Raw genomic sequence first — 57671 nt, 5'->3', positions numbered from 1 at the left:
GTTCGCCGCGTACCGCCTCGACGGCCGCGACGGCCAACTGCTGCTGACCGCGACCGCGGTGGCGGCCGCGTCCGCGCCGCTGATCGCGGGAGCCGGCATGACCTGGATCGGCGTGGCGATCGTCGCCGCGACACTCGCCGTCGGTCTGCTGGTCGGCCTCCGGTGGCCGCACCCCACGGTGGCACTGGTGCTGCTCGCCGCGATCTGCGCGCTCGGGATGGTCGCGACGAATGAGATGGAGTTCGTCGACGGCATCCGGTACCTCGCGCTGGCGCCGATCGCCGGCTACGCGTTCGGGTCGGCGACGAGAACCTCCGCGGCGTCCGGCGTCGTCGGGGTGTCGGTGCTGTTCGTCCCGACCGCGCTGAGCGTCGCCGGGCAGGGCTCGGAGTCCGACGACTACTGGGGCAACCTGTCGCCGGTCGCGATACTCGAGCGCGGCCTGACGTCGCCCACTCCCCCGGATCCGCGCGGCCTCGCGCTCGTCATGACTCTGGTGGTCGTCGGCATGGCGGTGGCCCTACGGGTCCTGCGGGCACGGCGCCCGGAACCCGAGCCGGTCTCCGCCGCGTCTTAGAAGCAGGGTCGAACTAGGAGCAGTGCCGCGCGGCCTTGGCCGCCTCGACCTGTTCGTCGGTCAGCGGGGGGATGTCCAGCACCGAGCGCCCGAACCCCTCGGCCCGCATGCCGTCGAGCATGATCGCCAGGTAGCGGCGCCAGGCCTCGGGCGCGACCGGTCGGGCGAAGTCGATGACCGCATCGACCATGCAGCTGACCGCGAAGAGGTCGTTCACCTCGAGGTCGGGGCGCAGCACGCCCGCGGCCTTGGCCCGCTCGACGAGCTTCTCGATGGCGGGACCGATCCGCTTGCGCGCGCACGCGATCTGCTCGCGACCGTCGTCGACGCTGAAGAAGACGTCGCCGAGCCCCCGGTTCAGGGACATCCACTCACAGGTCAGGGCGAGGAAGTCGACCAGGGCCTCCCAGGGGTCCTCCTGCAGCAGCGCCGCGTCGGCCGCCTCGGCCATGTCGTCCATGCGCTGCTCGAAGACCCCGTCGACCAGTTCCTGCTTGCAGGTGAAGCGCCGGTACACCGTGCCGACACCCACCTTCGCGTGGCGGGCGACGTCGTCGAGGGTGATGTCGATGCCGCGGGTCGCGAAGAGGTCGGCCGCTGCGTCGAGAATCTTGCGCCGATTGCGTTCGGCGTCGGCGCGCAGCCTGCGCCCTGCTGTGACGGTGCTCACGATCCTCATTCTGTCATCCCTGGTAACTCGATTCCGCCAGGCCCGGAAATCCGACATCTCGGGCAGTCCGCGAACTGGACCGAAATTAAGTGGAGACAACTACTCCACTTGGGCGTACGGTGACCTAAGTGGAGATTACTCCTCCATTTCAACCTCGGCACTCAGACGCAGCGGTGCACTCAGACGCCTGGCCCCCGCAGACGCCGGCACCACCGAATCCATGGAAGGCGTTCCCATGACCACCACCACGATCGATCCACCGGAGACCGGGCAGGGCGAGCAGACCAGAGAACACCGCCTGCGCTGGTTCGTCCTGGCCGTCATCGGGCTGGCACAGCTGATGGTGGTGCTGGACGCCACCATCGTGAACATCGCCCTGCCCGCGGCGCAGCAGTCGCTCGGGTTCTCGGACGGCGACCGGCAGTGGGTCGTGACGGCCTACGCCCTGGCCTTCGGCTCGCTGCTGCTGCTCGGCGGCCGGCTCAGCGACCTGTTCGGCCGCCGCAACACCTTCGTCATCGGGCTGGTCGGCTTCGCCGTCATGTCCGCGGTCGGCGGGGCCGCGGTGAACTTCCCGATGCTGGTCGCGGCCAGGGCCGGCCAGGGCGTGTTCGCCGCCCTGCTCGCACCCGCGGCGCTGTCGCTGCTGGCGACGACCTTCACCGAGCCCGGCGAGCGGGCCAAGGCGTTCGGGATCTTCGGCGCGATCGCGGGCGCGGGCGGCGCGGTGGGACTGCTGCTCGGCGGGGTACTCACCGAGTGGACCTCGTGGCGCTGGAGCCTGTACGTGAACCTCGTCTTCGCCGCCGTCGCGCTGGTCGGCGCCCTGACGATGATGGCGCCGCACAAGTCCGAGCACCGGCCCCGCCTCGACATCCCCGGCACGATCACGGTGTCGGCGGCGCTGTTCAGCATCGTCTACGGCTTCTCGCATGCGGAGTCGCACGGCTGGTCCAACAGCGCGACGATCGCCTGGCTGGTGGCGGGCGTCGTCGGGTTGGCGGTGTTCGTGGTCATCGAGATGCGCGTCGCACACCCGCTGCTACCGCTGCGGATCGTGCTCGACCGCACCCGCGGCGGGGCCTACCTGGCCATGTTCGTCACCGGATCCGGCATGTTCGCGGTGTTCCTGTTCCTGACCTTCTACCTGCAGACCGTGTTGCAGTACAGCCCGATCGTCACCGGCCTGGCGTTCCTGCCGATGGTCGCGGGCATGGTGGTCTCGGCGACCACCGCCACCGGGGTGCTGCTGCCGCGGGTCGGGCCCCGGTTGCTGATCACCACCGGGCTCGTCGTCGCCGCGCTCGGCATGGCGCTCCTCGCCCAGCTCACCGTCGAGAGCACGTACGCCCTGCACATCCTGCCCGGACTGGTCCTGCTCGGCACCGGCATGGGCATGGTCTTCGCGCCCGGCATGCAGGGCGCGATCACCGGTGTCGAACCGGAGGACGCCGGCGTCGCCTCCGCGACGGTGAACACGATGCAACAGGTCGGCGGCTCGATCGGCACCGCGTTGCTGAGCACTGTCGCGGCCACCGCGGCGACCGAGTACCTCACCGGCCTGGAACCCGGCCCGCAGACCATGGCGATGGCCGCGGTGCACAGTTACACCACCACCTTCTGGTGGGCGGCCGCGATCTTCACTGCGGGAGCGGTGGTCTCGGCGTTCCTGCTGCCAGGCGGGAAGCTGCCCGCGCCGGCCGAGGGCCAGCAGCTGGCAATGGCGCACTGAGCCCGGGCTGCGCACCGCAGCCCAGCCACGGCGCAGACCGGTTGCGGCCGAGCATGTCTCGGCCGCAACCTGCCTGGTTGTTGTGCATGTATCTTTGCCGACCTGCGGGTCGGGCATATGAGCCGGGCCTACGGGTCATGCCCTGTGGATATCGCGCCGGTTGTGGGCCGTCCGAGGTCTTCGCAACGGGTCCACCCAGGCGGGGGGTACGAACCAGCCCCCAAGCACCTCGTGCAGGGAGGGACCCCCAGGAATCCGTCCGATTCGACCTGCACGGCCCAGTGGTTCCGCCGGTAAAGGTAAACCTGACCACGACACCAAAGCACCCAACGATCGCGACGCCGACAACCGCCTCGCGCAACTCACCCTCCAGCCCTGGACACCTCGGGACACCTTTGTTACTACTGAGTAGCAAAGAGTCGGAAGGGGAACTTGATGACATATGTGAACCGAGCTGGATCGGGTGAGCCCGTGCTGCTGCTGCACGGATTCACCTTGTCACACCACGTATGGCACGCCGTCGTGGACAACCTCTCGACCGACTACGACGTTCTCGCAATGACCATGCCCGGCCACTGGGGTGGCCCTCGGCTACGGCTGCGTGACCTCGGGGTCCGCGGAATCGCCGACGGAATCGAACGTGAACTCGACAGGGTCGGCTGGAGCACCTGCCACATCGCCGGAAACTCACTGGGCGGCCAGGTCGGATTCGAACTCGAGCGCCGCGGCCGGGCGAAATCTCTCGCCGCGATCAACCCTGGTGGAGGTTGGAAACGGTTTTCCCACACCGAGTTTCGACTCGGGTTGGGATTTACCGCACAGTACCCCCTCGCCGCCGCTGCCCGAGTTCTCGGCGATCGAGCCGCAACGCGCGAGATGTTTCAACGCCCGATCATCCGAAACTGCAGCAGGGACATGGCCGCCGTCGACCCCGACGACGCAGCGAACGTGGTCCGCGCGGCGGCGCACTGCCCCGTCTACCTGCCGATCCAATTGGCATTCCTGCGCGACGGACCGCTCACGGGGCTCCACCTCGTCACCGCACCGACATCGCTGATGCTGTCCGAGTTCGACACCTTCACCACCCGCGCCGAGTGCATGCAGCGACTGATCGACGAACTGCCCGACCACGTCGAAGAGGTCACCCTGCCGGGCGTCGGCCACATTCCGATGCTCGAGAACCCCGACCTCGTTGCCGACGCCCTGCGCGCCCACCTGACCAGGGTCACCCGTCGACAACCCCGGCAGGCATCCTGATCGGTGCGAGTTCAGGGTCGAGCCACACCGAGCAACGTCGACTCGAGCACCAGGTCCGGCAGCACCTTCTGGTACTCGACGTGCGTGCGGTGCTCGACGGTCCGCCACTTGCGCCCCTCCTCGCCCCGCATGTAGGCCAGGTAGTCGGGCGCGCCGGGCATCACCACGTTGTCGGCCACCACCACCGACCCCGGGTGCAGCCAGCCCGCGCCCTCGATCCGCAGCAGGTCCGTCAGGTAGGCCTCCTTGGCATGATCCAGGAAGACGAAATCCACACTGCCGGAGGCGAATCCGTGCTCGGACGCCAGCCGGTCCATGGTGACGCCGCCGTCGCCGAGGGACCCCACCACCGAGGTGATCCGGTCGGCCACCCCCGCAACCTCCCAGATACGCTGCGCGACATCGGCATTCGCAGGGCTGGACTCCACCGAGTAGAGCCGGGCGCCGGGCGGCATCACCCGGGCCGTACGCAGCGCACTGTAGCCGCAGTAGGTGCCCAGCTCGAGCAGTCGCAACGGCCTGGCCCGGCTGATCGCGTCGTCGAGCAGCAGCCCCTTCTCGTCGCCGACGTTCATCAGGAAGCTCGTGTGCCGGGCAAAGTCGTCGATCACCTCGATCACACCGTCCAGGTCACCGGGCCGAGCCACCTCGGCGACCCGCCGCGCCAACGCCTCCTCGCGGCCGTCACCGACCTGTCCCTCGCGGACCAGTCGACGCGAGCCGAGCAGGAAGCGGAGCACCGACCAGCGCAGGAACGGCACCGGTTTGCCCGCCAACCGGTTCGCGACCACCGCGCCCCCGACGAACGCCACCACGAACACCACCAGCGCCACCGCGCGCTCGGGTACGCCGGCCGATCCGACCGTTCTGCGCATCATGCGCCCCACCCCTTCGGCCCCCGCACTGCGAACGCGCCGCCTCGCGCGCCGCGTGTCGTCCTCCCTGGATCCATCTTCGGCCGCGACGACCGCGCTGGCAACGCCTCGGCTTCCCGCCGGATGGCGCGGTGCCAACGGGCGGCCTGCCCCGGGGTCATCGGACCCAGCGCGGCGGCACCCAGCCCCAGCACCGCGCCTCGACGAACTGAACGCCGGGACACCCTGGGCGAGTTCATCCTCGAAAACCAACCCCCGGAAAAGGCGTCGGCAGGGCGAATCAGGTACCGAGCCGCGCAAGCAGGGCCCGGCCACGCGGGCTCAGCCGGTACCCCACCTCCAGGCTCTCGGTCAGACCCAGCTCCTTGAGTCGGCGGACCCGCTGCTTGAACGGCGCCCGCTCCATCCCCAGCGCAGGGGCCAGCTCGGTCGAGACCACCGCGGGCCGGTCCGCGATCAGCCTCAGCGTCGCCTCGGTCCACGGGCCGTGCGCGTCCATCCGGTCGAGCCGGCGCCGCAGGTCCGCGACGTCCGCCTCCGACAGCGCGTCGTCCTCACGCAGCGCGAGTCTCGGGTCTGCGCCGTCGAAGCGCAGCGCGATCCGGTACAGCACGGGGCCGTGCGCCTTCTTGTCCACGAACACGAGCAGCCGCTCGGCGGACTCGAACCCGGCCGCTACCGCGTCCGCATCGGACACCGTGGCCGCGTCGACCGGTTCCACCGCGTCGAACGCGACGACCCCGATCGCCGTCCGCTGGCTCGACCCGGCCCGCACCCGTGGCCGTTCCCACCGCCGGAAGGCGAGCGTCACCGTGCCGGACACGATGCCGTCGAGTGCCGCCGCGGTGAAGATCATCGTGACTCCCGTCGCTCCGCTCGCCGAGACATCCCCCGTCGCTCCGCTCGCCGAGACATCCCCCGTCGCTCCGCTCGCCCAGCCGCTCAGTCCACCAGGCCCAGCGACCGCAACCGCTCGAACACCAGTCGCGACCCCGGCGCCGACTCCGGCATCGCCGCGTACTCGTCGGTGGTGAAGTACCGCAGTTCCGCGATCTCACTCGTCGCGGCAGGCTCGTCTGTCAGGTCCGCGAGGTAACAGGTCATGTGCAGCCGGGTACCGGGCGGATGCCCGAACGCCTCGGCCTCGAAGACCCCCAGTTTCTCGAGCGTGCCCGCCACGATGCCCGCATCGAGTTCCTCGCGAATCTCCCTGTGCAGGGCCTGTTCCGGGCTCTCCCCGGGGTCGATCTTCCCGCCCGCCATGTAGAACGCGGTCTTGCCGGACGACCGCGCCTGCAGCATCCGGCGATCCCTGATGTGGGCAAGTGCGACGGTCCTGATCTCGGCCATTTCCACACGGTACCGCCCGAATGTCGCGGCGATGCGCCTGCGAGCAACGACCGGCCATCCCCTAAACTGGACTCCGATCGCCCGATACTCCTGGGCGTATCGACACCCCGCCGCCCCCGCACGCAGACACGACGGAGTGCCTTTTGCTCGCTATCTTGTTCGCCCATGCAGTCGCCGCCGTTCTGGCGCCGCTTGTCGTGCGAGCAATGGGGCGAAACGCCTTCCTGCCACTGTCGCTGGTGCCGCTGGCAAGCCTGGTCTGGGTGGTCCGGAACKGGGGCACCGAGCAGTCGCTGCACATCCAGTGGGCGCCCGGGTTGTCGATGGACATCGACATGCGCTTCGACTCCCTGGCCGCGATCATGGCGGCGCTGGTGCTCGGGATCGGCGCCCTGGTCCTGGTCTACTGCTCCCGGTACTTCACCGACGACGAACCACGTCTGGGCATCTTCGCCGCCGAGATGGTCGCGTTCGCGGGCGCCATGTTCGGTCTGGTCACCAGCGACAACATGCTGATCCTCTACACCTTCTGGGAACTGACGACGGTGCTCTCGTTCCTGCTGGTCGGCCACTACGCGGAACGCGCGTCGAGTCGCCGCGCCGCCACCCAGGCACTGCTCGTGACCACCGCGGGCGGCCTCGCGATGCTGGTCGGGTTCATCATCCTGGGTCAGGTCGGCGGCAGCTACCAGCTGTCCGTACTGCTGGCGAACCCGCCGACCGGTTGGCTGACCAACGTCGCGGTGGTGCTGGTCCTGGTGGGCGCGCTGTCCAAGTCGGCGATCGTCCCGATGCACTTCTGGCTGCCCGGCGCGATGGCCGCGCCTACCCCGGTCAGCGCCTACCTGCACGCCGCGGCGATGGTCAAGGCCGGCATCTACCTGGTCGCGCGGCTGGCGCCAGGCTTCGCCGACTCCACCCCCTGGCGGGTCACGATCATCACGCTCGGCCTGGCGTCGATGCTCCTCGGCGGCTGGCGCGCGTTGCGCGCGTTCGACCTGAAACTGATCCTGGCCTTCGGCACCGTCAGCCAACTCGGATTCCTGATGGTCCTGGTGGGCACGGGCAGCCGGGACGCCGCCCTGGCCGGCATGACCATGATGGTCGCGCACGCGATGTTCAAGGCGGCGCTGTTCATGGTGGTCGGCGTCATCGACCACACCACCGGGACCCGCGACCTGCGCAAGCTCGCGCGGCTCGGCGCCCAGGCCCCGGCGCTCTGCGCGATTGCGGTGCTGGCCTCCGCCAGCATGGCCGGGCTGCCGCCGCTGCTCGGGTTCGTCGGCAAGGAGGCCGCGCTCGACGCGATCGCCACCACCACCGCGCTCAGTCCCCCGGTGCGGACCCTGGTGCTGACCGGCATCGTGCTCGGGTCGATCCTCACCGTCACCTACAGCATCCGGTTCGTCTGGGGCGCGTTCGGACGCAAGCAGCTCCGCCGTCCCAGCCCGGCGGTCGCAGACATGCACCGGGCGGATCCCCTGTTCCTGGCGGTGCCCGCCCTGCTCGCCGTCGCGGGCCTCGCCGCCGGCCTCGCATCCCCGCTGATGGACCGGCTGCTGACCCCGTACTCGACGACGCTGCCCGCCGGTCCGGACGGCGACTACCACCTGGCGCTGTGGCACGGGTTCGGGCAGGCGCTGTGGCTGACCGTGCTCATCGTCCTCTCCGGCGCCGGCCTCTTCCTGGCGCACCGCCGGGTCAGCCGACTGCGCTTCGAACGGTCGCTGCTCGGCAACGCGGACCGGATGTACGACGCCACCCTGCGCGGCATGGACACCCTCTCTATCCGGCTGACCGGCACCACCCAGCGCGGTTCGCTGCCGCTGACCCAGGCCAGCATCCTCGTCACCCTGGTACTGCTGCCGACCATCCTGCTGGCCGTGCACAGCGACGGCGGCGTCCGGCTGCGGCTGTGGGACTCCCCGCTGCAGCTGGCGGTCGGGCTGATGATGATCGCCGCCGCGATCACCGCGACGGTGATGCGCAACCGGCTCGCCAGCGTGATCCTGGTCGGCCTCGGCGGCTACGGCTGCGGCGTCCTGTTCGCCCTGCACGGCGCGCCCGACCTGGCCCTGACCCAGTTCCTGGTGGAGACGCTGACGCTGGTGATCTTCGTGCTGGTGATGCGCAAACTGCCCGCCGAGATCGACGAGCGGCAGTCCGTCGGGTTCAAGTTGCCGCGGGCCCTGCTGGGCGTCGCGGTGGGCGCGACGGTGACGGTGATCGGCGCGTTCGCGATGAACGCCCGCTCCACCACGCCGATCTACCTGCAGCTGCCCGACGCGGCGTACCACCTGGGCAACGGCAAGAACGTGGTGAACGTGCTGCTCGTGGACATCCGCGCCTGGGACACCCTGGGCGAGATCTGCGTGCTGCTGGTCGCCGCCACCGGCGTCGCGTCGCTGGTGTTCCGCAACCGCCGGTTCGGCATCGCGCCGCGGGTCGCGGACGCGCCCAACCCGGACGCCGGCTCCGGACCGGAGACCACCTGGCTGCGCGGCGGCGACCTGATCGACCCGCGGCACCGTTCGCTGGTCCTCGAGGTCACCACCCGGCTGATCTTCCCGACGATGATGGTGCTGTCGGTGTACTTCTTCTTCTCCGGCCACAACGCGCCGGGCGGCGGCTTCGCGGGCGGGCTGACCGCGGGCCTGGCCCTGGTGCTGCGCTACCTCGCGGGCGGCCGCTACGAACTCGGCGAGACCGTCCCCATCGACGCGGGCAAGATCCTGGGCCTGGGCCTGATCCTGTCCGCTGGCACCGCGCTGACCTCACTGTTCCTCGGCGCGCCCGCGCTGTCCTCGGCGACCCTGGAGGTCACGCTGCCGCTGATCGGCCACATCAAGCTGGTGACCGCGCTGTTCTTCGACCTCGGCGTGTACCTGATCGTGGTCGGACTGGTGCTCGACGTGCTGCGCAGTCTCGGCGCCCGACTGGACGCCGAGGGCGCAGCGGAGCCCGCGAGGCGACTCGACAGCGCGGAGGTGACCTTCCGGTGACCGCGAACTTCGGACTGCTCCTGGTGGTCGGCGTACTCGTCGCGTGCGGGGTGTACCTGCTGCTCGAGCGCAGCATCACCCGGATGCTGCTGGGTCTGCTGCTGTTCGGCAACGGCGTCAACCTGCTCATCCTGGTGGTCGGCGGCCCGCCCGGCAGCGCCCCGATCGTCGGCCGCGGCAACGCCGTCTACGACACCATGGCCGACCCGCTGGCCCAGGGCATGATCCTGACCGCGATCGTCATCACCATGGGCATCGCCGCCTTCGTGATGGCGCTGGCCTACCGCTCCTACAAGATCAACACCAAGGACGCCGTCGAGAACGACCCCGAGGACACCAAAGTCATCCGGCGCCGCAGCCCGGCCGAGGCCCCCGACCGCGACCGCTCCGACGACCCGCTCACCGGCGACTCCACCTTCCGCGGCGACGCCTTCGACGACAAGGGCAACCCCATCCCCCTCGACCAACTCACCAACCTGGAGGACCTGGAGGTCTACGAGGACCTGCGCGAGGGCGACTTCGACGAGTTCGACACCGACGGCGACAGCCCGGTCCGGACCCCGGGCGGTGACCGCCGATGACGTTGCCCGCGGACCTGGTCCAGACGCTCACCCCGCTGCCGGTGCTGATCCCGATGCTCGCCGCCGCGATCACGCTGATCGGCGGCCGCCGGCCCCGGTTCCAGCGCGTCGTGACGATGGCCGCGCTGGTCGCGGTGCTCGTCGTCTCCGTGCTGCTGCTGTACCTGGCCGACCGCGACGGCATCTCGGCGCTGCAGGTCGGTGGCTGGGACTCCCCCATCGGCATCACCCTGGTGGTGGACCGACTCTCCGCGATCATGCTGGTGGTCTCGAGCATCGTGCTGCTCGCCGTGATGGGCTTCGCCGCCGGACAGGGCGTGCACGACGGCACCGAACGCCAACCGGTGTCGATCTTCCTGCCCACCTACCTGGCCCTGACCGCGGGCGTGTGCAACGCCTTCCTCGCCGGGGACCTGTTCAACCTGTACGTCGGGTTCGAGGTTCTGCTGGCCGCGTCGTTCGTGCTGCTGACGCTCGGCGCCAGCGCCGACCGGGTGCGCGCCGGGGTCTCGTACGTGATGGTCTCGATGGTCTCGTCGCTGATCTTCCTGGTGGGCATCGCCTTCGCGTACGCCGCCACCGGCACCCTGAACCTCGCGCAGATGGCCACCCGGCTCGACGGCGTCCCGACCGGCACCCGGATGGCGATTTTCGGGGTGCTGCTGGTCGCGTTCGGCATCAAGGCCGCGGTGTTCCCGCTGTCGACCTGGCTGCCCGACTCCTATCCGACCGCGCCGGCCCCGGTCACCGCGGTGTTCGCGGGCCTGCTCACCAAGGTCGGCGTGTACGCGATCATCCGGGCGCACACCCTGCTGTTCCCCCAGGGCGACCTGGACAACGTGCTGATGGTCTGCGGACTGCTGACCATGCTGGTCGGCATCCTCGGCGCCATCGCGCAGACCGACATCAAGCGACTGCTGTCGTTCACGCTGGTCAGCCACATCGGCTACATGGTGTTCGGCATCGGGCTCTCGACCGAGCACGGCCTGTCCGGGGCCGTGTACTACGTGGCGCACCACATCATCGTGCAGACCACCCTGTTCCTGGTGGTCGGCCTGATCGAGCGGCAGGCCGGCTCGGCCTCGCTGCGCCGGCTCGGCGGGCTCGCCGCGGCCAGCCCGGTGCTTGCGCTCGTCTTCCTGGTGCCGGCGTTGAACCTGGYCGGGATCCCGCCGTTCTCCGGTTTCATCGGCAAGGTGGCGCTGCTGCAGGCCGGCGTCGCCCACCCGAGCGCCCTGTCCTGGATCCTGGTCGGCGGCGGCACGGTGACCAGCCTGCTCACCCTGTACGTCATCGCGCGGGTGTGGACGAAGGCCTTCTGGCGGGCCCGCGCCGACGCACCGGAGGGCGACCTCGCCGACGTCGGGCCGTCCGCGCTGATCGACGAGTCCGAGGAGGACATCGCGTTCGGTGACCGGGCCGACGTCGGGAAGATGCCGGTGCTGATGCTGATCCCGACCATCGCCCTGGTGGCGGTAGGGCTGTCGCTGACCGTGTTCGCCGGGCCGTTCATCGAGATCACCAACCGGACGGCCACGGACCTGCAGGACCGCTCGATCTACATCGACGCCGTGCTCGGCCCCGGATACGCCGAGCAGGCGACCGCGCTCGAAACCTCCCCGCCCGGCGAGCAACCGGAAGGGGGCATCCGATGAGCCGCGGCGCGCTGATGCAGGTCGGCATCCTCGCGTGGCTGACGGTGGTCTGGATCCTGCTGTGGGGCAACCTCAGCGTCGCGAACGTCCTCGGCGGCCTCGCGGTGGGCGCGACGATCATGCTGCTGCTGCCGCTGCCGCGGGTACCGGTCGAGGGACGGGTACGTCCGCTCTCGGTGCTCAAGCTCGCCGGGCTGGGCGTGTACTACGCCGCACAGTCCAGCGCGCAGGTCGCGTGGCTGGCCGTCCGACCGGGTCCGCCGCCGCTGACCGGGGTGCTGCGGTGCCGACTGTCCATCAAGTCCGACCTGGTCCTCACCCTGTGTATCGACCTGCTCAACCTGATCCCGGGCACCATGGTGCTCGAGGTCGACCAGAGCCGGCGGATGGTCTACGTGCACGTACTGGACGTGAGTACCGACCGGGCCGTCGAGCAGTTCTACCGGACGGTGCGTCAGCTCGAGCGGCTGTTCATCGAAGCGTTCGAGCGCGACTCCGACTGGCAGCCGAGCACCTGGCACGACCAGGACGAGGACGACGGACGCCACGAGCAGGACCTCCTGGACGACGGGCCCCCCGAGCATGACGGCCCCGACGGGACCACGACCAGCGGAAAGGACCGGCCATGACGATCGTGTTGGTGATCGCCGGGGTGATGTTGACCGTCGCCGCACTCCTCACCACCTACCGACTGCTGGCCGGGCCGTCCACCCTCGACCGCCTGGTTGCGATGGACACGCTGGTCGCGGCGGCCACCTGCGGGCTGGCCGTGTGGGCCGCCTACACCCTCGACACCACGGTGGTGCCCGCGATCGTGGCGCTGTCGCTGGTGGGCTTCGTGGGCTCGGTCAGCGTGGCCCGCTTCCRGGTGCGTGACGACCAGTGAGCGCCGTGTGGGACGTCCTGGCGGCGACCGCGATACTGCTCGGCGCGCTGCTCGCGATGACGGCGGCGGTCGGGATCGTCCGCTTCCCCGACACGCTCTCGCGCATGCACGCCGCGGCCAAACCACAGGTCGTCGGGATGGTGCTGGTACTGGTCGGTGCCGTGATCCGACTGCGTGGCAACGTCGACATCTGGATGCTGGTGCTGGTCGGCGTGTTCACCCTCCTCACCGCGCCGGTGATCGCGCATGTCGTCGGCCGCGTCGCCTACCGGGAACAGCGCGGCCGGGAGGGCTTGGAGATCCTCGGCGACCTCGAGCACCGGGACCGGTCCGAGTGACGGCCCCGGGTGGTGTTCGACCCACCCGGGGACCCACCGCTGACGCGGGTACGATTTCGCCGCGAACTCAGCGCAGTGCGGGTGCGCTCAACTGGCTCGCCCGGCGCAGCGCCGAGGCGTACTCCCCCTCGATCGTCCCGACGATCGTGCTCACCGGTTCGATGGCGCGGATGGGCGCGAGCCCCTGGCCCGCAGCCCAGACGTCCTTCCAGCGCTTCATCGATTCCGCACCGGCGGTGTAGTTCTTCTCCCCGGTCGGCGGCGTCAGGTTGTCGGGATCGAGCCCGCACGCGACGAGGCTGGGCTTGAGCCAGGAGGCGGGGGTGCCGGTGATCGCGGAACTGACCACGAGGTCGTCAGGCCCGTGATCGACGACCATCTGCTTGTACCCGTCCAGGGCCATGCTCTCCGCGGCCGCCAGGAACCGGGTACCCATGTAGACCAGGTCGGCACCCGCGGTGATCGCACCCGCGACACCGTGACCGTCGCTGATGCCGCCGCCGATGATGATCATCCCGTCGAAGAACTCGCGCACGGCAGAGGTGAACGCGAAGGGCGACAGGTGGCCCGTGTGTCCGCCGGCGCCCGCCGACACGCAGGCCATGCCGTCCACGCCCGCGTCTGCGGCCTTGCGCGCGAGGCGCAGGTTCACCACGTCGGCGATCACCGTGCCGCCGTATCCCTTGACGATGTCCATCACGGGCTTCGGGGATCCGAGTGCGGTGATGACGATCTGCGGCTTGTACTCGGCGATCAGGCGCAGGTCGTCAGCGAGCCGGGCGTTGCTGCTGTGGGTGATCACGTTTGCCGCCCACGGGGCGACCGGGCCTGCGGTGGCCTCGGCCGCGCGGAGCTGATCGGTGATCGATCCCATCCAGGTGTCGAGGTCCGCCGCGGTGCGGCAGTTCTGGGTCGGGAAGGAGCCGACGATACCGGCGGTGCAGGCCGCGGTGACGAGCTCCGGGCCGGACACCAGGAACATCGGCGCCGCGACGACCGGCAGGCGCAGGGTGGACAGGAACGAGTCGGTCATGATGTTTCCTCTGTCGAATGCTGTCGGTGTAAGTGCTTGTGTGAGTTCACGATGCGGCTCGGACGAGGGTGTCGAGCAGCTTGGCGGCCGCCGCACGATCGACCTTTCCCAGCGCGGTCAACGGGAGACGGTCGACGCGGTGCGCGGCCTTGGGACGTTTGTAGTCGGGCAGCCGCCTGCGGCTCTCCGCCAACACGACGCCGTCGTCGAGCCTCTCGTCGGCCGACGAGGTGTACGCGGCGACGATGCGTTGCCCCCACACCTCGTCGGGCAGCCCGACGACGACGACATCGTCGACCCCGGGGATCGCGGAGATCGCCTCCTCCACCTCGCGGGGATAGACGTTGTATCCGCCGGTGATGATCATGTCCTTGCTGCGGCCGGTCAGGTGGACGTAGCCGTCCGGGTCCCGGTAGCCGAGGTCGCCCGAGTGCAGGCGGCCGTCGACGTGACTCTTGCCCAGATCCGTTCGCGTGCAAGCATTGTGATAGCCGGGGCTGACCGCGGGGCCGGCGACGACGAGCTCGCCGATCTCCCCGTCGGGGACGGTGTCGCCGACGGCGCGGAACGCGATTGCCGCCTCCGGGCACGCCCGGCCCACCGAGCCGAGCAGGTCGGCGTTCTCGAGCACCCCACGGCGGTGGTCGTCCGCGGTCAGCACGGTGAGGGGCGGGATCGCCTCGACCATTCCGTAGTACTGCACGAGATTGGGCGTGATGCGGTGGTACGCCTGCCGGATGTGCTCGACCGGCATCGGTGCGCCCGCATACGCGAGCATGCGCATCCGGCGCATCGCCGACAACCGGGCGTCGTCGAAGTCCAGCAGCCGGGCAATGACCGTGGGCACCAGCGCGGTGTGCGTCGCGCGGTGCGCCTCGACGGCGTCGATCAGGCCCGCCGGGCCGATGTGATCGAGGAGCACCTGGCGCCCGCCCGCCTCGAGGAACGGCAGCACGAACAGCCCGCTGGTGTGAATGACGGGTCCCGCGTGCAGGAACACCGCCGGCTCGGCCCCGTCGAGCGTGCCGGCGAGCACGTGGTCGCGCATCGCGCCCAGCGAGGCCAGCCGGTTCGCGTGGGTCCGCTGGGAACCCTTCGGGACTCCGGTGGTCCCGGACGAATAGTGCAGCGCGCACAGCGAATCCGGATCGGGCGTGGGCATCCTGACGTGGCGCGCCACGCCGGCCGCCAGCTCGTCGAGCGACGGCCCGGTCGACGACGTCCGGTCGACGGTGATCACGGTCGGTGTGCTCGTCCGGGCGGCGAACTCGGCCGCGCCGTCGATCCGGGGGTCGACGATCAGCGCGTCCGGTGCACAGTCGTGGACGACGCGTTCCCAGTCCACCGGGCCGACGCGCGGATTGAGCGAGACCCGGACGAACCCGCCGATCGCCAGTGCGAGATCGACCTCGACCGCGGCGGCGGAGTTGCCGAGCAGGACCACGACCCGGCTCCCCGCCGCGACGCCGAGGTCGTGCAGGCCCCCGGCCAGCGCGTGTGCCCGGTCGGACAGTTCGGTGAACGTTCGAGTCCCGCAGCTGTCCTCGATCGCGATCGCGGGCCCGAACCGGTCGGCCGCGGTACGAATCACGTCGGCTATGGACATGAGGCTCCTTCCATTCGCTACAGTTATTGAAGTAGACAACGGCGGGCGTATTTCCGCAAGGGCCGCGCCCCGACCGCACAGGAGGAGTCCCATGACCCAACGCCTTTCCGCATCCGACCCACGCGCACCGTGGGTGATCGATGCAGTCCGGACCCCGTTCGGCGCGGCCCGAGGGGCGCTCTCCCACGTCCGGGCCGACGACCTGGCAGCGCTTCCGATCGCGGACCTGGTCCGCAGGCATCCCACGCTCGACCCCGGCCGCATCGACGACGTCGTCTGGGGAAATGCCAACGGCGCCGGCGAGGACAACCGCAACGTGGCCCGGATGGCGGTGCTGCTCGCGGGACTTCCGCACACGATTCCGGGCGTCTCGGTCAACCGGCTGTGTGGCTCCGGCGCCGAGGCGGTGTTGTCCGCGGTCAGGCGTGTCGCGGTCGGGGACGCCGAGATCACGATCGCCGGCGGTTCGGAGAGCATGAGCCGTGCGCCGTACGTGCTCCCGCCGGTGGACTCCGCGTTTCCCCGTTCGATGGAGCTGCTCCCCACCACCGTCGGGTGGCGCATGCCGAACCCCAAATTCCCCGCTGCCTGGGTCGAGACGCTCGGCAGATCGGCGGAGTTGGTAGCGCAGCAGCTTGGTGTCGGCCGCCTCGAGCAGGACGAATGGGCGCTCCGATCCCACGAGCTGGCGGGCCGGGCGTGGACGGACGGCGTGCACGACAGCTTCGTGATGTCGCACCCGAACCTCGACCGCGACGAACCGATCCGCGACACCGACGCGGCAACCCTGGCCGCCCTGCGGCCTGCCTTCTCGAGCGGCGGCAGCGTCACCGCCGGTAATTCGTCTCCGATCAGCGACGGGGCGGTCGCGGCGCTGGTCGGGACCGGAGCCGTCGCCGACGAACTCGGTGTCGAACCGCTCGGCCGCGTGCTGGCCTCGGCGGTCGTCGGCGCCGAGCCCGACAAGTTCGCGCTGGCGCCCGTGGCCGCCATCACGAAGGCCCTGGACCGCGCGGGTCTCGGGCTCGCCGACGTTCGGGTGCTGGAGCTCAACGAGGCGTTCGCCGCGGTGGTCCTGTCCTGTCTGCACGAACTCCCCGGCATCCCGGCCGATCGGGTCAACCCCTTCGGCGGCGCCATCGCCCTGGGGCATCCGCTCGGCGCGTCCGCGGCCCGGATGGTGGTCGACTGCCTGCGCCATCTCCGCCGGCTCGGCGGGGGCATCGGGGTCGCGGCTGCGTGCATCGGCGTGGGACAGGGCATCGCTATTGTGTTGGAGGCCTGAACAGACGATCCGCAGGACGCGATCGTCGCGGGCAGTACCGGGAGGTGGGTGACGTGGCCGAACCCGGGGCCGTCGCACCTCAGAGCCCGGTTGCCCAGACGATCGACCTACTCGGCGACCGGCTGACCCTTGCGATCCTGCGCGAGGCCTTCGTCGATCACCTGCGCCGCTTCAGCCAGTGGATCGACCGAACCGGCGCGCCACCGGCCATGCTGACGGCACGACTGAACGCGCTGGTCGAGGCGGGCCTGATGGAGCGCCGGCCGCAGCCGAACGGCGGCGACCGGCACGACTACCTCCTGACCGAACTCGGGCTGGCGACGTGGGAGATCCTGGCCAGCGTCTGGGCATGGCAGCGCGAATGGTCCCCGGAGGGGCTGCTGCAGCCCGAGTTGGTGCACATCGACTGCGGCCACCGGGGACCGCCGGCGATGATGTGCCGGCACTGCGACGGCACCGTCGGCGCGCGGGATGCGCGGCTCGAGCTGGACCACGAATCGCTCGTCCTCGCGGCACGGAGCGGACGAAGGCGATCGACCCGCAATGCCCCGTCGGTGAGCCGGGCCGATCTGCAGTTCACCGAGGTCATGGAGGCGATCGGCGACCGCTGGAGCGCCCTGGTCACGGGCTTGGCACTGTCGGGGGTTCGCCGCTTCGGCGAGTTCCAGTCAATCCTGAAGATCTCGCCGACGACACTCACCGAGCGCCTGGTGAGGCTGTCCGAGGTGCAGATACTCACCCGGAGCGAACGCGGCAGCGGTCGCGAGTACGTGCTGACCCCGCGCGGCCGCGGACTGTTCCCCATCTTCGCGTTCCTGCTGTCGTGGACGCAGGTCGCGCATCCCGATGCGCTCCCGCTCAGTCCGAAACTCCGCCACGCCGACTGTGGCTCCTGGCTGCTCCCGGCGCTGCGCTGCCGCGGATGCGAGGCCACTCTGGAACGCACGTCCGTGCGCTTCGAGCCCTTCCCGTTCGGCACTCAGCTCCCGCGCTAGCCGAAGACTCTCGCCCTAGAGCGGTCCGACGTCGTCGACCGTTGACAACCCAGTCTGTGTCCTGGTTCACTTCAATAACAGTAGTTATTTCGGTCAAAGCGGACGCACCCCACGTCCACCGAACGCCCCACCCCGATGACTGACTGATCTCGCCACAAATCTGTTGACACAGGAACGAGCGCCCATGTTCTTCGAAACCCACCTCGAACTGCTGCAGGCCGCGGCAGAGGCCAACCGCACCCGCGTCGCGTGGACCGGGTACGCGCCCATCTCACCGCCGGACTCCGCGCAGTCCGACGTCCTCGTAGGCGCCTACGACGGTGCCACCCTGAGGCTTTCGTCTCCCACCGACTCGGTGATCACCGCCGACGAGGTCTCGCCGTACACCGGGAAGGCGCTCAACGTCAGTTACAGCGCGCCGTCGGTGGACGAGTCGCTGGTGGGCGCGGCCGCGGCCGCCACCGCCCTCCGCGACGCCGGCGTCGAGCGTCGGGTCGGCGTGTGCCTCGAGGCACTGCACCGGATTCACCAGCGTGGCCAGGAGTTCGCGGCCGTCACCTCGCACACCACCGGACAGAGCCTCAACATGGCCTGCAGCGGCAGCGGGACCAACGCGCTCGACCGCGGCCTGGAGGCAGTGGCGATGGCCTGGTCGGCCATGGCCCGGGTCCCCGGAAACGTGACGTGGCAGCAGCGATTCGGCAAGTCGGACGTGACCCTGCGGAAACGATTCCGCGTCCGCCCGCTCGGTACCGCACTCGTCGTCGCCTGCGCCTCCTTCCCCGCCTGGAACGCCTACCCGGCGATCCTCGCGAACCTCGCGACGGGCAATCCGGTCCTCGTCAAGCCGCACCCCCGATCGGTCCTCGCAACCGCACTCGCGGTGGACGTGATCCGCGAGGTCCTCACCGAGGCGCACCTGCCGGCCGACGCCGTTCAGCTCGTCGTCGACACCGCGGACGCCCCCGTCGCGGGGCAACTGGCCACCAGCCCCGAGGTGCGGATCGTCGACTTCACCGGCAGCCCCACGTTCGGGTCGTGGTTGGAACGAAACGTCCCGAACACCCTGGTGTTCACCGAGACCGCGGGCGTCAACACCGTCGTCCTCGACTCCGTCTCCGACCTGTCGGCGGCCGTGCGCACGCTCGCCGGCGGTCTCTCGCTCTTCAGCGGCCAGATGTGCACCACACCCCAGAACATCTACATCCCCGACACGGGCGTGCGCACGGACGACGGCGTGATCGCACGAGACGACGTCATCGCGGCCCTCCTGGCGGCGATCGACGACCTCGCCGGCGCGCCTCGCCGCGCCGGGGCCGTCTGCGGCGCGCTGCAGTCCGACGCGACGCTGCACTCCATCACCGCGCTGGCCGACGCGGCCGAGGCGAGCGGGACCCTGCTGCGCAGGCCGGTGCCGTACGCCCATCCGGACCATCCTCAGGCCCGGACGGTGACCCCGCTGGTCATCCGGGTCGACCCGCGTCGGGGACAGACGCTTCCCGACGGCGAACAGTTCGGTCCGGTCGCGTTCCTCGTCGACGCCGCCGACACCGCGTCCGCGGTGGAGCACGCGACCGCGAGCGTCCGCAGTCACGGCGCGATCAGCTCGTACCTCTACTGCACCGACGACGCCGTCGTCGATGAGGTGGCCGACGCGTACGCCGATGCCGGGGCCTCCCTCTCGGCGAACCTGGTGTCCTCGATGCCCATGCAGTTCGCGGCCGCCTACAGCGACTACCACGTCACCGGCCTCAACCCGGCGGGCAACGCGACCCTCACCGACGAGTCCTTCATCGCCGGGCGATTCCGCATCGTCCAGGATCGCCGCCAGGTCGAGGGGGAGTGACCATGTCCCAGTTCACATCCGGCGTCTACATCTACGACGCGGTCCGCACGCCGAAGGCCCGGGTCCGGCGTCAGGGCGGCACGTTCGCCGACGTACCCGCACACGAACTCCTCGCCCAGCTGCTGTCCGCCCTGCAGGAACGCGGTCTCCCCGCCGACACGGTCGACGATGTCATCGTCGGCACCAGTACGGCCGCCGGCGAACAGGGCGGCAACGTCGCCCGCGCCGGCGTGCTCTGGGCGGGCTGGCCGGACCAGGTCGGCGCCGGGGTGGTCTCCCGACTGTGCTGCTCGGGGCTCGACGCGATCGAGTCCGCCTCGGCCAAGGTGGCCTCCGGCATCGCCGATGTCGTCGTCGCCGGCGGCGTCGAGTCGATGTCGCGGGTACCGATGCTGTCGGACAGGCCGGCCTTCGTCTCCGACGAGGAGCTCGGCGACCGCACGGGCTACGTGACCATCGGGGTCTCCGCCGACCTCACCGCAGCCGAATACGGTTTGACACGAACGGATCTCGACGCCTACGCGGTGACCTCTCACCAGCGTGCCGCCGCGGCCCCGGCGTCCCGGTCGGTGATTCCGGTCCGCTCGGGCGCCACCACGATCCTCGAGTCGGACGAGGGACCCCGACCGGACATCAGTCTCGAGTCACTCGCCGAACTCGCCACCCTCTTCGGGGAGGATCCGTCGTGGAGCAGGGTGGCGATGCGTCTGCCCGCCGTCCGGCGTCCGGATGGCGGGCTGCACACCGCCGCCACCGCCCCGCAGATGGCGGACGGTGCGGCGATGGCGGTCTTCGGGTCCTCCGCCGCGCGCGATCGGATCGGCCGCGAACCGATCGCGGAGGTGGTGGGCGTCGCCCAGGCCGCCGTGCGCTCGCCGCTGCTGACGGCATCCGTCGTCGCCTCCAGGCGGGCCCTCGCGAACGCGGGGATCACCGCGGGACAGCTCGACGTGATCGAGGCGAACGAATCCTTCGCCGCGTCCGTCCTGGTGATGACCCGGGAGCTCGGGCTCGATCCGGACAAGGTCAACCCACTCGGCGGATCGCTCGCCACCGGCCACCCGCTGGGCGCAGGCGGTGGGGCACTCCTCGTCAACGCCCTGGACCAGCTCTCCCGCGTCGACGGCGAGTACGCCCTGGTCACCATCCCGGCGGCGCTCGGGCTAGGTGCCGCCGTCGTCGTCCGCCGACTCCGCTGACCCACTGCCCCAGACCACTGCACGAAAGGACGCCATGAACGCCATCTCGGCAGGCCACGCCGCCAACCGCCTACGCCCGTGCCATCCCGACAGCCGTGTCGACGACTACCTCGAACACCACTGGTGGTCGCCGCTGACCGTGTTGGACCTCCTCGACGGCCAGGTCCGGAGCCGCGGCACCGCCCCCGCGGTGACCGATCCGACGAACCTGCCCGCGCTGTGCGGGATCGAGCCGGAGACACTGACCTGGCAGGAGTTGGACGCACGCGTCGACGACCTGGCCGCGAAGCTGCACGAGTCGGGAATCGGTCCCGGCGATGTCGTGGCGGTGCTGATGCCCAACTCCGTCGCCCTGACCGCGACCTACTTCGCCCTGTGGCGCCTCGGCGCGATCGCGGCCCCGATGCCGGCCTCGTACCGACGGTTCGAACTGACCCGGATCGTCGAATCCTCTGCGGCCGTAGCGGTTGTCACCGTCAACAGCTTCGGCGACCGGACGCCGTCCGAGGAGGCGCTCGGCCTGATCGGCGAGTTGCCCTCCCTGCGCACCGTGTTCACCTTCGGCCCGCCCTCGTCTGACGGTGGCCGGCCGCTGGACGCGGCCCCCGCCACCGACGAATCGGTCGATGCCGTGCGCCGCGCCTACGCGGCGCTGCCCCGGTCGGTGAACGACTGCATCACGATCTGCTGGACCAGCGGCACGGAGGCGGCGCCCAAGGGCGTGCCCCGGTGCCACGGTGACTGGATCGCGGTCGGGCAGGCGGTTCAGGACGGACTGGAGACGGACGAGGCATCCGTCATGCTCAACCCGTTCCCGATGGTCAACATGGCCGGGTTCGCGACCTCGCTGCTGCCGTGGCTGCTCGGCGGCGGTCACGTGGTCCACCACCACCCGCTGGACCTGGCCGTCTATCTCGATCAGCTCCAGCGCTACCACGTCACCCACACCAGCATGCCGCCCGCGATTCTCACCATGCTGTTGCAGCGAGAGGACCTTCGGACCGCATACGACATGTCCGCGCTCCGCCGGGTGGGTTCGGGCGGCGCCCCGCTGCCCCCCGGCGTGGTGCGCGACTGGCAGTACTCGCTCGGTGTCGAGGTGCTCAACTTCTTCGGCTCGAACGAGGGGGTGTGCATGCTCGGCGCCCCGTCGGACACGCCCGACCCGCTGATCCGCGCAGAGTACCTGCCGAACTACGGCGCACCGGACAGGTCGTGGGCCACCGACGTGGCCGAGCGAACCTCGGTGCGCCTGGTGGACCTGGCGACGGGCGAGGAGGTGACCGCGGTCGGCGGACGCGGCGAGCTCCGGCTGAAGGGACCGACGATCTTCGCCGGCTACCTGGAGGGAACCGCGGCATCGAGCCCGTTCGACGAGGACGGATACCTCTGCAGCGGAGACATATTCGAGCTGTGCGGAGACAACGGCGAGTACCTCAAGTTCGTCGACCGGAGCAAGGAGATCATCATCCGCGGCGGGATGAACATCGCTCCGGCCGAGATCGAGGGGATTCTCATCGACCACCCCGCCGTCGCCGATGTGGCCATCGTCGGGTACCCCGATGACGTCCTCGGCGAGAAGTGCTGTGCGGTGGTGGTTCCCAAGGACGGCTCCGACATCACGCTCGAGGATCTGGTCGAATTCCTGCGGGCCAAGGACCTCGCGTCGTTCAAGCTGCCGGAGCGGCTCGTCACGGTCGGGCAGCTTTCCCGGAACCCGGTCGGAAAGCTGCAGCGTCGCGACATTCGCGGCGAGGTCGTGAAGGTCGGCTGACCATGGGATCACCAGATGCCCACGGGACGCCGGTGGGCCGGCCGCGCGAGACGCCGACCGGGTCCGGCGGGCACATCGCCGACGAGATGACCGCGATGCTCGAGGGACGGTTCCCCGGCCTGGTCGGAATGCGCATCCTCGAGGCGTCGGACGCGGCGGTCACCGGTGAACTGACCGTTCGCGAGGAGTTGCTGGCACCGAACGGGTACCTGCACGCGGCCACCGTCGTGGCCTTGGCGGACACGGTGTGCGGTGTCGGCGCGCGGTTGGCACTGCCCGCCGAGGCTTCCGGATTCACGACACTCGAACTCAAGACCAACTATCTCGGCACCGCGAGGTCCGGGACAGTCACCGTGGCGGCGACGCTCGTCCACGGTGGGCGGCGCACCCAGGTGTGGGACGCCACCGTCCGGGACGGCGACGGGAGGGCGATCGCGCTCTTCCGGTGTACCCAGATGGTGCTCTACCCCTCGGCACCGCAACAGCATTCGTCCTCTCAACCAACCCTCACCACCACCGAAGCGGAGTAGGCATGACTTCCACCCAGCCCCGCGTGAACGGCGACCCCATCGCCGTCGCTCGCCCGGTCGACGCCACCGACGACAATCCGTACACCCTCGGGGTGTTCGCGCCGGTCCACGACGAACTCACCCTCGACGATCTCACCGTCATCGGTGAGATCCCGAAGGACCTCAACGGTGTGTACCTCCGCAACGGCCCGAACCGGCAGTTCGAGGCACCGGGTCGCTATCACATGTTCGACGGCGACGGCATGATCCATGCCGCGCACTTCGAGAACGGGAAGGTGCGGTACCGCAATCGGTACGTCCAGACCAAGGCCTTCCAGGACGAGTCCGAGGCGGGCCGTGCCCTGTGGACCGGTCTCATGGAGAACCCGAAGGACAATCCGTGGGGCAACGGACACGGCCTCGGGATCAAGGATTCCGCCAACACCGACGTCATCTACCACCGCGGCCAGGTCCTGGCGACCTGGTACCTCTGCGGAACGCCCTACGCCGTGGACCCGCTGTCCCTGGAAACGCTTGGTGCACAGGACTTCCTGGGCACCTTTGCCGGTGACATGATGGCCCACCCCAAGGTCGACGAGGCCACCGGCGAACTGATCTGGTTCGACTACGGTCCCGACCAGGACTTCCTGCGTTACGGCATCATCGGCGCCGATGGTCGTCAGACGCACCTCACTCAGATCGATCTGCCGGGCCCGCGACTTCCGCACGACATCGGGATCACCGAGAACTACTCAATCCTCATGGACCTGCCGCTGGTTCAGGATCACGATGCGCGCCGGGCCGGCAAGTACCGGATCTTCTACGATCAGGAACTTCCCGCTCGATTCGCCGTCATTCCCCGCCACGGCAACGGTAGCGAGGTGCGCTGGTTCGAGGTGAAGCCCTGCTACATCTACCACGTGGTCAATTCGTGGGAAGAGGGCGACGAGATCATCATGGACGTGTGCCGGGTGAAGAACCCTCAGCACCAGACGACCTTCGCCTCGCCGCTGTCGAACATGCTCGCGTACATGCGGCTCGACGCCCAGCTCTACCGGTACCGCTTCAACCTGCGCACCGGCGCCACCATCGAGACCGAACTCGACAATGCCAACATCGAGTTCCCCAGCGTGGATTCACGGGTGATGGGCCGCTCGCACCGGTACTCGTACAGCATGAGTCTCGGCAACGAGCCGACCCTGCTCTTCGACGGGCTCGTGCGGTTCGACTCGCAGACGGGGGCCAAGGAAGAGCACAAGTTCGGTTCCGGGCGTTGGGGTTCGGAGGCACCCTTCGCCCCACGGGACGGATCGACTGGCGAGACCGACGGCTACCTGGTGTGCTTCGTCAACGACGAGGCCGAGGACAAGGGCGAGATCAACATCTTCGATGCCGAGGACGTCGCGGCGGGACCTATCGCGCGGGTGTTGCTGCCGCGCCGGGTTCCCTCCGGCTTCCACGCCACCTGGGTGCGCGCCGATCAGCTCGCCGAGGCTCGCACGTAGAGAAAGAAGCCCTCGGTCCGCGGTAAGCGGACCGAGGGCGACTCGAAGGTCTCCTGGTGTGAGGCGGTCCTGAACCGCCTCGCACCAGGAGACTTTCGTCATTCTGGAGGCTGGACGGGCGCCGACGGGCCGGGCACCCGGGCGGCGCGGACGCCGGTCACCGGGTACCTCTGACGACCACCGTGGACACCGCGGTCGTGAAGGACCCACCGATGTTGACGGTGAGGGCGCGCCGAGCGTTGTCGACCTGATGGTCGCCCGCCCGGCCGGTGACCTGTCGAGCCGAGTCGAGCACCATGCGGACGCCGGTGGCGCCCACCGGGTGCCCGTGCGACATCAGCCCACCGCTGGGGTTCACCGGCAGCCGTCCGCCGCGTTCGATCGTGCCGTCCATCACCACCTCGCCGCCCTTGCCCGGGTCGGCCAGTCCGATGTGCTCGAGCGTGACCAGCCCGTTGATGGTGAAGCAGTCGTGGATCTCGGCGACGTCCAGGTCGGCGGCCCCCGCGATCCCCGCGCGCAGGTAGGCGTCCTCGACGGCTCCGCGCAGGTGCGGGAAGAGGTAGTCGCGGTCGTCGCTCTGGGCGAGCTTGTCCGCGAGCAGCAGAGTCGCCGTGCGGTGGCCGAATCCGGCGATCGTGGCCTCCTGGTCCAGGTCGGCTCCCGTCCGCTGCGCCCACGCCTGCGCAAACTTCGGCCCGGCCAGCACCACGGCGGCGGCGCCGTCGGTGATACGCCCGCAGTCGGTCTTGCGGAGCATCCCCTCCACGATGGGGTTCACCTCCTCGTTCTCGTCGAAGGATCCCGCAGGGAAGTCCCAGTCCCGGGTCTGCGCAAGACCATTGCGGGATCCGTTCTCGAACGCGATCTCGGCGAAACGGCCGAGATGTGCATGGTCGAGGCCGTAGCGCCGCGCGTACTCCTGCGCGATGTCAGCGAAGAGCGCGGGCCACGGATACTTCACGCCCAGCGCCTCCCGCCCCGCCCACGCCGCGGTACCCAGGTACTCGGCCGCCGTCTGCGCGGGCACATTGCGCATCAGCTCGACCCCGACCACCAGCGCCACGTCGTACCGGCCCGACTCGATGTCTGCGCACGCGGCGAGGACCGCCGTGCTGCCCGAGGCACACGCCGCCTCGTGCCGAGTGCTCGGTAGGCCGTCGAGGCCCGGCACGGCCGCGACCACCATGCCGCCGAGCTGGGCCTGGCCCGCGAACAGCTCTCCGGCGAGGTTGCTCACGTGGATGACACCGACCTCGTGGTCGTCGACTCGCGCGTCGACCAGCGCGGCCGGCACGGTCTCGGCAAACATGTCGACCAGGCCCAGCCCCTCCTTCGACCAGTTCCTGGCGAAGTCGGTCTGGGCTCCTCCGAGCACGTACACGGGGTTTGTCATCTGTTCCTCCTGGTTTGTCGCACCTCAGGCTAGCCACGCCCTGCCATTACTTCAAGATTCATAGTCAGTGGATTCTCCGCCATTGATAGATGAATAGCCCAGCAGTACAACAAGCAACCGCCACTTCTGACAGCCGTCTCCGGCAGTCGTGGAGGGCAATTTGTCCACATCACTTCTCAATAAGAAGTGACTGACGACGCGATGCGGGTCGCACCACTTCGGTTCCCTGCCACAGCCCGTTTGCGATGATGGACGGCATGTCCACAGTCCAGCCCCGAGCCGCGGAGCCACCGGCCCGTCCGGCATCGTCCGCGCTGGGGCGCGCCCTGCTCATCGCGGGCGACAGATGGAATCTGCAGATCGTGCGGGCCGTCTTCGACGGCGCCGAGCGTTTTGCGCAACTGCGTGACGAGCTGGGGATCTCGGACGCCGTCCTCTCACATCGCCTGAGTCGGCTGATCGACGACAAGATCCTCGACGCACACCCGTACTCGACCGCGCCGCCGCGCAACGAGTACCGCCTCACCGGGCTCGGCGCCGATCTGTGGCCGGCCCTCGTCGCGTTGTGGAGTTGGGACCGCCACTGGGCACCGCGCGCACCCGACCGGCCGGCCACCCACCTCCGTCACCTGACGTGCGGGCACCTCATCACCCCGGTGTTCGGCTGCGGCGGGTGCCACGCGATCGGGGTGACCGCCCGGGACGTCCGAACCGAAGTCGACGCGCCCCTTCTCGTCGACGTCGCCGACCGCCGGTCCCGACGCACGGCGAAGGGTGACGCGGCGGGGATGGACTCCACCAGCGTGCTCGCGGATCGCTGGTCGACCTTCCTGCTCGCGGCAGCGTTGGAGGGCAACCGCCGGTTCGGCGACTTCCAGGACCGGCTCGTAGCCATCTCGCCGGTCACCCTGACCGACCGCCTCGCCTACTTCGTCGACAACGGGATGTTGGTCCGCACGCCGATCGTGGACGGCGCACGACGGCAGGAGTACCGCACCACGCCCAAGAGCCTCGACTTCTTTCCCGTGTTCGCCGCGCTCAACGCGTGGGCAGCCCGGCATCTGTCCGAGGACGGGCGGTCCGGCCTGACCATCGTGCACAGCGCAGGCGAGCACCTGCTCGAACCCCAGTACACCTGCAACGCCTGCAATGCCGTGTTGCGCCGGGGCGACACCGAGTTCCGGCGGTCCACAGCAGGGCGCTGACGAGCCACCTGCGCCGGGGCTCTCGAATAGCTTTCCGGACCGTGACGCCGGGTTCGAACCGGCGTTACACCCGAAAAACGGGTGAACCCGCGGGTGAAAACCCGGCTACGCCTGTGGGCTTTCCCCGTCCGAGATGACAGATTGTCGGTAACTGCGCCCTGACGACGTCCGACCCGTCCGACCAGCGGCGCCTCACCCACCCTGAGATCGAGCAGCGATCGAAAGAGGCAGTCCACGCATGTCGCTTGTCCACGCATGATGGAGCGTCCGCGTGTATGAACGCCCCGCCCGCACCGAACCCCGGAACCCACGGCAACCCGACCGGCAGCGGCGCGCACCGGCCGTGGCACCGCGGCCCCGTCTGCTGGCCCGGCTCGATCGAGACTCACCCGTCACCGTCCTGCGCGCGCCGCGCGGATTCGGCAAGTCCGACCTGGTCGCGACCTGGCTGCAGTCGGGGCGGGCGGCCGCCCGGCTCGTCGTGTGGGTACCGGCCCCCGCCGGACGCGTCTGCGCCGACGCCTACTGGCGGACGGTGCTCGAACGAGTCCACGTCGCGGGCTGCGGAACGCCGGACCRGCGACCCGAAAGCCCGTCCGAAGTGGTCCGGGAGTCGCTCGCCCACACCGAGACCTCGGTCGTTCTCGTCCTCAACCGGATCGACCTCGTCGACGACGACCGGTTCGAGGCGGAGGTCCGCCGCCTCGTCGACCGGTGCCCGAACGTCAACGTCGTCGCGACGCTCTGCGGGCACACCCACTTCGTCGACCCGGCCGCGATGGAACCGACCTACGAGCTGATCTCCGCCCGCGACCTGCTGTACACGGTCGAGGAGACCGCCGAGTTCTTCGACTTCGCCGCGGCCACGTCGGCGCCGGGCGAGACGGCGTACGTCCACGACCGGGTCGGCGGGCTGCCGGACCTCGTGCGGATCGCGGCGTTGGTGCTCAAGGCGGTGCCCTCGACCCCCGCCCGCGGCCGACTGCTCGCCAATGCCCTCGACCGTGCGATCGCGGACTACACCCGCACCCGGGTACTCGACAACCCCGAGATCACCGCGCACCGGGACTTCGCCGTGGCCGTCGCGACGGCCCGGGTGATCACCCCCGAGATCGCCGCCGTGCTCGGCGCCGACGCCGAACAAGTCGAGGCGGCGGAGGCCCGCCGCCGACTCGTCGACCTCGAGGCCGCCGGCGTGCTGGTCCGGTCCGACGCCACGGTCGACGAGGCCTGGGAATTCGCCCCCGCGGTGCGCGACGCACTGCTGGTCGCCCAGGAACGGGCCGGGCTGCGGCCGGCCGATCGCCTGTCGGGGCTCGCGCGCCACCACCTCGATCGCGACGACCCCGCGAGCGGGCTGCGGTACGCCGCGGACGCAGCGGACTGGGCGCTGGTGATCGAGATCCTCGACGAACACTGGGTCGACCTGATCGGCGACCACATCGTCATGATCCGCTCGACGCTGCGGGAGATCCCACCGGACCTGCTCGACGCGCATCCCTCCATCCGCGCCGGCCGGGAGCTGTTCACCCTGCTCGGCACCCAGACCACCAGCACGGCCAGCACCCTGCCCATCGACGTCGACGCGCTGCGCCGGCTCGGCGCCGCACCGAATGCCGGCGAGCTGCTCGACGTCGGGTCTGTCCAGTCCCTCATGCTGCGGGTGGGTGGGAGGTTCCGGGAGTCCGCCGACATGGCACGGCAGCTGCACGTACTCAGCAGCGCCGCCCTCGACGCCCGTCCCGAGGAGGTGCGCAGGCAGCTCCCGGTGATGCGGCTGCAGTGGGGCATCAGCCACCAGTTGGCCGGCGAGTTCGCCGAGTCCACCGTCGACCTACGGCTCGCGCACCGCGGCGCCCTCGCGCAGGGCATCGACTTCGCCGCCCGCAACGCGGCGGGCAGTTCCGCGCTGAACTGGGCGCTGCTCGGGGATCCACAGCGCGCGGACGAATGGCTGGCCATCGAGGCCTCACACCCGCGGTCTGCCGGCTGGCTCGAGCTCCTGGTCAAGGTTCCCGCGCTGGTGGCCCGGGCACTGACAGCACTCGACCGGCTCGACCTCGACACCGCTCGGCGCGCCCTCGACGAGCTGGGCGAGGCCTCCGACAACGAGGAACTGTGGGCGTTCGTCACCTATGCCCACAGCCGCTACGCGCTGGCGACCCGGCGCCCGTTCGACGGGCTCTCGCTGCTGCGCCGGGCGGTCACCGCACACCCGACGACCTTCGGCCCGTCCTCGGTGGCGCTGCCGCTGCTGACGGCCGCCGAGGTCAGCCTCCGGCTCGCGCTGGGCGAGGGCAACCAGGCCCTGGCGCTGGCCTCCGGCACGGGGCCCGAGCAGCCGTGGACACTCGTCGCCGCTGCTCGCGCGCACCTGCTCGCCGGCGAACCCGGCCAGGCGCTGGCGCTGTGCCACCGGTGCGACTGGTTCGGCCGCCCGCATCCGCACGCCCACCTCGAGGCCCTGGTCGTCGAGGCCGCCGCGCACCACGCGCTGGGCAACGCCGACGCGGCGGCGGACGCCTGGGCCCACGCCCGCGGCGAGGCCGACCGCACCGGCCTGGTGTGGCCGCTGGCGACGATCCCGCGCACGCTCGTCGACACCCTCGAGGCGACGGCCACCTCCGCGTCGACCGCCGTCGCGGTGCTGCGGGGCTCGACCGTCGGGAACCCCTACCCGGAGTCCGTGCACCTGGTCCAGCTCACCGAACGCGAGAAGCTGGTGCTCGCCGAGCTGGCGCTGGGCCTGTCGACCCGGGACATCGCGTCGAAGCTGTTCGTCTCCGCCAACACCGTCAAGAGCCAGCAGCGCTCGCTGTACCAGAAGCTCGGCGGACACTCCCGCGAGGAGATCCTCCGGACCGCGGGCCGGCTCGGGCTGTTCGGCTGAGCAGCCCAGGCCACGCAGTCCAGCCCACGCAGTCCAGCGAGATTGCGGAGCGCCCGGTTTGATAGCTTTGCGTACGACACGGACCACCCGAGTTCGGGTTCCGCGCGTTGCGCTGCCTCGACAATGATCACGGAACTCGTTGCACTCCAATGCTTTTGATCGAGTCCGAGAATGAGAGCGAGGGCACCGAATGCCCACCACCGACCTTCACGAACGGGCGGATCCGACCCGGCACTACGAACCGGACGACCGCTGGGTTCCGGTGGATCGGCGGTGGTTCGGCCTCGATCGCTCCACGTTCCCGCCGGCCGCGATCGTGCTCGCCTTCGCGATCGTCATGAGTGTGATCCTCCCGGCGATCAACGACTCGGTCTCCTACGACGACGAGGTCGTGGCGGGCGACGTCATGGAACTCGACGGCGCGATCACCTTCGCGCCCGCCGTCGGCTGGGACATCACGTCCGGGGTCCGCGCGACCGACACCCCGGTTTCCGGGCTCTACCCGGCACGCGCGACGGTCACCGGCAGCGGCGCCTCGTTCACCGTGCGTACCGCTCCTTTCACCGGGGACGCACGCACCCTGCTCGAGCAGATCAAGGAGACGTCCGATGCCCTAGCCACCGAGGAGTCCCCGCGGGTGACGGGCGCCCCCGTCCACGTCACCACACACAGCGGTGACCGGGGCGTGATTTCCCGATTCTCGAGTTCGACCGCCGACGGCGTGATCGCCGCCTTCGTCTTCGACGGAACCGGCGTCGAAGTGGTCGCCACCGGACCGGCGGAGGTCGACCACCGAATCCCCGAAGACATCGCTCGCATGATCGTGAGCATCGACGACCGAACGGGAGAGGGCTCGTGACGACCACATCGACCGCGCAGTCGAGCGCCGATCTGACCACTGCCCGTGCCTCGGCGATCGAGAACTCCGGGTGGGGACGGTCGTTCACGTTCTACCAACCCCGGAACGCCGCCTTCTGGGTGTACCTGCTGCTCGTCGCCGGCGGCGCCTTCCAGTTCGCCTCGATGCTGTCCGCCGCCGCCGGTGCCTACGGTCAGGCCATCGGGCTGTCGGTGATCCTGTTCACCGTGTACGGCGCGCTCTTCTGGTGGTTCACCCACCACATCGACCGGTACGCACGCCAACCCGTCAAGCTGATGGTGGTGGCCTTCCTGTGGGGAGGCTTCGCCGCAACGTGGGCGATGGCCGCCAATGCCAACGACGCGATCCTCGCCCTCTACGCCAAGGTGTTCGGCCAGGCCTGGGCCTCGGACTGGGGAGCGGGACTCGCGGCGCCGTTCACCGAGGAGACCGCCAAGGGCATCGGGCTGGTCCTGCTCATCGCGCTGGCCTCGCGCCTGGTCCGCACCGCGTTCGACGGATTCGTTCTCGGCGCGTTCATCGGACTCGGCTTCCAGATCTTCGAAGACGTTCTCTACGCAATGAACTCGGCCGCCTCGCAGTTCGGCGCCAACCAGATCGGCGCCGAACTGTCCACCGTCTGGCTCCGCATGGTCTTCGGGGTGGCCGCGCACGTTCTCTACAGCGCGATCTTCTGCGCCGGCCTCGTCTACCTGCTGGGCCGTCCCGCCGAGCCGCGGCGCGCGGGACGCGGTGTCGTGCTGATGGCGACCGCGATGCTGTTGCACGGGCTGTGGGACTCCGCCGGCGCCCTCGCCCGCGGAAGCAACACGTTGATCCTCCCCCTGTGGATCCTCCTCATTGCCGTCGCCCTTGTCATCGTGGTCCGGGTGTTCCGGATGACGGTTCCGCGCGAACGCCAGTTCCTGCACGACATCCTGGCCCCCGAGGCCGCGGACGGAATCATCACCGAGGACGAACTCACCACACTGTGCGGAGACAGGAAGACCCGCAAGGCCTTCCGCAAGGCCGCCAAGAGTCGTGCCGACCGCACCCGGACCGGACACGTTCTCGAGGCCGCCGGCGACCTTGCCGACGCGCTGGCCGAGTCCCACGGCGACGACACCGGACGCGTCGAGTTCGCACGAGCCGAGGTGAGCCGGATCCGAGCCGGCCGCCCGTCGCGGCGACGCTGACTCGGCCCCTCGGCGCGCGTTCGCGGGAGGTGACCGCGGACGCGCGCTACCGGGTGCCGGTCACTGCCGAACGCCGACGCTCTCGGTGTCGGGTTCCGCCGTGAGACTCTCGTGTCCGCCGGCGATGGGCGCGGCGTCGACGCGTCCGCCCCACCGCGCGAGCGCCGTCCCCGGTGCCGCGAAGAAGGTCGCGTAGAAGGCCAGCACCACCGCGCCCGTCGCGCCCAGCAACAGCGGCACGGAGAGCTCCGGGAACTGCGCGATCGGGACCGCCAGGTAGCGGTAGGACGCCAGCAGCGCCACGAACACCGCCGCGCCGCCGACCACCAGACGGACCCGGAATCGGCCCCAGCCCCGTTCCGGATCGCGCAGCGCCGCCTCGACGGTCAGGCACAGCACCACGCCGGCCAGCAGGTCCACCGCGTAGTGGTAGCCGAAGCCGAGGGTCGCGGCGAGCGTGCACACCAGCCAGAACGTGCCGCCCCAGCGCAGCCAACGCGGGCCACCCCGTGAGTGCACGAAGATCGCCAGCGCCCAGGCGGTGTGCAGGCTGGGCATGCAGTTGCGCGGCGCCGGGGCGTCGAACTCGAACGTCGCCGGGTCGGTGAAGGTGGGCAACGTGTGCGGCCAGTAGTCGCCGAGCTGGGCGCCCGCGCCCGCGGTGCCGAACGCGAAGTCCGGACCGACCACCGGGAAGACCAGGTAGAACAGGGGCCCGATCAGCCCGATGACCAGAAACGTCCGCACCAGGTAGTGGGCGGGCCAGCCGTTTCGGAGCTGGTACAGCGCGACGACGATCGCCGCGACCGGCAGTTCGATGTACACCCAGTGCAACACCCCGTAGCCGAGGTCACCCGACGCCTCGACCACCCGGCCCATCACCCAGGACGGGCTGCCGAACGCGCGGTCGGCCAGCTCCAGGTACTGGTCGAGGACCCGCGGTCGGGTCAGCACGGTGATCTCGAGCCACACGTCGCCGAACTTGGTGGCGAGGATCAGGAGCGCGCCCAGCGCCGCGCCCCGCAGCGCGTCGGCGCGCTGCGAACCGGTCCAGCGGACGGCGGCGACCACCGCGATCCCGACGAGCACCCAGGTCGGGCCGTTGCCGACGGCCGCGGGGCCGCCGGTGAGCAGCCGACCGGCCGCGAAGACCGCGTCCAGTCCCACCGCCGCGCCCACCGCGAGCAGTCGCTGCCGGCCCGTCAGGCCGACCAGCGCGAGCGCGAACCCGGCCCACGGCACCGACATCGACTTGGGCGTCCCGGCGAAGTCCCGGGCCAGGCTCGCGAGCGGCCCCTCGAACCCGTGCCGCGCGGCCAGCACCTGCAGCGCCACCAGCACCAGGGCGAGCGCCGCCGCGCCGATCGTGACCAGTAGACGCGCCCGCGTCCAGCTTCGCCCGGGGATCGACACGGGCGTGGGACTGCTCAGCACTCGTACATAGTAAACGGTGCATGAACAGCGACTTAACGACCTAGTTCGGCCACCAGGGAGTCCACCACCGCGGTCAGGTCGCCGCCCGCCCCGGCGGCCACCGCACGCTGCCGCTGGTACGAGGCGCCGCGCCGCGGGATGTCCGCGACCCGGGCCAGCTCGTCGGCGCAGCCGAGGTCACGGGCGACCGGCGCCAACTGCTCGAGCAGGTCGTCCAGGTCGTCGGTGACGAGCCGCTCGTTACTGTCCGCGTCGAGGATGATCTCCGCGTCGAGCCCGTAACGGGCGGCGCGCCACTTGTTCTCCTGCACGTGCCACGGCGGCATCCCGGGCAACTCCACGCCGTCGTCGAGACAGCGGTCGAAGTACACCACCAGGCAGTGGATCAGCGCCACGATCGCGCTGAGCTCGGTGCGGGTGGAGACGCCGTCGCACACCCGCACCTCGATGGTGCCCCACTGCGGCGCGGGCCGGATGTCCCAGTGCAGTCCCCCGAGCCGCTCGATGACACCGGTCTTGAGCTGGTCGTGCACGAATCCCTCGAACTGCGACCAGTTCTCGAACTGGAACGGCAGCCCGGCGGTGGGCAGCTGCTGGAACATCAGTGCCCGGTTGCTGGCGTATCCGGTGTCCACCCCCGCCCACATCGGCGACGACGCCGACAACGCCAGCAGGTGCGGGTACTTCACCAGCAACGCGTTGATGATCGGGAACACCCGCTCCGCCGAGGACACCCCGACGTGCACGTGGACACCCCAGATCAGCATCTGCCGACCCCACCACTGGGTGCGTTCGATCATCTCGTCGTAGTGCGGGGCGCGGGTCACCTGTTGGGAGCTCCACTGCGCGAACGGGTGGGTGCCGGCGCAGAGCAGCTCGACGCCCAACGGCGCGGACGCCCGGCGCAGCAGGACCATGGTCTCGTCGAGGTCCGCGATCGCCTCGCCGACTGTGTCGCACACCCCGGTCACCAGCTCGACGGTGTTGCGGAGGAATTCCTTGTGCAGCCGAGCCGGGTCGAAGCCGTCGATCGACTGCATCGCCTCGAAGACCTGCGGCGCGGTGTTCGACAGATCGCGCGTGGCCCGGTCGACCAGCGCGATCTCCCATTCGACACCGAGTGTCGGCCGGGCGGAACCGGCGAAGTGGACTGCCACGGTGTTGATCCAATCACAGCAAACACACCGACGCCGCGACCGGGAACTGGCATGTGGCCAGCGTCATTCCGGTGCGGCGTCGGGTGTTGTCGACGAAGGCGGACGGCCGTCGTCGGCGGGACTTGCGCTCGGGTGGCTACTTGATGACGCCGCAGGCCTCGCGGGCGCCCGCGTCGCCGGTGTCCAGCGTGGCCTGGTCCGGCACCTTCGCACCCTCGGGCAGGCCGTACCGGGTCGGCACGTTGCCGAAGTTGTCCGCACCCGCGTGCACGACGATCGCGGTGCCGGCGCCGTTGTTGCGCAGGTCCTCGATGGTGAAGGCGTCGGTGGAGGTGACCAGCTCGGCGGTGCCGTCCTCGCGCACGTACAGGGACGTCAGGTCGCCGCTCTGCGGGTGACCGGTGTGCCCCGCCGCCTGGAAGTGGCCGCCGGCGGACAGGAAGTTGCCCGGTTCGCCGCCGGTCGGCGCCACCGAGTTGGTCTCGCACTTGCCCACCGAGTGGACGTGCAGGCCGTGGAAGCCGGGGGTCAGTCCGGACCCGAGAACGGTGACCGTGACGTGGTCGTCGGCCGACGCGAACACGACGGAACCGACGTTGGTGCCGTCGGCGTTGCGCAGGCTGGTGCGGACCTGGTCGGCGGGCTCTGCGCCCTCACCCGCGTGGCCGCCCGAACCGGGGGCGCCCGCGGGGGCCGGCATGCCGGTCCACACCGGCGGCGTGGTGCCGGGAACGTCACTGGGGAATTCGCCGTTGCTGCACGCGGTGAGGCCAACGGCCGCCAACGCGACCATCGGGGCAACGACGCGCCAGGACTTGCGGCCGCGAGTCTGCGTGTCGCGTCGGGTAAGCATGGCCATCAAACCGCTCCTTCAGGTGGGCTGGAAGTGAACTGATCATAGCCAGCCGGGATGGACCGGCCGACCAGGTGTACGACGTACGAGGCGGTGACCGCTACTTGGAGGTGACGATCACGATGACGCCGGGTGAGGACGCCTCGATGCCCGCGAAGCGCGGCTCGGCGGTGGCGCCGATCTCCGCCGCGATCTCCGTCGCGGCCTGCTTCTCGCTGGCGGAACCGGGGCGGTAGTAGACGGTGGTCTTGGCGATCGTGCCGTCGGCGTAGTTGCCGGTCTCGGACACCGTCCAGCCCTCGGCCTCGAGCGTGCTCGCGGTCTCCGCGGCCAGCCCGCTGACGATGCTGTTGTTGAACACCCGCACGGGGATCGCGGACCGGTCGAGCGCCGCGGCGGAGGTCGGGAGGCTGGTCGTGGTGACGGCCGCCGAGGTGGTGGCCGGCGGCGGCGTGGAGGGGCGCGCGGATGCGGCGGGGGTGTTCGCCGAGCCCTTGACCGGGGCCACGCTCGGCACGATGGTGGGGGCCTGCGAATCCGAGTCGGACCCGGACAGGGCCATTGCGCCGATGCCCGCGAAGGCGATCGCGAGGGCGATCAGCACCATCGCGAGGGCGCGAAGCGGCGGGCCCGACGGCTCGGGATTCGGGGTGCTCACGTCACCGACCTTAGTTGCCATCGCGCGATCGCCGGCATCTAGGTGATGTCGAATCCGAGGCGGCGGGCAGCCCGGGCCTTCTGCCGGCTGGCCCTCAGCCGGCGCAACCGCTTGACCAACATGGGGTCCGCGGCGAGCGCCTCCGGGCGGTCGACCAGGGCATTGAGCACCTGGTAGTAGCGGGTCGCCGACATGTCGAAGAGTTCCTTGATGGCCTCTTCCTTGGCGCCGGCGTACTTCCACCACTGGCGTTCGAAGGACAGAATGTCGTGATCGCGTCGGGTGAGTCCGTCGGTGCCGACGTCGTTCGCACCCTGCGGCTCGGTGGCCTCGGAATTCCGGCTACGCGCGACTGCGCCGTCCATCTCACTCCCCACTTCGAGCTCTCGCCCAAACTCAGCGATCCCACAAACTACCCCGGCTGCCCGACAGCCTCAGCTGACCGGGCAACGAATCACACACGAACTACACCGCTGTGCTTTCGCAGAATATTGAACCACGGTCGACCCGACCGGGGACTCGCATCCGGTGCGGGCGCGTCGCCGCAGACCGTCCCACTATCCTGGTCAGCATGGCAATCCTTCCCATCGTGATCGTCGGTGACCCGGTGCTGCACGAGCCGACCAAGCCCGTGACCCAGCCGGTGGCCGAGGTCGCCGAACTCATCTCCGACATGTACGACACCATGGACGCCGCGAACGGTGTCGGCCTGGCCGCCACCCAGGTGGGTGTCGGGCTGCGGGTGTTCGTCTACGACTGCCCGGACTACGACGCCAGCCCCGACGGCGAGCGTCGCCGCGGCGCCGTGATCAACCCGGTGCTCGAGACCTCCGAGATCCCGGAGACCATGCCGGACCCCGAGGACGACGACGAGGGCTGCCTGTCGGTGCCGGGCGAGCAGTTCCCCACCGGCCGCGCCGACTGGGCGCGGGTCACCGGCCTCGAGGCCGACGGCTCCCCCGTGGTCGTCGAGGGCACCGGCTTCTTCGCCCGGATGCTCCAGCACGAGGTGGGCCACCTGGACGGTTTCCTCTACACGGACATGCTGATCGGCCGGCACGCCCGGGCCGCGAAGAAGATCATCAAGCGCTCCGGATGGGGCAAGCCGGGCCTGAGCTGGGTACCGGGCACGGTCGAAGACCCGTTCGGTCACGACGAGTACTGACCCAAGACGATGAGTACTGACGGTCACGATGAAGGCTGACGCCGTCCTGGGCAGCCGGGTGGTGCTGCGTTACAAGCTGCCGCCCGGTTACCCGCGACCGCTGACGGACATGATCGGCGAGCTGGTCTCGCTCAGCCCCGCCGTCGTGGTCCGATCGCCCGACGGCCGGGTGGTGCAGGTCGCGCCCGACCAGGTGGTCGCGCTCAAGACCGTCGGCCCCCGCCCCGTGCTCACCCGGGAGATCCGGTCGCTCGAGTTCGCGGCCGCCGACGGCTGGCCCGGCACCGAGCAGACCTGGGTCAACGGCTGGCTGGCCCGGTACGGCGACGGCTTCACCCGCCGCGCCAACGCCGCGACTGCGTTGGGCCCGGCCGACCGGATCGGCGACCTGCACAGCGGCGACACCCTCGACCGGCTGCGCGCCTGGTACGCCGAGCGCGGCCAGCCGCTGACCCTGCTGCTGCCGGACCGGCTCGCCACCCCGCCCGCCGGCTGGGAGGTCTCCGACGAGGTGCAGGTGATGGCCGCGGACATCGCGAACCTCACGCTGCCCGACGGGGAGTCCATGGTCCGGGTCGACGACGCCCCGGACGAGCGGTGGCTCTCGCTGTACCACTACCACGGCGATGCGCTGCCCGCGTCGGCCGCTGAGGTGCTGGGCGCGGTCCGCGAGGGCCGGGTCGGCTTCGGCTCCCTCGGCGGGCCCGCGGAGGCGCTGGCCGTCACCCGCGCCGCGGTCACCGAGGCCCCCGACGGCCGTCACTGGGTGGGGCTGTCCGCCGTCGAGGTCGCCGCCGACCACCGTCGACGCGGGCTCGGCATGCTGATCTGCGCCGAGATGATCCGCTGGGGCCGCGACCTCGGCGCCACCCACACCTACGTGCAGGTGGTCGCCGACAACGCGCCGGCGCTCGCGCTGTACGAGTCGCTGGGGATGGTCGAGCACCACCGGTACCGCTACGCCACCGCGCCCGCCTGACCCGCCCGCCGCGTGACGCGGTGGCGGGCGCCCGGCATGTCGGCGCCCCGCACTACGCTGACCTCATGCGACTGGCGACGTGGAATGTGAACTCGGTACGGGCCCGCACGGACCGGATCGTGGACTGGCTGGTGCGGACCGAGACGGACGTGCTCGCCATCCAGGAGACCAAGTGCCGGGACGACCAGTTCCCCACCGAACGGTTCACCGACCTCGGCTACGAGGTGGCGCACGTGGGCCTGAGCCAGTGGAACGGCGTCGCGCTGATCTCCCGGGTGGGCCTCGAGGACGTCCAGGTCGGCTTCGAGGGCCAGCCCGGCTTCGCCAAGGAGGTCCCCGACAGCCTCGAGATCGCGACCCCGGTGGTGGAGGCGCGGGCGATCGGCGCCACCTGCGGCGGCGTCCGGGTGTGGAGCCTGTACGTGCCGAACGGCCGTGAGCTGGCGGACCCGCACTACCGCTACAAGCTGGACTGGCTGGCCACCCTGCGGGACGACGCCGCGAAGTGGCTGGCCGAGGACCCCGACGCCCAGGTCGCACTGGTCGGCGACTGGAATGTCGCACCGACCGACGAGGACGTGTGGGACCCGGCGTTGTTCGAGGGAAAGACGCACACCTCGCAGCCCGAACGGGATGCATTCGACGCGTTCACCGAGATCGGGTTCGCCGAGGTCACCCGACCGCACACGCCCGGCCCCGGCGTCTACACCTACTGGGACTACACGCAGTTGCGCTTCCCCAAGCGTCAGGGCATGCGGATCGACTTCGCGCTGGCCTCCCCGGCACTCGCGGCCCGGGTCACCGGCGCGTCCATCGACCGGGAGGAACGCAAGGGCAAGGGCGCCAGCGACCACGCCCCGGTCGTGGTGGAACTGGGCTAGTTGTACTGCCCAGGGACGTTGGTCAAACGACTGAAGGGAACGTTCCTGCCGATGGCGGAGTGTTGCCGGTGGTGATTGTAGGTGTGCAACCACGCCGGCAACGCTGTCCGTCGGGCCTGTTCTGACTTGTAGTGCCGGGCGAACGCCCACTCCTGCGCCATSGTGCGGTGGAAACGTTCGATCTTCCCGTTGGTCTGCGGCCGGTACGGGCGGGTGCGTTTGTGCGTGACCGCCAGCTCGGYGCAGACCTGCTTCCACAGRGCSGAGCGGTAGCAGCCKCCGTTGTCGGAGAGGACGCGTTCGACGGTGACGCCGCGGGCGGCGAACCAGCTGACGGCTCGGCGCAGCACCCCGACCGCGGTCTGTGCGGTTTCGTCGTCGTGGATCTCGGCGTAGGCGACGCGGGAGTGGTCGTCGATGACGGTGTGYACGAACGCATGCCCGAGCAGTTCGTTGTGGTGTCGGCTGCGTTTCGTGCCCGGGGTCTGTTGACGGTTCTTGCGGCCCTTGACGCGTCCGACGAAACGCCAKCCGCCGCCGTCGGGGATGTTGCCGAGCTTCTTCACATCGACGTGGATCATCGATCCCGGATGCGGGTGTTCGTAGCGGCGGATGACCTCRCCGGTGCGGATGTCGATGTGCGAGAGCCGGTTCAGGCGGCAGCGGACCAGGACTGCGTGCACGGTCGAGGCGGGCATGTTCAATCGTGAGGCGATGGCCTGCGGTGAGAGTCGTCTGCGCCACCGCAGGTCCACGATCTTGCGGACCTGTGGTGGTGGGGTGCGGTTCGGGCTGCGATGGGGGCGACTGGATCGGTCGGCCATGCCYGCTTCGCCCATCTCCTGGTAGCGYACCGCCCACCGTTTGGCGGTGGGCCAGGAGACGTTGAAGTGTTCGGCGGCGCGGTTGACCGGCCAGCCTTCGTCGATGATGCGTCTGGCGAGYAGTAGCCGGCCYCTGGGKGTCAGGGGTGCRTTAGCGTGGACCACGAAGGTCTCCTGTCGGTGAGTGGTTGTCGTAGTAGCTCCACTTCACGACAGGAGACCTTCGCTGTTCAACGACCGGTCACAGTGTGTCGTTGCAATCCTTCGACCAACCTGCCTGGGAAGTACAGCTAGTCGGGCGGTCAGTCCCAGTCGTCGACGAGGGGCAGGTACTCGGGGTGCGCCCCGAGGTAGCGGCGCAGGTAGGTGCACACCGGACGGACCCGGATCCCGCGGACCCTGCTCTCCTCGAGCACCTCGCGTACCAGGACGGCCGCCCAGCCACGGCCGCCGAAGTCCTCCTTGACGACGGTGTGCATCAGCGCGATGACGTCGCCGTCGCCGAGGCCGCCGACACCGGCGGGCAGTTCGGTGACGCCGTCCGCTGCGCGGTAGCCGAGGATCCCCACCAGTTCGTCGCCGACCCAGAGGTCGTAGCGGGAGTGCGAGGGGTTGTCCTCGACGCAGGCCAGCGCCGGGTCAGCTGCTGCAACGACGGGCCTGGTCACCGCCGCGGCCTGGACGGGGCGCCGCCTGAAGATGTGATCCACACCACCATGTAATCAGCTTCTGCGGCTCAGCCAAGCCCAGCCGGAAGATGTGGCCCACTATTCGCCTAATCGTAGCCAAATCGGCACCTGGGCCACCGGAACCCGGATGCCGACCGGCCGACGCCTCACACGGGGACGAGCATGTCCCGGTACTGCGGGTTGTCCACGACGAACCGCTGCAGGTACGTGCACACCGGGCGGACCTTCCAGCCGTAGCCGCGGGCCGCGTCGAGGGCCTTGCGCACCATCACCGCGGCCAGCCCGCGGTGGCCGAAGTCCTCGACGATCACGGTGTGCATGAACGAGACGACCGGCGGACCGCCCCGTCCCCCACGCCCCACCCCGCGCGCCCTCGAGTCCAAATCGTAGTAACCGAGAATGCCGACGAGATCGCCGTTGAGCCACAACTCGAAACGGTTCTGAGCTGCATTGTTCGACACTTCCGCGGTCGGCGCCTCTGCAATCATCGACATACTCCTTCACCCTGCGCGTCACCGTAATGTGACGTACGCCACTATATGGCACGGCCCGGCCGTCAGTGCCGATTTCTGTAACAAGTTCCAGTTAGCGGGACGGCGGGGCCCGGACGGGCACGGCCCGGGTGGTGGGTTCGGCCGGCGGGCGCTATCGTCGCGCTCGACAACTACACATCCCACGGGGGCTCGCACCAGCGGGCTGAGAGGACGGCTAGCTCATTTCGAGCGTCAGGGCCGTCGACCGTATGAACCTGACCGGGTAATGCCGGCGTAGGGAGCGCACCATCATGGGGATCACCCCTGTCACGAACACCGCTGTCACGGACACCGCTGTCGCGACCAGCACCGTCACCACCGGCCCCATCGAGGGCAGCAGCAAGCAGTACCGCCAGGTCGACGCCCCCGGCGTGGGCACCCTGTCGGTTCCGGTCCGCCGCGTACATCTCACCAACGGCGAACACCTGGACCTCTACGACACGTCCGGCCCGTACACCGACGCCGACGCGGTGATCGACCTCGAGGCGGGGCTCCCGAAGACCCGCGACGGGTGGCGCAAGCCGGATGCCGTCGACATCGGGGGCGAGCGAAGCGGCGGGGGATCCAACACAGCGCGTACCCAGCTGGCCTGGGCCCGGGCCGGAATCGTCACCGCGGAGATGCACTTCTGTGCGGCACGTGAGGGTGTGGACCCGGAGGTGGTGCGCGCGGAGGTCGCCGCGGGGCGCGCGGTAATCCCCGCGAACCACAACCACCCCGAGTCCGAACCGATGGTCATCGGCAAGCGGTTCGCGGTGAAGATCAATGCGAACATCGGCAACTCCGCGGTCACCTCGTCCATCGGCGAGGAGGTGGAGAAGATGGTGTGGGCCACGCGCTGGGGCGCGGACAACATCATGGACCTGTCCACCGGCAAGGACATCCACCAGACCCGGGAGTGGATCCTGCGCAACTCCCCGGTGCCCGTCGGCACGGTGCCGATCTACCAGGCCCTCGAGAAGGTGGGCGGAGATCCGGCCGCGTTGACCTGGGAGGTGTACCGCGACACCGTGATCGAGCAGTGTGAGCAGGGCGTCGACTACATGACCGTGCATGCCGGGGTGCTGCTGCGGTACGTCCCGCTCACCGCGAAGCGGGTCACCGGCATCGTCTCGCGCGGCGGCTCGATCATGGCCGCGTGGTGCCTGGCGCACCATCGGGAGTCGTTCCTGTACACGCACTTCGAGGAGCTCTGTGCGATCCTGCGCGAGTACGACGTCACCTTCTCGCTCGGCGACGGACTGCGTCCCGGTTCGATCGCGGACGCCAACGACGAGGCCCAGTTCGCCGAGCTGCGCACCCTGGGCGAGCTCACCAGGATCGCGAAATCCCATGGCGTGCAGGTGATGATCGAGGGCCCGGGGCACGTGCCGATGCACAAGATCGTCGAGAACGTCCGGCTCGAGGAGGAGCTGTGCGAGGAGGCCCCGTTCTACACCCTCGGACCGCTGGCCACCGACATCGCGCCCGCCTACGACCACATCACCTCCGCGATCGGCGCCGCGATCATCGCCCAGGCCGGCACCGCGATGCTCTGCTACGTCACGCCGAAGGAGCACCTCGGCCTGCCGAACCGCGACGACGTGAAGGTCGGGGTGATCACCTACAAGATCGCCGCGCACGCCGCCGACCTCGCCAAGCAGCATCCGCGGGCGCAGGAACGCGACGACGCACTGTCCAAGGCGCGCTTCGAGTTCCGCTGGCGTGACCAGTTCGCGCTGTCCCTGGACCCGGACACGGCCCGCGAGTACCACGACGAGACGCTGCCCGCCGAACCCGCGAAGACGGCGCACTTCTGCTCGATGTGCGGCCCCAAGTTCTGCTCCATGCGGATCTCGGCCGACGTCCGCGAATACGCGGAACGCAACGGGCTGACCGACGCGGCGGCCGTCGAGGCCGGCATGACCGAGAAGTCCGCGGAGTTCGCCGCGGCGGGCGGCCGGGTGTACCTGCCGATGGCGGCGACGGCGGCCGGGGCGTCGGGCACCACCGGCCGCACGGCACCGGCGGATGGATAGGCTCTGGCCGTGAACCTGCTGCCCCTGACCCCCGACGGCGAGACCCCGATCCGCGTCCTCACCATCGCCGGCACCGATTCCGGTGGCGGTGCCGGAATCCAGGCCGACTCCCGCACCATGGCCCTGTGCGGGGTCCACGCGTGCGTCGCGGTCGCGGCGGTGACGGTGCAGAACTCCGTGGGGGTCAGCGGGTTTCACGAGATTCCGCCGCAGGTCGTGGCGGACCAGGTGCGCAGCGTGGTCACCGACATCGGGGTGAGCGCCGCCAAGACCGGGATGCTGGCGTCCACCGCGATCATCGAGGCGGTGGCACAGGTCTGCGGCGAGGTGGGGATCGGCCGTGACCACGCCGTGCCGCTGGTGGTGGACCCGGTGTGCGCATCGATGCACGGCGACCCGCTGCTGCATGCCGAGGCACTCGACGCGGTCCGGAACACCCTGATCCCGATCGCGTCGCTGGTGACGCCGAACCTCGACGAGATCCGCCTGATCACCGGCATCGAGGTGGTGGGCGACGCGTCGGCGCGTCGGGCCGCGGAGGCCCTGCACGGGCTCGGCGCGCAGTGGGCGCTGGTCAAGGGCGGGCACCTGCGCACCTCGCCGGACAGCACCGACCTGCTCTTCGACGGCGACACCTTCCACGAGTTCACCAGCCCGCGGATCGAGACCGGCAACGACCACGGCGGCGGCGACACCCTCGCCGCCGCGGTGGCGTGCGCGCTGGCCAACGGGTACCCGATGCCCGAGGCCGTCGAGTTCGGCAAGCAGTGGGTGACCCGGTGCCTGGCGGCGTCGTACGACCTCGGTTCCGGCCACGGTCCGGTCTCCCCGCTCTGGCGCCTGCACTGACGCGCCTTTCTGGTGGCGACCGCTACCAGAAAGGCGCACCGGCGGCGGAGCCGCCTACCTGGTCAGGGTGAACATCCGCAGGTCGTCGGGGACGCCGCGCGGGGCCGGCGCGAACAACCCGCGCCGGTACGGCCTGGCCCGCAGTCCGAGGGTCTCGAGCGTCTGCGGGTCGAGCGCGTCGAGGGTGTGCGCGGACGCGACGACGTTGCCGTCCGCCCCGGCCTGCATGACCCGGGCGGCGACGTTGACGTCCACGCCCAGCCAGTCGTCGCCCAGCTGTCTCGGCATCCCGGTGTGCAGGCCCACCCGCATCCGCGGCCGAAAGCCCTCCTGCTCCACCTCGGCGAGCCGGTCGCGGGCCTCGAACACCGCCTCCAGCGCGCGCTCCGGGTAGGCGAACACGGCCATCAGCCCGTCGCCGAGCCGCTTGACCACATGTCCCCCGCGCTCCACGAACGGCGGTTCCACCGCGCTGGCCACCTGCCGCAGCAGCGTCAGGGTGGCCTCGTCGCCCGCGCCGAGTGACCAACTGGAGAACCCGACCAGATCGGTGAACACGATGGTGACCTGGCGGGTGCCGCGTCCCCGGCCGGTGCGTTCGAGCAGGGCCTGCCAGACCTGCAGGGTGCCGAGGCTCACCTCCCGCGACGCGCCGGGACCGTCCTCGAGCAGCCGGTCCGCGACCCGGGCCATGGCGCGGACGCCGCCGGGTCCGGCGGTCGAGAGCGGGTCGCCGAAGGCGGGGTCCCCGGGCAGCGCCCGGCGCGCCCGGCGGACGGCGTCGACGAGCGCGGGTCGGCGGTTCATGGTTCGAAACCAGTCGACCACCGGCTGGGGCGCAGGGTCCTCGCTCACCCTTCGAAGTGTAACCGAGGGTTACAGACAATGCCGGGGCTCCGCAGACGACAGTGCGCGACCGTCACCCCCCGCAGTCGGGGCGACGGTCGCGCACGGTTACCGCAGCGTGTCCAGCGCTACGGCAGGTCAGGCGTCGCGGCGGTTCACCAGGAACAGCGCGGCGCCGAAGACGACGGCCACGAAGGCCGCGAAGTAGACCAGGCTGCCCCAGGGCCCCCAGTGCCAGTCCACGCCCTGGTCCGAGCCGAGGAAGTGGTTGGCGTTCATGAACGGCAGGAACGGCTGCACGTTGCGGCCGAAGGTGCCGAACAGGCCGAACAGGCTCTCGATCAGCAGCGGCCACAGCAGCAGCAGGGTGATCGCGCCCGCCGACTGACGCACCAGGGTGCCCACCGCCACCGCGAGGAACACGCAGAGCAGCGCGTAGATCGGCACGCCGTAGATCGCCCGCCACGCCTCGTCACCGGTCAGCTTCAGGGCAGCCCCGGCCTCCTCACCGGCGGTGACCTTGGCGATCGCGTAGGCGCCGAAGGTCAGCACGAAGGTCAGTACGGCACCGAAGACCCCGATCAGGCCCGCCTTGGTGACCAGCACCGAGTCCCGCCGCGGCACGGCCTGGAAGGTGGTCCGGATCAGGCCGAAGCGGTACTCGCTGGTGACGGCGAGGGCTGCCATGATCATCAGCACCAGGACGCCGAAGCCCGACACGCCTCCGACGGCGTCCGAGAGCTGGGGCAGGAACGGCTCGAAGTCCGGCCTGTCGCCGCTCGCGTTCTCGTTGTTGAAGGCATTCAGGCTCGCCTTGGCGCTGAGGCCGATCACCGCGGCCAGGCCCAGGCCCAGCACCACGATGGCGACCGTGCACCACCACGGCGACTTGGTCGAGGTGAGCTTGATTCGTTCTGCGGCCAGAACACCCATCAGAGTGCCCCTCCCATCACTTCTTCGACGCCCGCGGCGTGGTACTGCACGTCGTCACCGGTCAGTTTCATGAACGCGTCCTCGAGCGATCCCTGCTGGGACGCCAACTCGTGCAGCACGATCCCGTTGCTACCCGCGATCTGGCCGATCGCGTCGGTGGTGGAGTCGAGCACCACCAGCGCCGCCGCGGCACTCGCCGCGTGGCCGTCCTCGCGCACCGTCAGGCCGTGCGAGGTGAGGAGGCTGCGCAGCGCGTCCAACTGGGGGCTGCGGACCCGGACCGTCGACTCGGACGACCGGTCGACGAACTCCTTGACCGTCGTGTCCGAGATCAGCCGGCCACGGCCGATCACCACGAGATGCTCTGCGGTCAGCGCCATCTCGGAGAGCAGGTGGCTCGACACGAGGACGGTGCGTCCCTCCGCGGCCAAGCGCTGCATGAACTTTCGGATCCAGACGATGCCCTCGGGGTCGAGGCCGTTGACCGGCTCGTCGAACAGCAGCACCTTCGGGTCGCCGAGCAGCGCGCCGGCCAGGCCGAGCCGCTGCGACATGCCGAGCGAGAATCCGCCGGCCTTCTTGCCGGCCACCTCGGTCAGGCCCACCAGCCGCAGCACCTCGTCCACCCGCGACGACGGGATCCCGTTGGACGCCGCCATCCACTGCAGGTGCGCCTTCGCGGACCTGTTGGGGTGCACCCACTTTGCGTCCAGCAGCGCGCCGACCGTCCGCAGCGGCTGCTTCAGGTCGTGGTACGCCTGGCCGTCGATCAGCGCCGTGCCGGACGTGGGCCGGTCCAGGCCCAGGATCATCCGCATCGTCGTCGACTTGCCGGCACCGTTCGGCCCGAGAAATCCGGTCACGATCCCCGGCTTCACGGTGAAGGTCAGGTCGTCGACCGCCTTCGTGGGCCCGAACGTCTTCGTCAAACCCCTCACTTCAATCATGAGGGGAACTCTGCCGGATGCCGGAGCCGAGCGCATCGCCCGCAGGTCTCATTCCGGCGTCATCCCCTGGGATGACTCCCACCCTGAGACCTCCCCGTGTCCACCCCTACATCGGTGACGACGCCTGGGCCCAGAACCGCTTCGGGATCCGGCCGGCCCGGCGGGCCTGGTACCCGGCGACCACCGCCGACGCCATCGCGGACGCCATCAGCGCCGGGTCCTTCGCCCGCGTCACCGCGGTCGCGAGCAGCACCGCGTCGCAGCCGAGTTCCATGGCCAGCGTCGCGTCGCTGGCGGTCCCGATGCCGGCGTCGAGGATCACCGGAACCCCGGCCGCCTCGACGATCATCTCGATGTTGTGCGGGTTGGAGATGCCCAGGCCCGTTCCGATCGGCGAACCCAGCGGCATCACCGCCGCGCAGCCCACGTCCTCGAGCCTCTTGGCCAGCACCGGGTCGTCGGTGGTGTACGGCAGCACGGTGAAGCCGTCGTCGACGAGTTGTTCTGCCGCCGAGACCAGTTCGATGGCGTCGGGCAGCAGGGTGCGCTCGTCGGCGATCACCTCGAGCTTGACCCAGTCGGTCTCGAGCGCCTCGCGACCGAGCTGCGCGGTGAGCACCGCCTCGGCGGCGCCGCGACAGCCCGCCGTGTTCGGCAGCGGCGCGATGTCGAGCCGGCGCAACAGGTCCAGCACGCCGGTGCCGCCGGTGGCGTCGATCCGGCGCATCGCCACCGTGGTCAGCTCGGTGCCGGAGGCGACCAGGGCCTCCTCGAGCACGGTGAGGTTGGCGGCGCCGCCGGTGCCCATGATCAGGCGCGAGCCGAAACTGCGGTCGCCGATGGTGAGGGTGCCGGTCCCAGCCACCGTCGCCTCAGCCACCCTGGACCGCCGTGAGGATCTCGATCTCCCAGCCCTTGCCGACCGGGGTGTCCCAGGAGGTGCGCGGCAGCACCGCGCCGTCCACCGCGACGGCGATGCCCTTGGCGGGCAGACCGAGGTGGTCGAGCAGCTGCGCCACCGTCAGCGGTTCGGACAGCTGGTGGTCTTCGCCGTTGACGGTGATACCGATGTTCACCGGGGTGTTCGTCATCAATTCCTCATTCGTCGATCGGTGGAAGGAGCCGGTCAGTGGGCGGTGCCGGTCGGACCGAAGCGGTCCGGCGCGCAGTTCTTGGCCTCGGGCAGCGGCGCGCCGGACAGCTCGGCGACCACCGCGTCCGCGGTCAGCGGGGTGAGCAGGATGCCGTTGCGGCCGTGCCCGGCCGCGAGCACCACCCGGTCCGACACCCGGCCGATGATCGGCAGGTTGTCCGGACTCATCGGCCGCAGGCCCGCCGCGGTCTCGTAGAGCTCGTACTCGCCGATGCTCGGCATCAGGATCTGGGCGTCCGCGATCAGGTCCCGCACCCCGCCGACGGTGACCTGGGTGTCGAGTCCGGACTCGTGCTGGGTCGCGCCGACCACGATGCCGTCGCCGCGCGGCACCAGGTACACGGGCCGGCCGTGCACGCTGCCGCGGATGGTCTGGGTGGGCGCGGGGGCCACCCCGGGGCGATGGTGCAGCCGCAGGATCTCGCCCTTGACCGGGCGCACCGGCAGACCCGGCCACAGCGCGGCCGCCCCGGTGCCGGCCGCCACCACCACCTGGTCGGCGGGCAGCGACTCCGGGTCAACCACCGACTCGGCCACGAACGCGACCCCGGCGGCCTCGCACGCCAGCCGCAGCGCGCGCACCAGCGCCCGGTTGTCCACCGCGGACTCCGTCGAGGCCAGCAGCGCCAGCCGGATGTTGGGGGCCAGTGACGGCTCGGCCGCCCGGATCTGCGCCCGGGACAGCAGCTCGAGCCGGTAACCCTGGGTCTCGATCCACTCGGCGACGGTGCGCAGGTCCGCGGCGTCGGCCGCGTCCAGCGCGACCGTCAGCGAGCTGTGCGAGGTGAACAACGGCTCGTCGAGGAGGGCCGCGAGCTCACCGCCGAAGTCCGGCCACCGCTGTAGCGACGCCGCGCCCACCTGCAGCAGCGCGTCCTCGCCGGGCCACCCCTCGGACAGCGGGGCCAGCATGCCGCCGGCCACCCACGACGCCCCCGAGCCGACCGCCGGGTCGTAGACCGTGACCTTCCAGCCCGCCTGCGCGGACCGCCAGGCGACCGCGAGTCCGATCGCGCCGCCGCCGACCACCGCGAGAGTTCTGCTCACCACTCCACCTCACTCCCTGCGCCGGCATGATCCGGGTCAGGTATGACGGTCAAGGCTCGCGAGCCCCCTCTCAGCCCCGCGTTCGCCGGGACTCCCGTGTCACTTAGTTCGCCATCAGACTACCGTTGAGCACGTGTCCCCCTCGCATTCCGGTAACCATCTGACCCCCCGCGAACGCCTGGCCAGCGCCCGGCTGTACCTGTGCACGGATGCCCGCCGAGAGCGCGGTGACCTGGCACACTTCGCCGAGGCGGCCCTGTCCGGCGGCGTCGACATCATCCAGCTGCGGGACAAGGGCTCGGCCGGCGAACAGAAGTTCGGCCCGATGGAGACCCGCGAGGAGTTGGGCGCGCTGGCCGAGCTGGCCGCAGCCGCCCGTAGGCACGGCGCCCTGCTCGCGGTGAACGACCGCGCCGACCTGGCGTTGGCCGCGGGGGCGGACGTCCTGCACCTCGGCCAGGGCGACCTGCCCGTGCACTACGCCCGGCAGATCCTCGGCCAGCGGGTGGTGATCGGGCGCTCCACCGGCAATCGGGCGCAGGCCCAGCTCGCCGCCATCGAGGACGGCGTCGACTACTTCTGCACCGGGCCGGTGTGGGCCACCCCGACCAAGCCGGGACGTGCCGCGTCGGGCCTGGACCTGGTGCGCAGCACCGCCGACTCGCACCCCACCCGGCCCTGGTTCGCCATCGGCGGGGTCGACGAGGAGCGGCTCCCCCAGGTGCTCGACGCCGGCGCCGACCGCATCGTGGTGGTCCGCGCGATCACCGAGGCCGCGGACCCGCAGGCGGCCGCCCGGTCGCTGTCCGACGCGTTGGCCCGCAACGCCGGCTGACCCTTCCCCCACCGGTCCCCAATGTCACATCGGGTGTCCGACGGGGAACCAATGTGACATCGGGGACCAACGCGGTGCGGTCAGTCCAGCCAGCCGAGCACGGTCGAGGGCGAGAGCCGGACCACCGTCTCGGGCAGCCGGTCGCGCAGCCCGCGGTCGGCGGTGACCACCGCGGTCAACTGCTGTTCGTCCCCGGCCAGCAGGTTCCGAACCCGCTCGACGGCCTGGTCGGCGAAGGGCTCGGCCCCGGCCAGCGACGCCAGGGTGTCGTCGCCGCTGCCCGTCGCGACATGCACCGGAACCCGGTCTCCGACCTCCGCCACCACCCGCGCCTGACCCTCGAGGACCGCCTCGATCCGCGGCAACCAGCCGAATCCGCCGTCGGGCAGTTCGAAGGTCCGTGGCAGCGTCCGCGCCAGCTCGGCGAGCAGTTCGCCGGTGGCCCCGACCCGGTCGCGCCACCACCCGTTCGGGCGCGAGCCCAGCACGTTGGCGGTGTCGAGCAGCAGCCGCACCGGCACCGCCCGCAACGACGGCCAGCTGGCCTCGAAGCCCGGGTGCAGCGGCAGGTCCTCGACGTCCTCCTCGGGCACCCACCGCAGTTCGGTGCTCTCGCCGTTCGGCACCGTCGGCAGCGTGGTCTCCGCGTCGGCGATCACGGTCGTGTAGGTCCAGCCGCTACCCGCCTGCGCGGTGACCCGCTCGGCGCGCACCCGCAGCGTGCTGCCGGCGATCCCGGCTTCCTCCTCGGCCTCGCGGACCGCGGCCCGGGTGGTGCTCTCGTGGCTGTCGCGGGCACCACCGGGCAGCGCCCAGGTTCCACCCTGGTGACTCCACTGCGCGCGGTGCTGCAGCAACACCGCGGACCCGCCGCCCGGAGCGGGCGCGCGCAACAGCAGCCCCGCCGCACCGAACCGGCCCCACTGGCGGCTGCCGTCGTCGCTCTTCGCCCAGCCGTCTCCGTCACCACGCATCGACTTCGTTCACCCGCTCCACATCAGACCGCGTCGTCAGACCGCCGTCACACCTCGTGCCCCGTCCGAAACTCGTTGGCCACAAAACATAGGCGAGTCACCGACCGCTCAGCGCGTTTACTGCTTATATGCTGCCCTGTATCAGGCACTCGGGCCAGATAGAAAGGGTGCGTGGTGGTTGATCGCGTCGCGCCGTCGACGGAGCCGCTGGGCGACGATCGTCCAGTGCCCGCCGCGACGCACCATCCGTCGCCGGACGTGCCCCGTCCGCGGCGATCTCGCCGCGTCCGCGCCTACCTGGGCACCACCCCCAGCAAGCTGCTCCTGGTGGCGTTGGCGCTCACCGTACTCTCGCTGGTCGCCGGCAGCGCCGCCGCCGTCCAGGTCTCGGACCGGGCGCGCACCCTCGACGCGCTGCTGACCCAGGTCGAGCCGCTCGCCTATGCCTCGCAGGACCTCTACAGCTCGCTGTCGATCGCGGATGCCGCCGCGACCACCGCGTTCATCTCCGGCGGCCTCGAACCCGCCGACGTGCGGGCCCGCTACACCCGCGCCGTCACCGACGCCGGCCAGGACCTGGTCGACGCGTCCGCGGGCATCGCCACTGCCGACGACACCGCCCACCGACTGCTCACCGACCTGTCCGTGTCCCTGCCGGTGTATACCGGTCTGGTCGAGACGGCCCGCAGCAACAACCGCATCGGGTACCCGGTCGGCGCCGCGTACCTGCGCGAGGCGTCGACGCTCATGCAGACCACGCTGCTGCCGCTGGCCGAGCAGCTGCACACCGCGCAGGCCGCGACCGTCGTGCAGGCCCAGTCCGAGTTCGCCACCCCGCCGTGGCTGTCCATCGGCCTGCTGCTCGCGTCGCTGGCCGCGCTGGTGGCGGCGATGGTCCTGCTCGCGCGGTGGACCCGCCGGACCCTGAACCCCGGACTCATCCTGGCAGCAGCCGCCGTCACCGCGCTGCTCGGCTGGCTGCTGATCGCCGGGCTGATCTCCTCGACCGCCACCGGCAACGCGCTCGACCAGGGTGCACGGCCGCTGTCCACCCTGACCACCGCCCGAATCCTGACCCAGCAGGCCCGCGCCGACGAGACCCTAGCCCTGGTTCGACGCGACGTCAGTGCCCGCTACCACTCGCAGTTCGTCGAGCATCTCGACCGCCTGCAGGCGTTGCTCGACGAGTACGACCACAGCGGGATGCAGGTCGGCGAGGACGAGATCGCGGCCGCCGCGGCGGCACGGACGGCCTGGGCCCAGGCACACGAGCGACTCGACGGGCTGCTCGCCGCCGGGGACTGGACCGGGGCGGCCGACATCGCGGTGGGCCCCGGCCAGCTCGACTCGGCGGCCTTCTTCTTCATCGCCGACAAGGAGCTCGACGCGGCCATCGAGGAGGCCAGGGCGGAGCTGCGCGGCAACCTGGTGCGGGCCCACTCCACCCTCGCCGGCCTCACGCCCGGCGCCCTCGTATTGTCGGCATTGACGGTGGTCGGGATCGGGCTGGGTCTGTGGCCCCGATGGCGGGAGTACCAGTGACAGGGAACGGCAGGCGAGGACGGCGGATACTGGCCGCCGCGGTCGTCGCCGCGGCCCTGGCGGGCGTCCTGTCCGGGTGCGGCGGCCCCGACGACGTCTCCACGGCCACCGGTTCCACCCAACCCGCGGCCACCCAACCCTCGGCCACCGCGCCCGTCGCCGCCAACCCGGAGGGCACCAACGCTCCACTGCCCGAGGGCGCGGCGGTGGCGCCCAGCCCCACCGGCGAGCCCGCCCCCGAACAGTGCTCGAACCCCACCGCGAGCCTGCGCCCGTTCCCCGACGGCGCACCCGAGAGCCCGGTACTGGACCGGATCCGGGCGCGTGGCCGACTCGTGGTCGGTCTGGACACCGGGAGCAACCTCTTCAGCTTCCGGGACCCGATCACCGGGTCGATCGAGGGATTCGACGCGGACATCGCGAGGGAGGTGGCGCGGGACCTGCTCGGCGACCCGAACCTGGCGGAGTTCCGGATCCTGTCCTCCGCGAACCGGATCCCTGCGCTGCAGGACCGTCTGGTGGACGTGGTGGTCAATACGGTGACCGTCAACTGCGAACGCCGCGAGCAGGTCGACTTCTCCACCGTCTACTTCGAGGCGCAGCAACGCATTCTGGTCGCGCAGGGGTCCGGTATCCGCGGCGTCGCCGACCTCGCCGGCCGCCGGGTGTGTACCGTCACCGGCAGCACGTCGCTGACACATCTGCAGCGGGCCGCGCCGGACGCGATCGTGCTCACCGTGCCGAACTGGTCGGACTGCCTGGTGGTCCTGCAGCAGGGCCAGGTGGACGCGGTCAGCAGCGACGACTCCCTCCTCGCCGGGCTCGCCTCGCAGGACCCGTACCTGCAGATCGTCGGCGACAGCCTGAGCCCGGAGCCGTACGGCATCGGGATCAACAAGTACGACCCGGACCTGGTCCGTCTGGTCAACGCCAGCCTGGAGCGGATGCGGCAGGACGGGACCTGGTCACGGATCTACGACCGGTGGCTCGGCGTCCTCGGCCCCTCGCCCGGCCCACCCGTCCCCCACTACCAGGACTGAGCGCGAGAATGCCTGGAACACAGGATGACTCGGGCCAGAGCCCGACCCCTGCCGACGCCGTGACGGCGTCGTACCAGCCGCCCGACACGGCGCCCTCTGAACCCACCGCCACCGCGCCGTCCGTACCCGCCGACGCCGCCACGGCCTCGGCGCTCCCGCCCGCCTCCACCACCCGCGCATCCGGCCCCGCGGAGACCTCGGAGACCTCGGCGCCGGCCGGCCGGCCGTCCGCCCCCACCGGCCGCCGGTCTCGTTCACAGCGTTCCCGGACCTCGGTCCGACGCCGGCTCGGCGGCGGCCTGGTCGAGGTGCCCCCTGTAGCGGCGCCCGATCCCGCCGCCGTGGTGATGGCCAATCCCGTTGTCGCCGAGAGCAAGAGATTCTGCTGGAAGTGTTCGAACCCGGTCGGCCGCAGCGCCGCGGGTAGGTCCGAACCCGCACCGGCGGCCGGCATCTGCGCCTCCTGCGGCACGGTCTTCGACTTCACCCCCCTGCTCGCGACGGGCGACCTGGTGGCAGGCCAGTACGAGGTGCAGGGCTGCATCGCCCACGGCGGGCTCGGCTGGATCTACCTCGCCGTCGACCGCAACGTGAGCGACCGCTGGGTGGTGCTCAAGGGCCTGTTGCACTTCGGCGACTCGGAGGCACAGGCCGTGGCGCTGGCCGAGCGCCAGTTCCTTGCCGAGGTCGAGCATCCCGGCATCGTGAAGATCTTCAACTTCGTCGAGCATCCACGGCCGGATGGCAGCCCGATGGGCTACATCGTGATGGAGTACGTCGGCGGCAACTCGCTGCGCGAGGTGCTGAGCACTCACCCCCGGCCGGCACGGATGCCGGTCGAACAGGCCATTGCGTACATGCTCGAGATCCTGCCCGCGATGGCCTACCTGCACTCGATCGGACTGGCCTACAACGACCTCAAACCGGAGAACGTCATGGTCACCGACGACCAGCTCAAGCTGATCGACCTCGGCGCGGTCTCCGGCATCGAGGGCTACGGCTACCTGTACGGCACACCCGGCTACCAGGCGCCGGAGATAGTCCGGACCGGACCGACCGTCGCCTCCGACATCTACACCGTCGGCCGCACACTGGCCGTCCTCACCCTCCAGATGCCCTCGGACAAGGGACATTACGTCGACGGGCTGCCCACCCCCGAGCAGGCGCCGCTGCTGGCCGAGTACGAGTTCTTCCATCGCTTGTTGCTCCGCGCCACCAACACCGACCCCAGCCGACGGTTCCAGTCCGCTGAGGAGATGGCCCGGCAGCTGCTCGGGGTGCTCCGCGAGATCCTCGCGCAGCAGACGGGCGAGGAACACCCGGGACTGTCCGAACTGTTCAGCCCCGCGCGGACCACCTTCGGCACCGACGAGGCGGTGCAGACCACCGACGTCTACGTCCACGGCCACCGCCAGAGCGTCGCCCTCGACCCGCTCGAGGTCACCGCGGCACTGGCCGTCCCGCTGATCGACCGGACCGACCCCAGCGCGGCCCTGCTCGCCGCCGCGATCCACACCGAACCCCGCCAGACGCTGGACTCGCTGCGCCTGGCGAGGGAGAACGGCATCGAACGCGTCGCGGGCCCGACGGCGGCGGCGGTCACCCGGCAGCTCAGCCTGGTCGAGGCCAAGGCGTACATCGACCTGGGGGACGGCGCCGCGGCCTGGCAGGTGCTCGACGGGCTCGGCGAACGCGGGGAGCACTGGCGGGTGGACTGGTACCGAGGGATGGCGGCACTGGTCGAGGGTGACTTCGAGACGGCGATGAGCCAGTTCGATGCCACCCTGCAGGCGCTGCCCGGCGAGGCCGCACCGAAGCTGGCGCTGGCGGCCACGGCCGAGCTGATCCTCGAGCACTGGGAGAGCGAGGACCCTCCGCGGTGGCGCGCCTTCGCGGAGAACTACTACCGAACCGTCTGGCGCACCGACCGCGGGGCCGTGAGCGCCGCCTTCGGCCTGGCCCGTCAGCTCGCGGACCGCGGCGACACCGCGGGCGCGATCGCCGCGCTGGACCAGGTCCCACCCAGCTCGCGACATTTCAGCGTCGCGCGGATGACCGCGGTGCTGACCCGCCTGTCCGGCGTACCGATCGGCGAGATGGACGAGGGCGCACTGCGAGACGCCGCTCGGCGAGTCGACCTGCTGCCGTCGGACGAGGGCCGGGCGCTCCAGATGCGCACCCTGGTGCTCGGCACCGCACTGGACTGGGTGCTGCTCGGGCACACCGCCGACCCCGAGTTCGAACCGATTCTCGGGGTGCCGTTCACCGAGAAGGGGCTGCGCGCCGGCACCGAGGCCGGCCTGCGGGCGCTGGCCCGCAACGCATCCGAGGCCACCCACCGGTTCGCCCTGGTGGACATGGCGAACGCGGTGCGTCCCAAGAGCCTGTTCTGAGCGGCGCCGCCACCGACTCGAGCCCGCGTCGACATGGCACCTAGGTGATGCCTGGGTGATACCTGGCCAATACCTACTGGACATCCGTCCACCCCGGCTAAACTTCCCGACGCAATCAGCTAACTGAATGGACGGGAAACGACAGCATGACCACCCTTCGGCGTACTCGCCGACGCCTCGTACAGGCACTGGCAGTTTCCCTCGCCCTCGCCACCTCCTCGGTGGGCGTCGCCGTCGCCCAGCCGGCCGATCCGCCGGAGGCCCTCGCCGGCAACCCCGTCTACGGCCTCGCCAACGGTTGCTACGCGCTCAGGTCCGAGCAGACGGGGAACTTCGTACGCCGCGCCGACGACGGCTATCGCGCCGACGTCGCCGCCGAGTCTGGCGCCGAACCGTTCCGGTTGCACGCGGCCCAACTCGGCCGCTTCATGTTCTACGGCCCCGGCGGCGACCTGCTCGCCCACAACGACACCCGCGCGGTCGTCTCGACACGTGACGCCGTGGCGACCACGGACTGGACGGTGACCCACACCGACGGCACCTACAGCATCACCGCCACCGCGAACGGCAGCCAACTGGGCGTCGCGGACGGCGCGTTGACGCTGACCGACCCCGGCGCGAACCCCGCCGGCGGCCGGTTCACCGTGAGCCCGACCGGCGGCTGCGCCGACTTCCCCGACTCCGAGGTCAACGCCACCGGCACCCCGTCGACCGCCACCGGGCCGAACGGAGAGGTGCGCGGCTTCATCGACAACCACGTCCACCTCGACGCGTCCGAGTTCATGGGCGGAAACGTGCACTGCGGCAAGCCCTTCGACCCGCAGGGCATCACCGCGGCCCTGCGTGACTGCCCCGACCACGGCAGCGACGGAATGCCCGCTCTGCTCGAGAACGTCCTCTCGCACGGCTCGCCGTTCGAGGAACACGACACCACCGGCTGGCCCACCTTCGCAGACTGGCCGGCCAACGACTCGATGACCCACGAGCAGACCTACTACAAGTGGGTCGAACGGGCCTGGCGCGGCGGGCTGCGGATCTTCACCGACATGTTCGTCGCCAACCGGGTGCTGTGCGAGCTGTATCCGACCAAACGCAACTCGTGCAACGAGATGGACACCGTCCGAGTCCAGGCCGCACAGGTGCGCGAGATGCAGGACTACATCGACGCCCAGTACGGCGGTCCCGGCCGCGGCTGGTTCCGGATCGTCAGCACGCCCGAGCAGGTCCGTCAGGTCGCGGCCGAGGGCAAGCTCGCCGTCACCCTCGGCATCGAGGTCTCCGAACTGTTCGGCTGCACGATGCGCGACGACGTGCCCCAGTGCACGGCGGCGGACATCGACCGCGGCCTCGACGAGGTCTACGCCATGGGCGTGCGGCAGCTCATCCTCACCCACAAGTTCGACAACGCGCTCGGCGGAACGCGATTCGACCCCGGCACCACCGGCATGGCAATCAACGTCGGGAACTTCCTGGGCACCGGGAAATTCTGGCAGGTGGAGCCATGCCAGGGTGCGGCGACGGACAAGACACTCGAGTCGATCGCCCCGGCCGAGATCGCCGACATGGCTCTGCCACTGGGCATTGCGGCGCCCACCTACCCGGACGGCCCGCACTGCAACACGCGAGGACTGACCGACCTCGGCGAGCACGCGGTCCGGGGCATGATGAGCCGCGGCATGATCGTCGACATCGACCACATG

Annotated in this window: 52 protein-coding genes and 1 riboswitch (1 of these 53 running past the window's edge); of the genes, 30 read left to right on the top strand and 22 right to left on the bottom strand. The window is 70.3% G+C overall.

The window, feature by feature from the left end; all coding sequences use genetic code 11:
• On the top strand, positions 1–577 hold the 3' portion of the coding sequence (locus AC1DU4_RS13205; protein ID WP_477840477.1) for a hypothetical protein. Its footprint begins 770 nt before the window's first position; 577 of the gene's 1347 nt are visible here — the last part of the coding sequence; its start codon lies off the left edge, out of view; the stop codon is at positions 575–577.
• A 13-nt stretch (positions 578–590) separates the two neighbouring features.
• Here AC1DU4_RS13205 and AC1DU4_RS13200 read toward each other — a convergent pair whose 3' ends face one another.
• Positions 591–1256, bottom strand: coding sequence for a TetR/AcrR family transcriptional regulator (locus tag AC1DU4_RS13200; protein WP_477840475.1), 666 nt, complete (start codon positions 1254–1256; stop codon positions 591–593).
• Between the two features lie 226 nt (positions 1257–1482).
• Between AC1DU4_RS13200 and AC1DU4_RS13195 the strand changes: the two genes are divergently transcribed.
• Both AC1DU4_RS13195 and AC1DU4_RS13190 read left to right on the top strand, forming a co-directional pair.
• Positions 1483–2979 (top strand): DHA2 family efflux MFS transporter permease subunit, encoded by a 1497-nt coding sequence (locus tag AC1DU4_RS13195; RefSeq protein WP_477840473.1) that lies wholly within the window; start codon positions 1483–1485, stop codon positions 2977–2979.
• Positions 2980–3414: 435 nt separating this feature from the next.
• The gene (locus AC1DU4_RS13190) at positions 3415–4236 is read left to right on the top strand and encodes an alpha/beta fold hydrolase (RefSeq protein ID WP_477840471.1); all 822 of its coding nucleotides are present in this window, start codon (positions 3415–3417) and stop codon (positions 4234–4236) included.
• An 11-nt stretch (positions 4237–4247) separates the two neighbouring features.
• On the opposite strand, the gene AC1DU4_RS13185 is transcribed toward AC1DU4_RS13190, so the two are convergent.
• From AC1DU4_RS13185 to AC1DU4_RS13175, 3 genes are all read right to left on the bottom strand, one after another.
• Positions 4248–5114, bottom strand: a complete 867-nt coding sequence (locus tag AC1DU4_RS13185) for an O-methyltransferase (protein WP_477840469.1) — start codon at positions 5112–5114, stop codon at positions 4248–4250.
• A 277-nt stretch (positions 5115–5391) separates the two neighbouring features.
• A complete protein-coding gene (locus AC1DU4_RS13180) occupies positions 5392–5967 on the bottom strand; it encodes a hypothetical protein (protein WP_477840467.1) in 576 nt (191 codons plus the stop codon).
• 86 nt (positions 5968–6053) lie between these two features.
• Entirely contained in the window at positions 6054–6461 is a 408-nt protein-coding gene (locus tag AC1DU4_RS13175; protein WP_477840465.1) for an NUDIX hydrolase, read from the bottom strand.
• A gap of 143 nt (positions 6462–6604) precedes the next feature.
• On the opposite strand from AC1DU4_RS13175, the gene AC1DU4_RS13170 reads away from it, so the two are divergent.
• Genes AC1DU4_RS13170 through mnhG form a run of 6 tightly spaced genes read left to right on the top strand, consistent with a single transcriptional unit; the run spans position 6605 to position 12923 of the window.
• The gene (locus AC1DU4_RS13170; protein ID WP_477840463.1) at positions 6605–9463 is read left to right on the top strand and encodes a Na+/H+ antiporter subunit A; all 2859 of its coding nucleotides are present in this window, start codon (positions 6605–6607) and stop codon (positions 9461–9463) included.
• Positions 9460–10044, top strand: a complete 585-nt coding sequence (locus tag AC1DU4_RS13165; RefSeq protein WP_477840461.1) for a Na(+)/H(+) antiporter subunit C — start codon at positions 9460–9462, stop codon at positions 10042–10044. The genes AC1DU4_RS13170 and AC1DU4_RS13165 overlap by 4 nt, the downstream gene beginning before the upstream one ends.
• Positions 10041–11699, top strand: a complete 1659-nt coding sequence (locus AC1DU4_RS13160) for a Na+/H+ antiporter subunit D (RefSeq protein WP_477840459.1) — start codon at positions 10041–10043, stop codon at positions 11697–11699. The genes AC1DU4_RS13165 and AC1DU4_RS13160 overlap by 4 nt, the downstream gene beginning before the upstream one ends.
• Positions 11696–12328 carry a Na+/H+ antiporter subunit E gene (locus AC1DU4_RS13155; RefSeq protein WP_083577464.1) on the top strand — a complete coding sequence of 211 codons (633 nt, stop codon included), beginning with the start codon at positions 11696–11698 and terminating at the stop codon, positions 12326–12328. Before AC1DU4_RS13160 ends, AC1DU4_RS13155 begins: the two co-directional genes overlap by 4 nt.
• A complete protein-coding gene (locus tag AC1DU4_RS13150) occupies positions 12325–12585 on the top strand; it encodes a monovalent cation/H+ antiporter complex subunit F (protein ID WP_477840457.1) in 261 nt (86 codons plus the stop codon). The genes AC1DU4_RS13155 and AC1DU4_RS13150 overlap by 4 nt, the downstream gene beginning before the upstream one ends.
• Positions 12582–12923 (top strand): monovalent cation/H(+) antiporter subunit G, encoded by a 342-nt coding sequence (gene mnhG / locus AC1DU4_RS13145; protein ID WP_477840456.1) that lies wholly within the window; start codon positions 12582–12584, stop codon positions 12921–12923. Before AC1DU4_RS13150 ends, mnhG begins: the two co-directional genes overlap by 4 nt.
• A gap of 67 nt (positions 12924–12990) precedes the next feature.
• Here mnhG and AC1DU4_RS13140 read toward each other — a convergent pair whose 3' ends face one another.
• Positions 12991–13956 (bottom strand): NAD(P)H-dependent flavin oxidoreductase, encoded by a 966-nt coding sequence (locus AC1DU4_RS13140; RefSeq protein ID WP_477840454.1) that lies wholly within the window; start codon positions 13954–13956, stop codon positions 12991–12993.
• 46 nt (positions 13957–14002) lie between these two features.
• Positions 14003–15562, bottom strand: coding sequence for a class I adenylate-forming enzyme family protein (locus tag AC1DU4_RS13135; protein ID WP_477840452.1), 1560 nt, complete (start codon positions 15560–15562; stop codon positions 14003–14005).
• Positions 15563–15653: 91 nt separating this feature from the next.
• On the opposite strand from AC1DU4_RS13135, the gene AC1DU4_RS13130 reads away from it, so the two are divergent.
• From AC1DU4_RS13130 to AC1DU4_RS13100, 7 genes are all read left to right on the top strand, one after another.
• Positions 15654–16847 carry a thiolase family protein gene (locus AC1DU4_RS13130; RefSeq protein ID WP_477840450.1) on the top strand — a complete coding sequence of 398 codons (1194 nt, stop codon included), beginning with the start codon at positions 15654–15656 and terminating at the stop codon, positions 16845–16847.
• Between the two features lie 53 nt (positions 16848–16900).
• Entirely contained in the window at positions 16901–17842 is a 942-nt protein-coding gene (locus tag AC1DU4_RS13125) for a winged helix-turn-helix transcriptional regulator (RefSeq protein ID WP_477840448.1), read from the top strand.
• Positions 17843–18026: 184 nt separating this feature from the next.
• Positions 18027–19688, top strand: a complete 1662-nt coding sequence (locus tag AC1DU4_RS13120; RefSeq protein ID WP_477840446.1) for an aldehyde dehydrogenase family protein — start codon at positions 18027–18029, stop codon at positions 19686–19688.
• A 2-nt stretch (positions 19689–19690) separates the two neighbouring features.
• Positions 19691–20887 carry a thiolase family protein gene (locus AC1DU4_RS13115; RefSeq protein ID WP_477840444.1) on the top strand — a complete coding sequence of 399 codons (1197 nt, stop codon included), beginning with the start codon at positions 19691–19693 and terminating at the stop codon, positions 20885–20887.
• Between the two features lie 34 nt (positions 20888–20921).
• Positions 20922–22661, top strand: coding sequence for a class I adenylate-forming enzyme family protein (locus AC1DU4_RS13110; RefSeq protein ID WP_477840442.1), 1740 nt, complete (start codon positions 20922–20924; stop codon positions 22659–22661).
• Positions 22662–22663: 2 nt separating this feature from the next.
• Complete coding sequence (locus AC1DU4_RS13105) at positions 22664–23191, top strand: PaaI family thioesterase (protein WP_477840440.1); 528 nt, start codon at positions 22664–22666, stop codon at positions 23189–23191.
• Between the two features lie 2 nt (positions 23192–23193).
• Positions 23194–24675 (top strand): carotenoid oxygenase family protein, encoded by a 1482-nt coding sequence (locus AC1DU4_RS13100; protein WP_477840438.1) that lies wholly within the window; start codon positions 23194–23196, stop codon positions 24673–24675.
• A 157-nt stretch (positions 24676–24832) separates the two neighbouring features.
• On the opposite strand, the gene AC1DU4_RS13095 is transcribed toward AC1DU4_RS13100, so the two are convergent.
• Entirely contained in the window at positions 24833–26071 is a 1239-nt protein-coding gene (locus AC1DU4_RS13095) for an acetyl-CoA acetyltransferase (RefSeq protein ID WP_477840436.1), read from the bottom strand.
• Between the two features lie 257 nt (positions 26072–26328).
• Here AC1DU4_RS13095 and AC1DU4_RS13090 point away from each other — a divergent pair, with 257 nt between their 5' ends.
• The 4 genes from AC1DU4_RS13090 (at position 26329) to AC1DU4_RS13075 (ending at position 32221) form a co-directional block, all read left to right on the top strand.
• Entirely contained in the window at positions 26329–27276 is a 948-nt protein-coding gene (locus tag AC1DU4_RS13090) for a winged helix-turn-helix transcriptional regulator (protein WP_477840434.1), read from the top strand.
• A gap of 271 nt (positions 27277–27547) precedes the next feature.
• A complete protein-coding gene (locus AC1DU4_RS13085; protein WP_477840432.1) occupies positions 27548–30166 on the top strand; it encodes a helix-turn-helix transcriptional regulator in 2619 nt (872 codons plus the stop codon).
• A 190-nt stretch (positions 30167–30356) separates the two neighbouring features.
• Positions 30357–31025, top strand: a complete 669-nt coding sequence (locus AC1DU4_RS13080; RefSeq protein ID WP_477840430.1) for a hypothetical protein — start codon at positions 30357–30359, stop codon at positions 31023–31025.
• On the top strand, positions 31022–32221 hold the full coding sequence (locus AC1DU4_RS13075; protein WP_477840428.1) for a PrsW family intramembrane metalloprotease: 1200 nt from the start codon (positions 31022–31024) through the stop codon (positions 32219–32221). Before AC1DU4_RS13080 ends, AC1DU4_RS13075 begins: the two co-directional genes overlap by 4 nt.
• A gap of 60 nt (positions 32222–32281) precedes the next feature.
• On the opposite strand, the gene AC1DU4_RS13070 is transcribed toward AC1DU4_RS13075, so the two are convergent.
• The 5 genes from AC1DU4_RS13070 to AC1DU4_RS13050 form a co-directional block, all read right to left on the bottom strand.
• Complete coding sequence (locus tag AC1DU4_RS13070; RefSeq protein ID WP_477840481.1) at positions 32282–33595, bottom strand: DUF5933 domain-containing protein; 1314 nt, start codon at positions 33593–33595, stop codon at positions 32282–32284.
• Positions 33596–33687: 92 nt separating this feature from the next.
• Positions 33688–34812, bottom strand: a complete 1125-nt coding sequence (locus AC1DU4_RS13065; RefSeq protein WP_072846200.1) for a glutamate--cysteine ligase — start codon at positions 34810–34812, stop codon at positions 33688–33690.
• A 136-nt stretch (positions 34813–34948) separates the two neighbouring features.
• Positions 34949–35671, bottom strand: coding sequence for a superoxide dismutase[Cu-Zn] (gene sodC / locus AC1DU4_RS13060; RefSeq protein WP_092776067.1), 723 nt, complete (start codon positions 35669–35671; stop codon positions 34949–34951).
• A gap of 94 nt (positions 35672–35765) precedes the next feature.
• On the bottom strand, positions 35766–36323 hold the full coding sequence (locus AC1DU4_RS13055) for a LytR C-terminal domain-containing protein (RefSeq protein WP_477840425.1): 558 nt from the start codon (positions 36321–36323) through the stop codon (positions 35766–35768).
• 38 nt (positions 36324–36361) lie between these two features.
• A complete protein-coding gene (locus tag AC1DU4_RS13050) occupies positions 36362–36688 on the bottom strand; it encodes a DUF3263 domain-containing protein (protein ID WP_072846198.1) in 327 nt (108 codons plus the stop codon).
• A 206-nt stretch (positions 36689–36894) separates the two neighbouring features.
• Here AC1DU4_RS13050 and AC1DU4_RS13045 point away from each other — a divergent pair, with 206 nt between their 5' ends.
• The 3 genes from AC1DU4_RS13045 to AC1DU4_RS13035 all read left to right on the top strand — a co-directional run bounded on the left by AC1DU4_RS13045 (position 36895) and on the right by AC1DU4_RS13035 (position 39348).
• Positions 36895–37488, top strand: coding sequence for a peptide deformylase (locus tag AC1DU4_RS13045; protein ID WP_477840422.1), 594 nt, complete (start codon positions 36895–36897; stop codon positions 37486–37488).
• 28 nt (positions 37489–37516) lie between these two features.
• A complete protein-coding gene (locus tag AC1DU4_RS13040) occupies positions 37517–38467 on the top strand; it encodes an N-acetylglutamate synthase, CG3035 family (RefSeq protein ID WP_072846196.1) in 951 nt (316 codons plus the stop codon).
• Between the two features lie 65 nt (positions 38468–38532).
• Positions 38533–39348: an exodeoxyribonuclease III gene (locus AC1DU4_RS13035; RefSeq protein ID WP_477840420.1), complete on the top strand. Its 816-nt coding sequence runs from the start codon at positions 38533–38535 to the stop codon at positions 39346–39348.
• On the opposite strand, the gene AC1DU4_RS13030 is transcribed toward AC1DU4_RS13035, so the two are convergent.
• The 3 genes from AC1DU4_RS13030 to AC1DU4_RS13020 all read right to left on the bottom strand — a co-directional run bounded on the left by AC1DU4_RS13030 (position 39345) and on the right by AC1DU4_RS13020 (position 41349).
• On the bottom strand, positions 39345–40337 hold the full coding sequence (locus AC1DU4_RS13030) for an IS481 family transposase (RefSeq protein WP_477840418.1): 993 nt from the start codon (positions 40335–40337) through the stop codon (positions 39345–39347). The genes AC1DU4_RS13035 and AC1DU4_RS13030 overlap by 4 nt on opposite strands.
• A 137-nt stretch (positions 40338–40474) precedes the next feature.
• Positions 40475–40840: a GNAT family N-acetyltransferase gene (locus tag AC1DU4_RS13025; RefSeq protein WP_477840416.1), complete on the bottom strand. Its 366-nt coding sequence runs from the start codon at positions 40838–40840 to the stop codon at positions 40475–40477.
• Between the two features lie 167 nt (positions 40841–41007).
• On the bottom strand, positions 41008–41349 hold the full coding sequence (locus tag AC1DU4_RS13020) for a GNAT family N-acetyltransferase (RefSeq protein ID WP_477840414.1): 342 nt from the start codon (positions 41347–41349) through the stop codon (positions 41008–41010).
• A gap of 296 nt (positions 41350–41645) precedes the next feature.
• On the opposite strand from AC1DU4_RS13020, the gene thiC reads away from it, so the two are divergent.
• Positions 41646–43412 (top strand): phosphomethylpyrimidine synthase ThiC, encoded by a 1767-nt coding sequence (thiC, locus tag AC1DU4_RS13015; protein WP_477840413.1) that lies wholly within the window; start codon positions 41646–41648, stop codon positions 43410–43412.
• Between the two features lie 9 nt (positions 43413–43421).
• A complete protein-coding gene (gene thiD / locus AC1DU4_RS13010) occupies positions 43422–44261 on the top strand; it encodes a bifunctional hydroxymethylpyrimidine kinase/phosphomethylpyrimidine kinase (protein ID WP_477840411.1) in 840 nt (279 codons plus the stop codon).
• A gap of 54 nt (positions 44262–44315) precedes the next feature.
• Here thiD and AC1DU4_RS13005 read toward each other — a convergent pair whose 3' ends face one another.
• From AC1DU4_RS13005 to thiO, 6 genes are all read right to left on the bottom strand, one after another.
• Positions 44316–45068 carry an adenylate/guanylate cyclase domain-containing protein gene (locus AC1DU4_RS13005; RefSeq protein WP_477840479.1) on the bottom strand — a complete coding sequence of 251 codons (753 nt, stop codon included), beginning with the start codon at positions 45066–45068 and terminating at the stop codon, positions 44316–44318.
• Positions 45069–45245: 177 nt separating this feature from the next.
• The gene (locus tag AC1DU4_RS13000) at positions 45246–46040 is read right to left on the bottom strand and encodes an ABC transporter permease (RefSeq protein ID WP_477840409.1); all 795 of its coding nucleotides are present in this window, start codon (positions 46038–46040) and stop codon (positions 45246–45248) included.
• A complete protein-coding gene (locus tag AC1DU4_RS12995) occupies positions 46040–46987 on the bottom strand; it encodes an ABC transporter ATP-binding protein (protein WP_477840407.1) in 948 nt (315 codons plus the stop codon). Before AC1DU4_RS12995 ends, AC1DU4_RS13000 begins: the two co-directional genes overlap by 1 nt.
• A 106-nt stretch (positions 46988–47093) precedes the next feature.
• Positions 47094–47867, bottom strand: a complete 774-nt coding sequence (gene thiG, locus AC1DU4_RS12990) for a thiazole synthase (protein WP_072846192.1) — start codon at positions 47865–47867, stop codon at positions 47094–47096.
• Positions 47860–48078, bottom strand: coding sequence for a sulfur carrier protein ThiS (gene thiS / locus AC1DU4_RS12985; protein ID WP_072846191.1), 219 nt, complete (start codon positions 48076–48078; stop codon positions 47860–47862). The genes thiG and thiS overlap by 8 nt, the downstream gene beginning before the upstream one ends.
• A 35-nt stretch (positions 48079–48113) precedes the next feature.
• Positions 48114–49187 carry a glycine oxidase ThiO gene (gene thiO / locus AC1DU4_RS12980; protein ID WP_477840404.1) on the bottom strand — a complete coding sequence of 358 codons (1074 nt, stop codon included), beginning with the start codon at positions 49185–49187 and terminating at the stop codon, positions 48114–48116.
• A riboswitch (TPP riboswitch) is annotated at positions 49184–49295 on the bottom strand. (Overlaps the previous gene by 4 nt.)
• A gap of 25 nt (positions 49296–49320) precedes the next feature.
• Between thiO and thiE the strand changes: the two genes are divergently transcribed.
• A complete protein-coding gene (gene thiE, locus AC1DU4_RS12975) occupies positions 49321–50022 on the top strand; it encodes a thiamine phosphate synthase (RefSeq protein ID WP_477840402.1) in 702 nt (233 codons plus the stop codon).
• A gap of 80 nt (positions 50023–50102) precedes the next feature.
• Here the strand turns inward: thiE and AC1DU4_RS12970 are convergent, their stop codons facing one another.
• Complete coding sequence (locus AC1DU4_RS12970) at positions 50103–50996, bottom strand: NUDIX hydrolase (protein ID WP_477840400.1); 894 nt, start codon at positions 50994–50996, stop codon at positions 50103–50105.
• A gap of 171 nt (positions 50997–51167) precedes the next feature.
• Here AC1DU4_RS12970 and AC1DU4_RS12965 point away from each other — a divergent pair, with 171 nt between their 5' ends.
• The 4 genes from AC1DU4_RS12965 to AC1DU4_RS12950 form a co-directional block, all read left to right on the top strand.
• Complete coding sequence (locus AC1DU4_RS12965; RefSeq protein ID WP_477840398.1) at positions 51168–52538, top strand: hypothetical protein; 1371 nt, start codon at positions 51168–51170, stop codon at positions 52536–52538.
• A complete protein-coding gene (locus AC1DU4_RS12960; protein ID WP_477840396.1) occupies positions 52520–53578 on the top strand; it encodes a glutamate ABC transporter substrate-binding protein in 1059 nt (352 codons plus the stop codon). The genes AC1DU4_RS12965 and AC1DU4_RS12960 overlap by 19 nt, the downstream gene beginning before the upstream one ends.
• Positions 53579–53586: 8 nt before the next feature.
• On the top strand, positions 53587–55971 hold the full coding sequence (locus AC1DU4_RS12955; protein ID WP_477840394.1) for a serine/threonine-protein kinase: 2385 nt from the start codon (positions 53587–53589) through the stop codon (positions 55969–55971).
• Between the two features lie 146 nt (positions 55972–56117).
• On the top strand, positions 56118–57671 hold a 1554-nt coding region (locus tag AC1DU4_RS12950), incomplete at its 3' end, for a peptidase (protein ID WP_477840393.1).

The sequence above is a fragment of the Rhodococcus sp. P4_F5 genome, assembly GCF_056401315.1.
Note: the sequence above shows the minus strand (reverse complement) of the source record. Positions and strands in the feature narration are given on the sequence as shown.

Bases quoted from the DNA above. Each gene is read 5' to 3' on its own strand.
- AC1DU4_RS13180 (WP_477840467.1), bottom strand. From the start codon at position 5,967: ATGATCTTCACCGCGGCGGCACTCGACGGCATCGTGTCCGGCACGGTG.
- thiC (WP_477840413.1), top strand. From the start codon at position 41,646: ATGGGGATCACCCCTGTCACGAACACCGCTGTCACGGACACCGCTGTC.
- AC1DU4_RS12970 (WP_477840400.1), bottom strand. From the start codon at position 50,996: ATGCGTGGTGACGGAGACGGCTGGGCGAAGAGCGACGACGGCAGCCGC.
- AC1DU4_RS13095 (WP_477840436.1), bottom strand. From the start codon at position 26,071: ATGACAAACCCCGTGTACGTGCTCGGAGGAGCCCAGACCGACTTCGCC.
- AC1DU4_RS13005 (WP_477840479.1), bottom strand. From the start codon at position 45,068: ATGAACCGCCGACCCGCGCTCGTCGACGCCGTCCGCCGGGCGCGCCGG.
- AC1DU4_RS13135 (WP_477840452.1), bottom strand. From the start codon at position 15,562: ATGTCCATAGCCGACGTGATTCGTACCGCGGCCGACCGGTTCGGGCCC.
- AC1DU4_RS13190 (WP_477840471.1), top strand. From the start codon at position 3,415: ATGACATATGTGAACCGAGCTGGATCGGGTGAGCCCGTGCTGCTGCTG.
- AC1DU4_RS13140 (WP_477840454.1), bottom strand. From the start codon at position 13,956: ATGACCGACTCGTTCCTGTCCACCCTGCGCCTGCCGGTCGTCGCGGCG.
- AC1DU4_RS12955 (WP_477840394.1), top strand. From the start codon at position 53,587: ATGCCTGGAACACAGGATGACTCGGGCCAGAGCCCGACCCCTGCCGAC.
- AC1DU4_RS13080 (WP_477840430.1), top strand. From the start codon at position 30,357: ATGCCCACCACCGACCTTCACGAACGGGCGGATCCGACCCGGCACTAC.
- thiS (WP_072846191.1), bottom strand. From the start codon at position 48,078: ATGACGAACACCCCGGTGAACATCGGTATCACCGTCAACGGCGAAGAC.
- AC1DU4_RS13130 (WP_477840450.1), top strand. From the start codon at position 15,654: ATGACCCAACGCCTTTCCGCATCCGACCCACGCGCACCGTGGGTGATC.
- AC1DU4_RS13090 (WP_477840434.1), top strand. From the start codon at position 26,329: ATGTCCACAGTCCAGCCCCGAGCCGCGGAGCCACCGGCCCGTCCGGCA.
- AC1DU4_RS13200 (WP_477840475.1), bottom strand. From the start codon at position 1,256: ATGAGGATCGTGAGCACCGTCACAGCAGGGCGCAGGCTGCGCGCCGAC.
- AC1DU4_RS13110 (WP_477840442.1), top strand. From the start codon at position 20,922: ATGAACGCCATCTCGGCAGGCCACGCCGCCAACCGCCTACGCCCGTGC.
- AC1DU4_RS13035 (WP_477840420.1), top strand. From the start codon at position 38,533: ATGCGACTGGCGACGTGGAATGTGAACTCGGTACGGGCCCGCACGGAC.
- AC1DU4_RS13000 (WP_477840409.1), bottom strand. From the start codon at position 46,040: ATGGGTGTTCTGGCCGCAGAACGAATCAAGCTCACCTCGACCAAGTCG.
- AC1DU4_RS13115 (WP_477840444.1), top strand. From the start codon at position 19,691: ATGTCCCAGTTCACATCCGGCGTCTACATCTACGACGCGGTCCGCACG.
- AC1DU4_RS13105 (WP_477840440.1), top strand. From the start codon at position 22,664: ATGGGATCACCAGATGCCCACGGGACGCCGGTGGGCCGGCCGCGCGAG.
- AC1DU4_RS13100 (WP_477840438.1), top strand. From the start codon at position 23,194: ATGACTTCCACCCAGCCCCGCGTGAACGGCGACCCCATCGCCGTCGCT.
- AC1DU4_RS13045 (WP_477840422.1), top strand. From the start codon at position 36,895: ATGGCAATCCTTCCCATCGTGATCGTCGGTGACCCGGTGCTGCACGAG.
- AC1DU4_RS13175 (WP_477840465.1), bottom strand. From the start codon at position 6,461: ATGGCCGAGATCAGGACCGTCGCACTTGCCCACATCAGGGATCGCCGG.
- AC1DU4_RS12995 (WP_477840407.1), bottom strand. From the start codon at position 46,987: ATGATTGAAGTGAGGGGTTTGACGAAGACGTTCGGGCCCACGAAGGCG.
- AC1DU4_RS13155 (WP_083577464.1), top strand. From the start codon at position 11,696: ATGAGCCGCGGCGCGCTGATGCAGGTCGGCATCCTCGCGTGGCTGACG.
- AC1DU4_RS12960 (WP_477840396.1), top strand. From the start codon at position 52,520: ATGGCGGGAGTACCAGTGACAGGGAACGGCAGGCGAGGACGGCGGATA.
- sodC (WP_092776067.1), bottom strand. From the start codon at position 35,671: ATGGCCATGCTTACCCGACGCGACACGCAGACTCGCGGCCGCAAGTCC.
- AC1DU4_RS13120 (WP_477840446.1), top strand. From the start codon at position 18,027: ATGTTCTTCGAAACCCACCTCGAACTGCTGCAGGCCGCGGCAGAGGCC.
- AC1DU4_RS13020 (WP_477840414.1), bottom strand. From the start codon at position 41,349: ATGATTGCAGAGGCGCCGACCGCGGAAGTGTCGAACAATGCAGCTCAG.
- AC1DU4_RS13050 (WP_072846198.1), bottom strand. From the start codon at position 36,688: ATGGACGGCGCAGTCGCGCGTAGCCGGAATTCCGAGGCCACCGAGCCG.
- AC1DU4_RS13185 (WP_477840469.1), bottom strand. From the start codon at position 5,114: ATGATGCGCAGAACGGTCGGATCGGCCGGCGTACCCGAGCGCGCGGTG.
- AC1DU4_RS13195 (WP_477840473.1), top strand. From the start codon at position 1,483: ATGACCACCACCACGATCGATCCACCGGAGACCGGGCAGGGCGAGCAG.
- AC1DU4_RS13040 (WP_072846196.1), top strand. From the start codon at position 37,517: ATGAAGGCTGACGCCGTCCTGGGCAGCCGGGTGGTGCTGCGTTACAAG.